Origin of the sequence: Roseomonas aerilata DSM 19363, assembly GCF_000711725.1 — a bacterium.
In the GTDB taxonomy this organism is placed as follows: domain Bacteria; phylum Pseudomonadota; class Alphaproteobacteria; order Acetobacterales; family Acetobacteraceae; genus Roseomonas; species Roseomonas aerilata.
The window spans coordinates 1-55,382 of sequence record NZ_JONP01000012.1 but is presented as its reverse complement, the minus strand read 5'-3'; the positions used below and the strand labels follow the sequence as shown (position 1 = coordinate 55,382).

General features: G+C 71.4%; 58 protein-coding genes, 1 tRNA gene and 1 rRNA gene (1 of these 60 running past the window's edge). 13 read left to right on the top strand and 47 right to left on the bottom strand.

Annotated features, from left to right (window positions below; all coding sequences use genetic code 11):
- Both cueR and BO39_RS15220 read left to right on the top strand, forming a co-directional pair.
- On the top strand, window positions 1–402 hold the 3' portion of the coding sequence (cueR, locus tag BO39_RS15225) for a Cu(I)-responsive transcriptional regulator (protein ID WP_052402137.1). 24 nt of this gene lie to the left of the window's left edge; only the last 402 of its 426 coding nucleotides appear in the window; the start codon falls outside the window, past its left edge; it ends in the stop codon at window positions 400–402.
- A gap of 88 nt (window positions 403–490) precedes the next feature.
- On the top strand, window positions 491–781 hold the full coding sequence (locus BO39_RS15220) for a hypothetical protein (protein WP_043834835.1): 291 nt from the start codon (window positions 491–493) through the stop codon (window positions 779–781).
- 85 nt (window positions 782–866) lie between these two features.
- Here the strand turns inward: BO39_RS15220 and BO39_RS15215 are convergent, their stop codons facing one another.
- From BO39_RS15215 to BO39_RS15180, 8 genes are all read right to left on the bottom strand, one after another.
- On the bottom strand, window positions 867–1,562 hold the full coding sequence (locus BO39_RS15215) for a 4-carboxy-4-hydroxy-2-oxoadipate aldolase/oxaloacetate decarboxylase (protein WP_043834832.1): 696 nt from the start codon (window positions 1,560–1,562) through the stop codon (window positions 867–869).
- Window positions 1,559–2,287: a PIG-L deacetylase family protein gene (locus BO39_RS15210; protein ID WP_043834829.1), complete on the bottom strand. Its 729-nt coding sequence runs from the start codon at window positions 2,285–2,287 to the stop codon at window positions 1,559–1,561. Before BO39_RS15210 ends, BO39_RS15215 begins: the two co-directional genes overlap by 4 nt.
- 10 nt (window positions 2,288–2,297) lie before the next feature.
- Window positions 2,298–3,164 (bottom strand): amidohydrolase family protein, encoded by an 867-nt coding sequence (locus tag BO39_RS15205; protein ID WP_043834827.1) that lies wholly within the window; start codon window positions 3,162–3,164, stop codon window positions 2,298–2,300.
- A gap of 7 nt (window positions 3,165–3,171) precedes the next feature.
- Window positions 3,172–4,152 carry a Bug family tripartite tricarboxylate transporter substrate binding protein gene (locus tag BO39_RS15200; protein WP_043834825.1) on the bottom strand — a complete coding sequence of 327 codons (981 nt, stop codon included), beginning with the start codon at window positions 4,150–4,152 and terminating at the stop codon, window positions 3,172–3,174.
- Window positions 4,153–4,208: 56 nt separating this feature from the next.
- Window positions 4,209–5,090, bottom strand: a complete 882-nt coding sequence (locus BO39_RS15195; RefSeq protein WP_043834823.1) for an NAD(P)-dependent oxidoreductase — start codon at window positions 5,088–5,090, stop codon at window positions 4,209–4,211.
- 12 nt (window positions 5,091–5,102) lie between these two features.
- The gene (locus BO39_RS15190; protein ID WP_043834821.1) at window positions 5,103–5,981 is read right to left on the bottom strand and encodes an ABC transporter substrate-binding protein; all 879 of its coding nucleotides are present in this window, start codon (window positions 5,979–5,981) and stop codon (window positions 5,103–5,105) included.
- A 120-nt stretch (window positions 5,982–6,101) separates the two neighbouring features.
- A complete protein-coding gene (locus BO39_RS15185; RefSeq protein WP_043834818.1) occupies window positions 6,102–7,109 on the bottom strand; it encodes a LysR family transcriptional regulator in 1,008 nt (335 codons plus the stop codon).
- On the bottom strand, window positions 7,106–8,074 hold the full coding sequence (locus BO39_RS15180) for a Gfo/Idh/MocA family protein (RefSeq protein ID WP_043834815.1): 969 nt from the start codon (window positions 8,072–8,074) through the stop codon (window positions 7,106–7,108). Before BO39_RS15180 ends, BO39_RS15185 begins: the two co-directional genes overlap by 4 nt.
- A gap of 143 nt (window positions 8,075–8,217) precedes the next feature.
- On the opposite strand from BO39_RS15180, the gene secD reads away from it, so the two are divergent.
- From secD to BO39_RS15160, 4 genes are all read left to right on the top strand, one after another.
- Window positions 8,218–9,819 carry a protein translocase subunit SecD gene (gene secD, locus BO39_RS15175; RefSeq protein ID WP_043834813.1) on the top strand — a complete coding sequence of 534 codons (1,602 nt, stop codon included), beginning with the start codon at window positions 8,218–8,220 and terminating at the stop codon, window positions 9,817–9,819.
- 14 nt (window positions 9,820–9,833) lie between these two features.
- A complete protein-coding gene (secF, locus tag BO39_RS15170) occupies window positions 9,834–10,835 on the top strand; it encodes a protein translocase subunit SecF (protein ID WP_043834812.1) in 1,002 nt (333 codons plus the stop codon).
- Window positions 10,832–11,797 carry a tripartite tricarboxylate transporter substrate-binding protein gene (locus tag BO39_RS15165; RefSeq protein ID WP_043834810.1) on the top strand — a complete coding sequence of 322 codons (966 nt, stop codon included), beginning with the start codon at window positions 10,832–10,834 and terminating at the stop codon, window positions 11,795–11,797. Before secF ends, BO39_RS15165 begins: the two co-directional genes overlap by 4 nt.
- A gap of 133 nt (window positions 11,798–11,930) precedes the next feature.
- The gene (locus tag BO39_RS15160; protein ID WP_043834808.1) at window positions 11,931–13,052 is read left to right on the top strand and encodes an EAL domain-containing protein; all 1,122 of its coding nucleotides are present in this window, start codon (window positions 11,931–11,933) and stop codon (window positions 13,050–13,052) included.
- A 50-nt stretch (window positions 13,053–13,102) separates the two neighbouring features.
- On the opposite strand, the gene BO39_RS15155 is transcribed toward BO39_RS15160, so the two are convergent.
- From BO39_RS15155 to BO39_RS15075, 17 genes are all read right to left on the bottom strand, one after another.
- The gene (locus BO39_RS15155) at window positions 13,103–13,885 is read right to left on the bottom strand and encodes a DUF4394 domain-containing protein (RefSeq protein ID WP_043834806.1); all 783 of its coding nucleotides are present in this window, start codon (window positions 13,883–13,885) and stop codon (window positions 13,103–13,105) included.
- A gap of 104 nt (window positions 13,886–13,989) precedes the next feature.
- A complete protein-coding gene (locus BO39_RS15150) occupies window positions 13,990–14,703 on the bottom strand; it encodes an anti-sigma factor (protein WP_052402136.1) in 714 nt (237 codons plus the stop codon).
- A complete protein-coding gene (locus BO39_RS15145; RefSeq protein ID WP_043834801.1) occupies window positions 14,700–15,248 on the bottom strand; it encodes a sigma-70 family RNA polymerase sigma factor in 549 nt (182 codons plus the stop codon). The genes BO39_RS15150 and BO39_RS15145 overlap by 4 nt, the downstream gene beginning before the upstream one ends.
- Complete coding sequence (locus tag BO39_RS15140; RefSeq protein ID WP_043834799.1) at window positions 15,241–16,428, bottom strand: iron-containing alcohol dehydrogenase; 1,188 nt, start codon at window positions 16,426–16,428, stop codon at window positions 15,241–15,243. The genes BO39_RS15145 and BO39_RS15140 overlap by 8 nt, the downstream gene beginning before the upstream one ends.
- 64 nt (window positions 16,429–16,492) lie before the next feature.
- Complete coding sequence (locus BO39_RS15135; RefSeq protein ID WP_052402135.1) at window positions 16,493–16,978, bottom strand: hypothetical protein; 486 nt, start codon at window positions 16,976–16,978, stop codon at window positions 16,493–16,495.
- Between the two features lie 7 nt (window positions 16,979–16,985).
- Complete coding sequence (locus BO39_RS15130; protein ID WP_169742768.1) at window positions 16,986–18,731, bottom strand: amidohydrolase; 1,746 nt, start codon at window positions 18,729–18,731, stop codon at window positions 16,986–16,988.
- 89 nt (window positions 18,732–18,820) lie between these two features.
- The gene (locus tag BO39_RS15125) at window positions 18,821–19,897 is read right to left on the bottom strand and encodes an ABC transporter ATP-binding protein (RefSeq protein ID WP_043834795.1); all 1,077 of its coding nucleotides are present in this window, start codon (window positions 19,895–19,897) and stop codon (window positions 18,821–18,823) included.
- Entirely contained in the window at window positions 19,894–20,892 is a 999-nt protein-coding gene (locus BO39_RS15120; RefSeq protein WP_043834793.1) for an ABC transporter ATP-binding protein, read from the bottom strand. The genes BO39_RS15125 and BO39_RS15120 overlap by 4 nt, the downstream gene beginning before the upstream one ends.
- Window positions 20,889–22,319: an amidohydrolase family protein gene (locus BO39_RS15115; RefSeq protein ID WP_043834790.1), complete on the bottom strand. Its 1,431-nt coding sequence runs from the start codon at window positions 22,317–22,319 to the stop codon at window positions 20,889–20,891. The genes BO39_RS15120 and BO39_RS15115 overlap by 4 nt, the downstream gene beginning before the upstream one ends.
- Window positions 22,320–22,377: 58 nt before the next feature.
- Window positions 22,378–23,970 (bottom strand): ABC transporter substrate-binding protein, encoded by a 1,593-nt coding sequence (locus BO39_RS15110; protein ID WP_043834788.1) that lies wholly within the window; start codon window positions 23,968–23,970, stop codon window positions 22,378–22,380.
- A 20-nt stretch (window positions 23,971–23,990) separates the two neighbouring features.
- Window positions 23,991–24,872 (bottom strand): ABC transporter permease, encoded by an 882-nt coding sequence (locus BO39_RS15105; RefSeq protein ID WP_043834786.1) that lies wholly within the window; start codon window positions 24,870–24,872, stop codon window positions 23,991–23,993.
- Window positions 24,872–25,810, bottom strand: coding sequence for an ABC transporter permease (locus tag BO39_RS15100; protein WP_043834784.1), 939 nt, complete (start codon window positions 25,808–25,810; stop codon window positions 24,872–24,874). The genes BO39_RS15105 and BO39_RS15100 overlap by 1 nt, the downstream gene beginning before the upstream one ends.
- A 4-nt stretch (window positions 25,811–25,814) precedes the next feature.
- Window positions 25,815–27,455 carry an amidohydrolase gene (locus BO39_RS15095; protein WP_043834782.1) on the bottom strand — a complete coding sequence of 547 codons (1,641 nt, stop codon included), beginning with the start codon at window positions 27,453–27,455 and terminating at the stop codon, window positions 25,815–25,817.
- Complete coding sequence (locus BO39_RS15090; RefSeq protein ID WP_043834780.1) at window positions 27,452–28,234, bottom strand: class II aldolase/adducin family protein; 783 nt, start codon at window positions 28,232–28,234, stop codon at window positions 27,452–27,454. The genes BO39_RS15095 and BO39_RS15090 overlap by 4 nt, the downstream gene beginning before the upstream one ends.
- Before the next feature lie 157 nt (window positions 28,235–28,391).
- Window positions 28,392–28,832, bottom strand: coding sequence for an acyl-CoA thioesterase (locus BO39_RS15085; protein ID WP_169742767.1), 441 nt, complete (start codon window positions 28,830–28,832; stop codon window positions 28,392–28,394).
- On the bottom strand, window positions 28,829–29,530 hold the full coding sequence (locus tag BO39_RS15080) for a class I SAM-dependent methyltransferase (protein WP_052402133.1): 702 nt from the start codon (window positions 29,528–29,530) through the stop codon (window positions 28,829–28,831). The genes BO39_RS15085 and BO39_RS15080 overlap by 4 nt, the downstream gene beginning before the upstream one ends.
- Complete coding sequence (locus BO39_RS15075) at window positions 29,527–30,234, bottom strand: RraA family protein (RefSeq protein ID WP_043834778.1); 708 nt, start codon at window positions 30,232–30,234, stop codon at window positions 29,527–29,529. The genes BO39_RS15080 and BO39_RS15075 overlap by 4 nt, the downstream gene beginning before the upstream one ends.
- 155 nt (window positions 30,235–30,389) lie before the next feature.
- Between BO39_RS15075 and BO39_RS30005 the strand changes: the two genes are divergently transcribed.
- On the top strand, window positions 30,390–32,081 hold the full coding sequence (locus BO39_RS30005) for a methyl-accepting chemotaxis protein (protein WP_052402132.1): 1,692 nt from the start codon (window positions 30,390–30,392) through the stop codon (window positions 32,079–32,081).
- Window positions 32,078–33,277, top strand: a complete 1,200-nt coding sequence (locus tag BO39_RS15065) for a PP2C family protein-serine/threonine phosphatase (RefSeq protein ID WP_052402131.1) — start codon at window positions 32,078–32,080, stop codon at window positions 33,275–33,277. The genes BO39_RS30005 and BO39_RS15065 overlap by 4 nt, the downstream gene beginning before the upstream one ends.
- Here BO39_RS15065 and BO39_RS15060 read toward each other — a convergent pair.
- The 20 genes from BO39_RS15060 to BO39_RS14965 all read right to left on the bottom strand — a co-directional run bounded on the left by BO39_RS15060 (window position 33,235) and on the right by BO39_RS14965 (window position 50,930).
- Window positions 33,235–33,780 carry a hypothetical protein gene (locus tag BO39_RS15060; protein WP_043834776.1) on the bottom strand — a complete coding sequence of 182 codons (546 nt, stop codon included), beginning with the start codon at window positions 33,778–33,780 and terminating at the stop codon, window positions 33,235–33,237. The two genes, BO39_RS15065 and BO39_RS15060, sit on opposite strands and share 43 nt — an antisense overlap.
- A 119-nt stretch (window positions 33,781–33,899) precedes the next feature.
- A complete protein-coding gene (locus tag BO39_RS30000; RefSeq protein ID WP_052402130.1) occupies window positions 33,900–36,440 on the bottom strand; it encodes a chemotaxis protein CheA in 2,541 nt (846 codons plus the stop codon).
- Entirely contained in the window at window positions 36,437–37,132 is a 696-nt protein-coding gene (locus tag BO39_RS29995; RefSeq protein WP_052402129.1) for a response regulator, read from the bottom strand. Before BO39_RS29995 ends, BO39_RS30000 begins: the two co-directional genes overlap by 4 nt.
- Window positions 37,129–38,196 (bottom strand): chemotaxis protein CheB, encoded by a 1,068-nt coding sequence (locus BO39_RS15045; RefSeq protein WP_052402128.1) that lies wholly within the window; start codon window positions 38,194–38,196, stop codon window positions 37,129–37,131. The genes BO39_RS29995 and BO39_RS15045 overlap by 4 nt, the downstream gene beginning before the upstream one ends.
- A complete protein-coding gene (locus BO39_RS15040; RefSeq protein WP_043834774.1) occupies window positions 38,193–39,266 on the bottom strand; it encodes a chemotaxis protein CheW in 1,074 nt (357 codons plus the stop codon). The genes BO39_RS15045 and BO39_RS15040 overlap by 4 nt, the downstream gene beginning before the upstream one ends.
- Window positions 39,267–39,340: 74 nt before the next feature.
- The gene (locus BO39_RS29990) at window positions 39,341–40,141 is read right to left on the bottom strand and encodes a CheR family methyltransferase (protein ID WP_052402127.1); all 801 of its coding nucleotides are present in this window, start codon (window positions 40,139–40,141) and stop codon (window positions 39,341–39,343) included.
- Between the two features lie 24 nt (window positions 40,142–40,165).
- Entirely contained in the window at window positions 40,166–40,492 is a 327-nt protein-coding gene (locus tag BO39_RS15030) for an STAS domain-containing protein (RefSeq protein ID WP_043834772.1), read from the bottom strand.
- A gap of 83 nt (window positions 40,493–40,575) precedes the next feature.
- Window positions 40,576–41,001, bottom strand: coding sequence for an ATP-binding protein (locus tag BO39_RS15025; RefSeq protein WP_052402126.1), 426 nt, complete (start codon window positions 40,999–41,001; stop codon window positions 40,576–40,578).
- A gap of 71 nt (window positions 41,002–41,072) precedes the next feature.
- Window positions 41,073–41,786: a phosphate regulon transcriptional regulator PhoB gene (phoB, locus tag BO39_RS15020; protein ID WP_043834770.1), complete on the bottom strand. Its 714-nt coding sequence runs from the start codon at window positions 41,784–41,786 to the stop codon at window positions 41,073–41,075.
- 10 nt (window positions 41,787–41,796) lie between these two features.
- Window positions 41,797–42,528: a phosphate signaling complex protein PhoU gene (phoU, locus tag BO39_RS15015; protein WP_043834767.1), complete on the bottom strand. Its 732-nt coding sequence runs from the start codon at window positions 42,526–42,528 to the stop codon at window positions 41,797–41,799.
- 16 nt (window positions 42,529–42,544) lie between these two features.
- Window positions 42,545–43,327, bottom strand: a complete 783-nt coding sequence (gene pstB / locus BO39_RS15010; protein WP_043835008.1) for a phosphate ABC transporter ATP-binding protein PstB — start codon at window positions 43,325–43,327, stop codon at window positions 42,545–42,547.
- A 170-nt stretch (window positions 43,328–43,497) separates the two neighbouring features.
- Window positions 43,498–44,388, bottom strand: coding sequence for a phosphate ABC transporter permease PstA (gene pstA / locus BO39_RS15005; RefSeq protein WP_043834764.1), 891 nt, complete (start codon window positions 44,386–44,388; stop codon window positions 43,498–43,500).
- Window positions 44,389–44,393: 5 nt separating this feature from the next.
- Window positions 44,394–45,374 carry a phosphate ABC transporter permease subunit PstC gene (gene pstC, locus BO39_RS15000; RefSeq protein ID WP_084698133.1) on the bottom strand — a complete coding sequence of 327 codons (981 nt, stop codon included), beginning with the start codon at window positions 45,372–45,374 and terminating at the stop codon, window positions 44,394–44,396.
- 45 nt (window positions 45,375–45,419) lie between these two features.
- Window positions 45,420–46,463, bottom strand: a complete 1,044-nt coding sequence (pstS, locus tag BO39_RS14995) for a phosphate ABC transporter substrate-binding protein PstS (RefSeq protein WP_084698132.1) — start codon at window positions 46,461–46,463, stop codon at window positions 45,420–45,422.
- Between the two features lie 201 nt (window positions 46,464–46,664).
- Window positions 46,665–47,090 carry a hypothetical protein gene (locus BO39_RS14990; protein WP_043834763.1) on the bottom strand — a complete coding sequence of 142 codons (426 nt, stop codon included), beginning with the start codon at window positions 47,088–47,090 and terminating at the stop codon, window positions 46,665–46,667.
- Window positions 47,091–47,104: 14 nt separating this feature from the next.
- Window positions 47,105–47,407, bottom strand: a complete 303-nt coding sequence (locus BO39_RS14985; protein WP_043834761.1) for an ElaB/YgaM/YqjD family protein — start codon at window positions 47,405–47,407, stop codon at window positions 47,105–47,107.
- Window positions 47,408–47,544: 137 nt separating this feature from the next.
- Window positions 47,545–49,431, bottom strand: a complete 1,887-nt coding sequence (locus BO39_RS29985; protein ID WP_156963697.1) for a sensor histidine kinase — start codon at window positions 49,429–49,431, stop codon at window positions 47,545–47,547.
- A 5-nt stretch (window positions 49,432–49,436) separates the two neighbouring features.
- On the bottom strand, window positions 49,437–49,595 hold the full coding sequence (locus BO39_RS33645; protein ID WP_375373048.1) for a NepR family anti-sigma factor: 159 nt from the start codon (window positions 49,593–49,595) through the stop codon (window positions 49,437–49,439).
- A 53-nt stretch (window positions 49,596–49,648) separates the two neighbouring features.
- Window positions 49,649–50,281, bottom strand: a complete 633-nt coding sequence (locus tag BO39_RS14970) for a sigma-70 family RNA polymerase sigma factor (protein ID WP_052402165.1) — start codon at window positions 50,279–50,281, stop codon at window positions 49,649–49,651.
- 121 nt (window positions 50,282–50,402) lie between these two features.
- Window positions 50,403–50,930, bottom strand: coding sequence for a sigma-70 family RNA polymerase sigma factor (locus tag BO39_RS14965; RefSeq protein ID WP_043834757.1), 528 nt, complete (start codon window positions 50,928–50,930; stop codon window positions 50,403–50,405).
- Window positions 50,931–51,062: 132 nt separating this feature from the next.
- Between BO39_RS14965 and BO39_RS14960 the strand changes: the two genes are divergently transcribed.
- The 5 genes from BO39_RS14960 to BO39_RS14940 all read left to right on the top strand — a co-directional run bounded on the left by BO39_RS14960 (window position 51,063) and on the right by BO39_RS14940 (window position 55,052).
- Window positions 51,063–51,779: a response regulator gene (locus BO39_RS14960; protein WP_043834754.1), complete on the top strand. Its 717-nt coding sequence runs from the start codon at window positions 51,063–51,065 to the stop codon at window positions 51,777–51,779.
- 130 nt (window positions 51,780–51,909) lie between these two features.
- Window positions 51,910–52,173 carry a CsbD family protein gene (locus BO39_RS14955; RefSeq protein WP_211257461.1) on the top strand — a complete coding sequence of 88 codons (264 nt, stop codon included), beginning with the start codon at window positions 51,910–51,912 and terminating at the stop codon, window positions 52,171–52,173.
- Between the two features lie 87 nt (window positions 52,174–52,260).
- Window positions 52,261–52,422: a DUF1328 domain-containing protein gene (locus tag BO39_RS31115; protein WP_043834752.1), complete on the top strand. Its 162-nt coding sequence runs from the start codon at window positions 52,261–52,263 to the stop codon at window positions 52,420–52,422.
- Between the two features lie 30 nt (window positions 52,423–52,452).
- Window positions 52,453–53,112, top strand: a complete 660-nt coding sequence (locus tag BO39_RS14945) for a hypothetical protein (RefSeq protein ID WP_043834750.1) — start codon at window positions 52,453–52,455, stop codon at window positions 53,110–53,112.
- A gap of 83 nt (window positions 53,113–53,195) precedes the next feature.
- A complete protein-coding gene (locus BO39_RS14940) occupies window positions 53,196–55,052 on the top strand; it encodes an ABC transporter ATP-binding protein/permease (RefSeq protein WP_156963696.1) in 1,857 nt (618 codons plus the stop codon).
- Window positions 55,053–55,110: 58 nt separating this feature from the next.
- Here BO39_RS14940 and BO39_RS14935 read toward each other — a convergent pair.
- Both BO39_RS14935 and rrf read right to left on the bottom strand, forming a co-directional pair.
- Window positions 55,111–55,187 (bottom strand) — tRNA-Met (locus tag BO39_RS14935).
- 31 nt (window positions 55,188–55,218) lie between these two features.
- Window positions 55,219–55,333 (bottom strand): 5S ribosomal RNA (gene rrf, locus BO39_RS14930).
- Window positions 55,334–55,382: the final 49 nt, after the last annotated feature.

Sequence of the window (55,382 nt, the reverse complement as noted above, 5' to 3'; positions counted from 1 at the left end):
GCCTCCGGCGTCTCGGCGAAGATGATCAGGCACTACGAGGCGGTGGGGCTGCTGCCCGCCGCCTCGCGCCGCGCCTCGGGATACCGCGACTACGGGGAGGCGGAGGTGCACGCGCTGCGCTTCATCCGCCGCGCGCGGGAGCTGGGCTTCTCGTTGCACGAGATCGCGGCGCTGCTCGCGCTCTGGGGTGATCGGGCGCGGGCGAGCGCCGAGGTGAAGCGGCTCGCGCTCGCGCATGTGGAGGCGCTGGAGAGGAAGGCGCGCGACCTCTCGGCCATGGCGGCGACGCTGCGGCACCTGGCCTCGACCTGTCATGGGGACGCGCGGCCGGAATGCCCCATCCTTGAGGATCTGGCCGGCGAGGCACTGAGCAAGCCCAATGCTCTCGGAAACGTGATCTGACCGCAAGTATCCAGCCCGTAACCCCTGGGGAATGCTCGGCGGGAACAGTCGCGATTCCGCGGCCGCTGGATCGGGAGATTAGGATCAGATGACGAAGTTGCATGCGATGCTCGGCGCGGCCGCGATCGGGCTGCTTTCCGCCTGCGCGCAGACGACCCCGCCCCCGACGCCGACGACCGAGCCGATGCGCGGCGCTGCCCTCCCCGTCGGGCCCGCGGCGCCCGGTGGGCCGGCGACCCCGGGGATCGGGACCGAGCCGATGCGCGGCGCTACTCTCCCTACGGGTCCCTCGACGCCGGCCTATGGCAGCGGCGTCTCCATCGGCACCGAGCCGATGCGCGGCGGTTCGCTGCCGACCGGGACCGATCAGCGCCGCTAAGCGCACCCGAAGGTAATGGTGGATTTGCGGGGGCCTCAGGCCCCCGCTTTTCGTTTCAGGCCTTCACGATCCAGTCGCGCGCGCCTCAGATATCCTCGAACCGCTCCACATAGCGCAGCCCGGCCTTCTCCAGCGCAGGGCGCATGTCGTAGAGGTCGAGGCCGAGCACGCCGGAGGCGAGCTTCGAGCGCTTCGATTCCTCGTTCGCCTGGCGCTTCTCGGCGGCGGCGAGGGTGGAGGCGATGTCGGCGGCCGGAACAACGACCACGCCGTCGTCGTCGGCCACCACCACGTCTCCGGGGCGCACGGAGACACCCGCGCAGACGACGGGGATGTTCACCGCCCCGAGAGTGGCCTTGACCGTGCCTCGGGCGGAGATGGCGCGGGACCAGACGGGAAAGCCCATCTCGCGCAGCACCGCCACGTCGCGCACGCCGGCGTCGATGACGAGGCCGCGCACGCCGCGGGCCTTGAGCGAGGTGGCGAGAAGGTCCCCGAACATGCCGTCCGTGTTGTCGGTGGTGCAGGCGACGACAAGGATGTCGCCGGGCTGGCACTGCTCGACCGCCACGTGGATCATCCAGTTGTCGCCGGGCTGGGCGAGCACCGTGACGACCGAACCGGCGGCCGATGCGCCCGGCCAGGCCGGGCGCATATAGGTCTTCATCAGGTTGGGCGCGCGGCCGCTCGCCTCATGCGTGGTGGAGACGCCGAGCGGGGCGAAGCGGTCGATCGTGGCGATGTCGGCGCGCGGGTTGTGGCGGACGACGACGGGCGTCATGCCAGCACCTCGACGGCGTCGGGGAAGATCGTCTGGTAGGCCTCGCCGTACTTCATGGCCTTGCCGGAGTTGCGGCCGCCCTGCATGCCGCGGTTCAGCGCCACGCGCTCGTAGTAGTCCCAGAGGTGGCGCTGGGCGGGAAGCTGCTCGAAGGCCTTCCACTTCTGATCCCACACCTCGGTGATGTTGAGGATGCGGTTGGGCTTGAAGTCGCACTGCTCGGGCTGGTGCGGCTCGAACTGGAAGACCTGCGGGGCGGTGTAGGTGACACCGCCGGGGCCGGGCTTGTGGCCGGCGGCCTGCGCAGTGATGCGGGCCTCCTGCGCAACCTTCGAGGCGTAGGGGTGATCGACGTTGTAGGGATCGTTCACCGCGTGGGTGAGCACGAAGGAGGGGTTCACCTCGCGGTAGATGTCGATCAGGCGGTCCATCATCGCGTCAGTGATGCGCAGCGGGTAGTCGCCGGCGTCGAAGAACTCGATCTCGGCGCCGAGGATGGAGGCGGCCGCTTCCGCCTCGGCCTTGCGGCCCTCCTTGCACTTCTCCAGCGTCATGCCCGGCTGCTTCCAGGCGCCCTGGCTCTCACCGCGCTCGCCGAAGGACATGCAGACGATCTTCACGCGGTAGCCCATCTTCGCGTGCAGCGCGATGGCGCCACCGGCGCGCCAGACGAAGTCGCCGGGATGGGCGGTGACGACGAGGCCGCTTTTCTGGGTTCCGGACATGCGGGGCTCCTCAGCTTGCCCAGTAAAGGGTGTTGGGATTGTCGATCAGGATCTTGCGGCGCTGCGCCTCGTCCGGCGCGGCGAGGCCGAGCAGGTCCACGAGGTCGCCGTCGTTGGGCATGTCGCCCGCGATGTTCGGGTGCGGGAAGTCGGTGCCCCAGAGGGTGCGGTCCGGCGCCACCTCGATGAGCTTCTGCGCGAAGGGCACGGCGTCGTGGAAGGGGGCACCGGCGGAGGTGACGCGCTCCGGGCCGCAGACCTTCACCCAGGCGAGCGGGTTCTGCATGAGGTCGAGCAGCCGGCGGAAGGGCTCCTGCTCCAGCCCGTTCTTCGCCTGCACGCGGCCCATGTGGTCGATGACGAAGGGCACCTTGATGCGGGAGATGCGCGGCGCGTGCTCCACGATGTCGCCGGCGTCGAGGTGAAGGACGACGTGCCAGCCGAGCGGCTGGATGCGGTCGAGCACGCGGTCGAACACGTCCAGGTCCGGCGTGCCGCCGAGGTGCTTGACGAAGTTGAAGCGCACGCCGCGCACGCCGCCCTCGTTCAACTCCTGCAACTCGCGGTCGGTCACTGTGCCGTCCACGATGGCGACGCCGCGATAGGCGCCGTTGCTGCTGGCGATGGCGTCGATCATCGCGGTGTTGTCGGTGCCGTGGCAGCTCGCCTGCACGATCACCGCGCGGTCGATGCCGAGCACCTTGTGCACGCGGCGGAGGTCCTCCACGGGCGCGTCGGGCGGGGTGTAGGAGCGGTCGGGGGCGTAGGGGAACTTATCGGCCGGGCCGAAGACGTGGCAGTGGGCGTCGCAGGAGCCCTCCGGCAGCTTCAGCTTCGGCGTCCTGGTGTTGGGATCGGGGGGCTGGCAGGTCTTCATGCTCGTCTCACTGCTTCTCAATGCCGGCGCGCTCGATCACCGCGCGCCACTTCTCGGCCTCGCTGGAAAGAAGCTGGCCGAGCTGCGCGGGGCTGTCGCCCTTCGCCTCGACGCCGGCTTCCAGCAGCTTGCTGCGCACGGCAGGGTCGGCCAGGGCCGCGTTCAGCTCCCGGTTCAGGCGCTCGATCACGGGCGCGGGCGTGCGCGCGGGCGCGACGACGGCGTTCCAGGAGGTGACGTCGAAGCCGGCGAGCCCGGCCTCCTGCAGGGTGGGCACATCCGGCAGGTTGGCCGCGCGGGCCGAGGAGGTAACGGCGATGGCGCGCAGCGAGCCGTCCTTCAGCTGGCCCATCAGCGGGGCCACGATCTCGAAGGCGGCGGTCACGTCGTTGCGCAGCAGGCTGGTGAGCAACTGGGGCGTGCCGGAGAAGGGCACAGTGGTCGCATCCACGCCGGCCGTGGTCTTGAACAGCTCGGCCGCCAGGTTCTGCGTGCTGCCGACGCTGATGGTGCCGAGGTTGGTGTTCTGCGGGTCGCGCTTCAGCGCCGCGATCAGGTCCTGCGCGGTGCGGATCGGCGAGCCCGGCGCGACGAGGATCGCGATGGCGAAGGTGCCCATCAGGCCGACCGGCGCGAAGTCCTTAAGCGGGTCGAAGGGCAGGTTGCGGAAGAGGGACTTGCTGATGGCGTGGGCGTTGGTCGCCACCATCAGCGTCGCGCCGTCGGCGGGAGCGGTGAGCAGGGTCTGGCCGGCGACAATACCGCCCGCGCCGGGGCGGTTCTCGATGACGACGGGCTGCTTGATGCGCTCGGACAGTGCCGCGCCCACGGTGCGGGCCGTGAGGTCGGCCACGCCGCCGGCGGCATTGGGGACGATCAGGCGGATGGGCTTGTCCGGAAGAGCCTGGGCGCGGGCAGCGCCAGGGATGGCGCCGGCCAGGGCCATGGCGCCGCCCAGACGCAGGGCGTCACGGCGGAGAATGGACATGTGCGTTCCTTTCTTGATGGGGCCGTGCTCTTGCGGCCGCCTTGCTTAGCGAATGATTACTCAGCCGCCTGCTTGTGGTGCATGGCGGCCGTCAGCCCATCGAGGAGCGCGTCGAGGTCGGTGGTGGCGAGTTGCTCCGGGCCCATTTCCCGCCCGCGGGCGGCCGCCCAGTCCTGGCGCTCCGCGATGGGGGCGCTGAGCAGCGGGGCAACGCCGGCCTCCTCCACCGTGCGGGCGACCTCGCGCATCTCCTCCGCGCGGCGCTTGCCGTGGATGAGGGCGCGGCTCATGACGTAGCGCGCCAGGTTGCGCCAGTTCTCGTGCGGCAGGGTGTCGGAGAGGGAGCGGAGCACGTCCTCCTCCACGCCGTAGTGGCGGGCGGCGAGCATGCACTCGGTGGTTAGCGCCTCCAGGCCCTTCACCATGACGCTGCGGCACATCTTCACCGCGGAGGCGCGGCCGATCTCGGGCGAGTAGATCTTCAGGTCCATGCCGAAAGGGGCCATGAGGTCCATGAAGCCCTGCGCGTCCGGCCCGCCGAGGAGGATGGGGGAGCGCAGGCCCTTGGGCGGCACGCTCGCCATCACCGCGGCCTCGACGTATCGCCCGCCATGGGCGGCTACTGCGCGACCGTTCGCCTGCTTCGTGGAGGGGGAGACAGAGTTCACGTCCACCACGAAGGGCGCGCGCGAGAGGCCGCCCGCGAGGGATTCGGCGGCGGCGAGGGCGGAGCCGGCGGTGACGCAGACGAAGACGACATCCGCGCCGGCCGCCGCCTCCGCGGCGCTGGCATGGACGGTGGCGCCGAAGGCCCGGGCGCGCTCGCGCGCGGCGTCCGCCACGTCGAAGGCATTGATGGCACTGGCGCCGCCCGCGCGCAGGTCGCGGGCGAAGATGCCGCCGACCTCACCGAAGCCGATGATCGCGAAGCTGGTCATGGGTCTCTTTCCTTATTCCACGCCGGCGGGCAGGCCGGCCCAGACATCGTCCAGCGTGAGCGGACGAGGGAGCATGTCCTGCGCCGTCATGTAGTCGAGCGCGAGCTGGATGATGGGGTTCAGGGCCACACGGGTGGCGGGCGGCGCGCCGCGCTCGCCCGCAGGCACTGGGGCGGCGGAGGCGCGGACCATGCGGAGGAGTTCCTGCACGAGTTCCGGCCGCTTCTCGGCAAGGTCCTGGCTGACGGTCAGGAGATGGTTCGCAGGCACGAAGCCGTGGCGCTGCCAGAAGACCTCCGCCGCCGCCTTCGGATCGGGGAAGACGGTGCGGAGGTTCGGGTCGTCCGGCACGTCATTGCCGACGATCACCGCGTCCAGCTCGCCGTTGCGGAGCATGGCGAGCATGTCGGCGCCGGCGGGGGCACGCTCGGCCCAGGGCGGGTCGGCAATGCCCTGGACATGGGCCTCCTCGAAGGTGATCCAGCGGCTGGCAGAGGGGGGCGGGCCGCCGTGCTCGGCGATGATCCCGCGGAGCCACATGCCGGTGGTCTGGCTATAGGCGCGGACCCCGATGCGACGGCCGGCGAGATCGGCGGGGCCCTGGATGCTGCTGCCCGCAAGGCAGAGCATGGCTGATTCCTGGAAGCGGGCCGCGAGCACCACGGGCAGCAACACGATCGGGCGGCCCATGACGCGGGCCTGGAGGAAGGTGGCGATCGCCATCTCCGACACGTCGAAGCGCCCCTCCCGCACCATCGGCGCGAAGGCGCGGCTGATGACGGGGATGTCGACGAGGTCGAGGCGGAGGAGGTCGGAGGCGACCGCGCCTTCCTTCAGGGCGCGGGTGCGGGGATAGCTGCCGATGGCGGTGCGGAGGGTGGTAGGGGCCATGCGATCAGGCCCGCCCCGTGCCGGGAAGCCCGCTTGTGCCGGTTGCCGCCATGCCGTGTTCCTCCGTTGCCGGTTCGGCCTATGCTCCGGCCCAATCCTGTAGAACGCCAGGACATATGACTAACGCGCCGGGCGCCCCACCGTCCTATCGCTTTCCAGGGCCGAAGTATCAGCGAGGGTTATAGCAGCCAGGCCACGCTCGCCGATCTCGGCGACATGGGCGCGCAGGCAGGCGATGAAAGCGAGGCCGCCCGGCGGCATGGGCCGGTCCTGCGGCAGGATGAGGCCGGCGGGGCGCGGGGGCGCGGGCGCCAGCAAGGGCACCACGCGCAGCGTGCCGCGCAGGAGGTCGCCGGCCATCATCAGGCGGGGCATGACGGCGATCAGGTCGGTCGCGTGCAGCATCTCCCGGATGAAGCCGTAGGAGCTGGAGCGGAGCGAGGTGGTGGGAGCAAGGTCGAGAAGCGCGACGAGCCCCTCGATCTCCTGCCCGACGCGCTGGCTGACGGTGGGAAGGATCAGTTCGTAGCGGCGCAGCGCCTCCGGCGTGATCTCGGGCAGGTCGAGCACGGGGTGCCCGGCGCGGACGAGGACGGAGATCGGCTCCTCCCAGAGCGGCTCGCGCGGGAAGCCATCGGGCACCGCGGGCTCGTAGAGGCGGCCGACGATGAGGTCGATCTCCCCGGCCGCGAGCTTGGGGAGGAGTTCCTCCGTCCGCCCCTGCTCCAGCCGGACGCGGATTCCCGGGTGCTCCGCGGTGAGGCGGGTGAGCGCGCCGGGCAGGACGCCCGTCGCGGCCACGGGAAGGGTTCCGATGGCCACCGTGCCGCCGCCGGGCTCGGAGAGGCGGTCCAGCTCCTCGTCCAGGCGGCGCAGCTCGGCCAGGATCCGGCGGGCGGAGGTGGCGAGGAGGGTGCCGGCCTCCGTGGCGCGCACGCCGCGCGGCAGGCGATCGAAAAGGCGCTGGCCGGTGATCTCCTCCAGGTCCTGCAGGGTGCGCGTGAGGGCGGGCTGGCTGATGCCGAGGGTAGCGGAGGCGCGCAGCAGGCTGCGCTGCACGGCGATAGCCTCCACCGCCCGGAGGTGGTGGAGCTTGAGGCGCTGGTCGAGATAGCGCCGGAGGGTCACACGCCCGCCGCTTCGAGCGAGGCGCGGACGGCCTCCTCCACCCGCAGGGCTGCGTCGAGAGCGGCGCGGCCGGCAGCGCCGTCGGCCTCCACCGGGGCGCCGTCGAGGCAGGCGGCGGCGAAGGAGGCGTGCTCGGCTTCCAGGCTGTCGCTCTCGGCCCAGGTGGCGGTGAGGAGGCCGTGGCCGGGGATCTGCTCCAGCGGTGCCCCCTCCCCCTTCCTCACCCAGACCATCTCGCGCTTCAGGTGGTCGAGGTTGAGGTAGCCGGCATCGCCGAAGAGGCGCAGGCGCCGCTCCATGTGCAGCGAGACGCGGCTGGCGGTGATGGTGGCGGCGGCGCCGTTGCCGAAGCGGAGGCGTGCATTGGCGATGTCGATCGTAGGGGAGAGGACGCGGGTGCCGACCGCGTCCACGCCCACAAGCGGGCTGCCGGCCAGCGCCAGGGCGAGATCGAGGTCATGGATCATCAGGTCCAACACCACCGAGACGTCGAGGCTGCGGGGGCGGAAGGGAGCGATGCGGATCGCCTCCATATAGAGGGGACGGCCGACGCGGGCGGCGAGTCCTCCCTCGGCCCGCAGCGCGCGCATGCCGCCGGAGAAGCGCTCGAGCTGGCCGACCTGGAGCACCACGCCCTTGGCCTTCGCCAGGGCGATGAGGTCGTCGGCCTGCTCCAGCGTCGCGGCGATGGGCTTCTCCACCAGCACGTGGCGGCCGGCGGAGAGGGCGGCGTGGGCCAGGCCGTGGTGGAAGGCGGTGGGGGCGGCAACGATCACGGCCTGGGCGGCCTCTATCACCTGATCAGCGGAAAGGGCGGGGCAGCCGGCCTCAGCGGCGACGGCGGCGGCGCGGGCGGGGTCGGCGTCGTGCAGGCCGACGAATTCCAGGCGCGGCGCCTTCGAGGCCTTCAGCGCGTGAAAGCGGCCGAAATGACCGGCGCCAAGAATGCCCAGACGAAGACGCATGTTCAGGTTCCCTCGAACTGCGCCAGCCTGTAGCAGGGACTGTCCCGGGTTGCATCGGGGGCGGGCGGGAAGCATCTTCCGGCCCAATTTTCGTGGCATAGTGCCAGTTCTTACACACGGTTCGACGGGGGGCCGCAAAGGCCATGCTGTATTTCGCGCGGTGGAAGGTCGCCGCGATCCTGGGCGTCATCGTCCTGGGGCTGATCCTTTGCGTGCCGAACCTCGTGCCCCGCTCGGTGCTGCCGGCCTGGGCGGCCCGGCAGATCTCGCTTGGCCTCGACCTGCGCGGCGGCTCCTACCTCCTCCTGGAGGTGGACATGAACGCGGTGGTGCGGGAGCGGGTGGAGAGCCTGCTGGACGCGACCCGGACGCGGCTCCGCACCGCTAACATCGGCTATGCCAACCTCGCGGGCGACCCGAACAACCGGCGGATGAGCCTTCGCGTGCGCGACCCCGCCCAGGCCGAAGCGGCCGCGGCGGCGATCCGGGAGCTGGCGAACCCGGTGCCCGTGCGCGGCTCCGCGACCGCGACGGAGCCGGACATCGCCGTGACGACGGCCCCTGACGGGACGTTGACGGCCACGCTCTCCGACGCCGCGCTCGTCGCGCGGGGGAGCGGGGCCGTGGAGCAGTCGCTCGAGATCGTCCGGCGCCGCATCGACGAGACTGGCGTCTCCGAGGCGCTGATCGCACGGCAAGGGCAGAACCGCATTCTCGTGCAGCTTCCGGGCGTCGAGGATCCTAACCGGATCAAGGACCTGCTGGGCCGCACTGCCCGCATGACCTTCCACCTGCTGGACGAGAACGCCAACCCTGCCGCCGGCGCGCCGCCTCCCGGCGTGCAGTTCCTCCAGGGTGAGGAACGCGGCGGGCAGGCGCCCAGCCGCTACGCCGTGCGGCGTCGGGTGGAGGTGGACGGGGCGAACCTCTCCGACGCGCGGGCCGGGCAGGACAGCCGGAACAACGAGTGGGTGGTGAACTTCACCTTCGATTCCGTCGGCACCCGCCGCTTTGCGGAGGTGACCCGCCAGAACGTGGGCCGGCCCTTCGCCATCGTGCTGGACGACAAGGTGATCACCGCGCCGGTGATCCGCGAGCCCATCACGGGCGGGCGCGGGCAGATCAGCGGCAGCTTCAACGCGCGCACCGCCAACGACGTGGCCGTGCTGCTGCGCGCCGGCGCCCTGCCCGCCCCGCTGACGGTGGTGGAGGAGCGGACGGTCGGGCCGGAGCTGGGGGCGGACGCTATCCGGGCGGGCGTGATCTCGCTCGCGGCGGGCGCGCTCTTCGTGTTCCTCTATATGGGCCTGGCCTACGGGCTGCTCGGCTGGTTCGCCAACATCGCGCTGCTGGTCAACATCCTGATGATGATGGGGGCCCTCTCCTTGCTGCAGGCGACGCTGACGCTGCCGGGTATCGCGGGCATCGTGCTGACGCTGGGCACGGCGCTGGACGCGAACATCCTCATCAACGAGCGCATCCGCGAGGAGACGCGCGCCGGGCGGACGCCGATCCAGGCGCTGGAGGCAGGCTTCACCAAGGCGTCCGGCACCATCATGGACAGCAACCTGACGAACCTCATCGCCATGGCCTGCCTCTACGCCTTCGGCTCTGGGCCGGTTAAGGGCTTCGCCGTGACGGTCGCCATCGGCACGGTGGTGCAGATGTGGACGGCGACGACCCTCGTCCGCCTGATCGTCTCCTGGTGGTACCGGGCGACCCGCCCGCGCGTGCTGCCGGTCTGAGAGGGGATAGAACCATGCTCGGCTTTCTTCGCCGCCCCCTCTTCCGGCTCGTGCCGGACGACACGCGGATTCAGTTCATGCGCGGGCGGATCGCGGGACTCGTCGTCTCTGCGGTCCTCTCCACGGCCTCGGTGGTGCTGGCCATCTATCCCGGGCTGGAGAAGGGCATCGACTTCAAGGGCGGGATCGTGATGGAGGCCCGCACGCCGGGCCCCGCCGATCTCGGGCAGCTCCGCGGCGCCGTCACGGGGCTGGGCCTCGGCGATGTCGGAATGCAGGAATTCGGCGACGCCTCCACCGTCCTCATTCGCCTGCCGGTGCAGGGGGAGGAGGCGGCGACGCAGCAGGCGGTGTCCCGCGTGCGGGGCGCGCTGGAGGCTGCGGCCCCCGGCACGCGCATCCTTCGGACGGAGGCGGTGGGCAACCGCGTCTCGGACGAGCTGTTCCAGGGCGGGCTGATCGCGCTGGCGATCTCGCTGGGCGCGATGCTGATCTACATCTGGTTCCGCTTCGAGTGGCAGTTCGCGGTGGGCGCCATCGTGACGCTGATCCTGGACACAACGAAGGTGGTGGGCTTCCTCGCGGTCACGCGGATCGAGTTCAACCTGACGACCATCGCGGCGATCCTGACGATCATCGGCTTCTCGGCCAACGACAAGGTCGTGGTCTATGACCGGATGCGGGAGAACCTGCGCAAGTTCAAGACGATGCCGCTGCGCGAGCTGATCGACCGCTCGATCAACGAGACGCTGAACCGCACCCTCGGCACCTCCATGACCCTCTTCCTTTCTGCGCTGCCGCTGGCGCTGTTCGGGGGGGAGACGCTGGCGGGCTTCGCCTGGGTGATGCTCTTCGGCATCGTCGTCTCGGCCTCCTCCTCCATCTTCATCGCGGCGCCGATCCTGCTCTTCCTGGGCGAGAACCGGCTGCGGCGCGGAACCGAGGCGGTGGCGAAGGCGGCCCCGGCCCGGCCGGCGCGCGCAGCGGCGGGGACCGTCGCGGAGCCTCGGGGGTGATCCGCCGCCGCTCGATCCTCGGCGGGGCGGCCCTGCTCGCAGTGCCCGGCGCGGCGCGAGCGCAGTTCTCCACCCCCTATGTCGCGCCCGGCGGCCGTTCGCGCGGCATGACGCTGCTGGTGGGGGCCGAGGGGGGCAGCGGCGCGGACCTATGGGTTCGCGGCTTCGCGCCCTTCCTCGAGCGGCACATCAAGGAGGTGCAGGTCTCCGTCGTGAACCGCCCCGGGGAGGGTGGGCTGGCGGCGCTGCGGGAACTCACGGGCTCGCCGACGAATGGTTCCGTCCTCGCCTATGCGCCGACGCCCTTCCTCGTTGCCCGGATGGTGGAGCGGCGGGCGACCGGCATGCTCGACAAGCTGCGGTTGATGGGCGCGGTGACGGAGGAGCCAGTGGCGCTGGTCGCGGCGCCGGGCACGGAGCTCTCCGCGCTTCGCTCCCCCGGCAGCAACCGGCCGCTCGGCCTGCCGCCGCCGGTCAGCGCCGGTTCGATCATGGCGGTGGAGCTGGCGCAGTTCCTGCCGATGGAGCAGCTGCACTTCCCCTCCGCCTCCGCGGCCCGGCAAGCCGCGGCATCGGGGAACGTGGCGGCGGCGCTGGTGAACGTGCCGGACGCCCTGGTGGCGGCGCGGGAGGGGCGGCTGGCCGTGCTCGGCATCGCCGCTGCCGCGCGGCACCCGCAATTGCCGGACGTGCCGACGCTGCGCGAGGAGGGGATCGCGCTGGACGCGGCGCTGCGCCGGGGCGTCGCCGTGCCCGCGGGCATCGAGGAGCGGCCGGCGGCGCATATCGCCCGCGCGCTGCGGGCGGCCGCGGCGGACCCGGAGTTCCTGGCCCAGGCCGAGTGGCGGGCGGTGCTGCCGCGCTTCCGGGACGAGGCGGAATGGGGTGCGATCGTCCGGCAGGACCTGGTGGAGTTGCGGACGCGCTGGGAAACCGCTCCCTGGCAGGTGGTCGGCGGCTGAGATCCTGGCTCGAACGTGTTGAGGCCGCCGGTAGGACGCGGCTCGCGCCCGGCGTCTTATGCCGGGGAAACGAGGGGCGCCGGACACGTCCGCGCCAGGGAAAACGTCAGAGGAACCGGTCGGCAAGCGCGCGATGACACCCCGAGCCCCTGACGACGAGATCCTCGCGGTGCAACTCAGCCCACCGCTGCTTCGGCTCGTGCAGGCGGGCCTCCAGCGAATTGGTGCCGCGCCCGCGCATGTGGTGGTGGCGAAGGAGGCGCTTCGCCGCATGGTCGGGCCGGGGCGGCCACCGTTGGCGTTGCTCCTCGGGGCGCCGCCGGAGCTGCCGGGCGGAGAGGCGCTGCGCGCGCTGGCGGAGGATCCGTTCGGCGAGACCCGCGTGCTGCTCCTCGGCCCGGAGGGGCTGAAGGAGGAGGCGGACATCATGGCCGCCCTGCGCCGCCTGACCGGCCGGCGGGAACCCGGCGAGGCGGCGGAGGTGGCGGCGCTGCGCCTCGGCCTCGCGCGGGGTGAGGTGGCCATGCGCTACCAGCCGATCGTGCGCCTGTCGGACCGCGCGCCGGTGGGCGTGGAGGGGCTGGTGCGCTGGCTGCGGCCGGACGGGCGCGAGGGCGTGACGCCGGTCGGGCCGGATTCCTTCATCCCGATGGCCGAGCGCGGCGGACTCTCGGTGCCTGTCGCCCGCGCCGTCGGGCGGATGGCGGCGGAGGAGATGCAGGCGCTGCGCGCGTCCCTGCGCCTGCCCGTTTCCATCAACCTGCCGCTGGGGGTGCTGGTGCGCCCGGATACCGTGCCCTGGCTCGGGCGTATCCTGCGCGAGGAGGGGATGCGGCCAGAGCTGCTGGGCATTGAGCTGACCGAGACGACACCCGTGCGCGACGTGACCGCACTGCACCGGGCCGTGCTGCGGCTGCGGGAGGCGGGGCACGCGGTCTGGATCGACGACATGACGCTCGACCGGCGGGACGTGCTGCTGGATCTGCCCTTCTCCGGCCTGAAGCTGGACCGGCAGCTCGTGGCGGCGATGCCGTCCAGCCATCGGGCGCGGTCGGAGGTGGAGCGGCTGGTGGGCATGGCCCATGCCCGCGGAATGTTGGTGACGGCGGAGGGGATCGCGGACGGGACGCTCTGGCAGGCCGTGAAGATTCGCGGGGTGGACCACGCCCAGGGCTTCGCCGTCGGGCGGCCCCTGCCGGCAGGAGCGCTGCCGGCCTGGGCCTCCGCCTGGCGCGCGGCGGGCATGAGGAGCTAGCGGGCGGCCCCGGGGAAGCGGTGCCTTCTCCCGGAGCCATGCCTCGCCGTTCAGCGCATCGCCGCGATGTCGATCACCTCGCCCGTGCCTGCCACGGGCCCAAGGGCGGCGGGGGTGCCGTTCTCGAGGTTGACGGTGTGGAGCACGCCGCCCGCGAGAAGATAGGCAGTGTTCGTCGATCCCTCCGCGAGGATGTCGAGAGCAGCGGTGCCGGGCACGCCGTTGCCGATGCGGCCGCGCACCTGCTGCACTCCGTCATTCGGCGGCGCCTGGAGGTTGAGCTGGCCGAGGACGCTGTCGATGGTCAGGAGCATCGTGGCAGTGGCGCCCGCGGTGCTGTTGGTATAGGCACCGGCGGTGACGCGCGGCATGGTCTCGGCGAGCGGGGTGCCGGGCCCGTACTTCAGCTGGCCGTCGCGGACGACGGCACCGGTCTCGACATTGACGCGGAAGTTGGTGCCGCTGGCGCCCATGAGCCGCAGGCGGTCGGCGACGGGGTTGAAGTCCACCACCGCGCGGCCACCGGATTCGAAGGCCTCGGAGAGCTGGCTGACCTTCGTCGCGGCGCCGGTCATCGGGTCGATGGTGACGATCGCGCCCTTATCGGTCACGCCGTAGAGCTTCCCGTCTGCCGGACGCACGTCGATGCCGAGAAGGATGCCCTCAGCGCCGCGCACGCGGACGGCGGCGGAGGCGCGGCGCGATTCAGTATCGATACGGACGAGGCTGCCCTCGGCGGTGAGGCCGATGAGGGTGGCCGCACCGGCCTCGGCCGTGGCGAGACCGAGGAAGGCGGCGCCGGCAAGAGCGAGGCGGCGAAGGCTGTGCGTCATGGATCGCTCCTTGGGTTGGGGCGAGGCGTCCGGCCTCACCCCCGCCTTACGGGGCGTTCATACGACTGGACGCAGCCGCAACGATCACAGGATCGAGAGGGCTCTCAGGTGCCGGTCGCGGGGGCGAGGCGGCCGATGAAGAGGATCGGACCGGTGGGCCGGCCGGTGGGGGAGCCGCCCGGAGGTTCGAGGGTGATCTCGATGAGCATGCCCGGTTCGGGCCGCACGATCCCGGGGGCAACGCGGGCCTGGCCGCTCTCGGGGATCAGGCCGAGGGAGGTGGGGGCGGTGGCGCCGGGCGGCAGGGCCCAGAGCTGCTGCGCGCGGCCGGCCTCCACGGGGCGTGGGTTGAGGCTGGCGAGGCGCAGGCCACCGCCCTCGGCCTCCACGAGCCAGGCGGGCTGGTCGCGGCTGGTGAGGAGGACAGTCATCATCCTCGGCGGATCCGCGGGGCGGAGGAAGAGGATGGCGGCGAGGCCTGCGGCAACCGCGGTGGCGCCGATGGACCAGGTCTTCCAGAGGCGGTCCGGCCGGGCCGGCGCGGCGCCGCTCGCAACCGCGCGCAGCGGCACGACCTGCGCGGGGGCGCGCTTGGCGACGGAGGCCTCGATGCGCTTCCAGAGGTCGTCGGGCGGGGCGGCGGGAGGCGCGAGGCCGGCGAGCGGAGCGAGGCGCGCCTCCCAGCGGGCGACCGCCTCGCGCAGCGCGGCGTCCACCGGAAGGGCACGGTTCACCTCGGCTGCCTCCCGCGCGTCGAGCGTGCCGAGGACGTGCTCGGCGGCCAGGGCGTCGAGGGCTTCGGGATCGGAGGGGATCACGCGAGGCACCCCTTCAGCCGCGCAAGCCCGCGGCGGATCCAGGCCTTCACCGTGCCGAGCGGCAGGTCCAGCCGGGCCGCGATCTGGGCGTGGGAGAGGCCGTGGACGAAGGCGAGGAGGATGCCCTGGCGGTTGCGGGATTCGAGCGCGTTAAGGCACTCGCGGAGGCGGTCGGCCTCCTGCGTCTCCAGCAGGCGATCCAGCGCCTCGGGGGCCACGGCGGTGTCGCCGAGGGCGGGGTCGTCGGTCGGTGTCTCGCGGCCGCGGGCGCGGGCGAGGTCGAGGGCGGCGTGACGGACGATGGCGGCGAGCCAGGCGCCGGCCTCGCCGCGCGCGGGGTCGAACTGCGCGGCGCGGGCGGCGATCTTCACGACGGCGTCGTGCAGCGCGTCGGCCGCGGCGTCGCGATCCCGCAGGATGGCCATGGCCACGCCGAAGAGGCGCGGGGCCTGCGCGTCGTAGAGGCGGCGCAGGGCGCCGGCCTCGCCATCGGCGACGCCGCGGATCATACCGGCGGCGTCGAGCGTCATGCTGGTGTCAGGCATAGGCCTCACGGTAGAGGGCGACGATCTCTGAGGCATCGGGGACGCGGGGATTGTTGGCGGGGCTGCCGGAGGCAATGGCCTGGGCGGCCATGGTTTCCAGCAGCCCATCCCAGCGGGCGGGGTCGATGCCGTGGGCGGCGGGGGTGGGGACGGAGAGGTCGCGGTTCAGCGCCTCCAGCTCCTCCACGAGGCGGGCGGCGGCGGTCTCGTCCCCCTCCCCTTCCCCCGCGACGCCCATGATGCGCGCGGCCTCGGCGTAGCGCGGCAGGGCGGATTGCAGGCCGAAGCGGGTGACGGCGGGCAGCAGCATGGCGTTGGAAAGGCCGTGCGGCACGTGGAAATGGGCGCCGATCGGCCGTGACATGCCGTGCACGAGGGCAACGGAGGCGTTGGAGAAGGCGAGGCCGGCGAGCATGGCGCCGCGCATCATCGCCTCCCGTGCCTCCTCGTCGCGCGGGCCGTTGCCGCCGCGCTGAGCGTCGGCATAGGCGCGGCGGAGGTTGGGCGCGATGAGGCGCATGGCGAGGCGCGCGTAGTCGTCGCTGAAGGCGTTGGCGCGGCGGCTGACGAAGGCCTCCAGCGCGTGGGTGAGGCTGTCCACGCCCGTATCGGCGACGGTGCGGGCGGGGACGGTCCAGGTCAGCTCGTGGTCCACGATGGCGGCGAGCGGGAGGGCACCGAGGCCCGCGATAAGCATCTTCTCGTCGCGTTCCGTGTCGGTGATGACGGTGAAGCGCGTGGCCTCGCTGCCGGTGCCGGCGGTGGTGGGGATGCAGATGACGGGCACGGCGCCGGTATTGGCCTGCGCGGGCGCCTTGTAGGCGCGGATATGCGTGCCCTCCGGCGCCGCGGCGAGGATGGCGATCGCCTTGGCCGTGTCCATCGGGCTGCCGCCGCCGAAGCCGATGAGGCAGTCGTAGTCGCCCGCCTTGAAGGCTGCGACGCCCGCCTCGACCACGGTGTCGGTGGGATCGGGGACGGTTTCGCTGAAGACGGCCGGCGAGAGACCCGCGGCACGAAGGGGAGCGAGGCAGCGCTCGACCGTGCCGGACGAGGCCATCCAGGGATCGGTGACGACGAGGGGGCGGGAGAGGCCGAGCTGGGCCAGGACCTCTGCCACCCTGGAGACGGAGCCGCCGCCCGAGAGGATCAGGCGCGGGGCGACGAGCGTGACGAGCATGGGCGGACGTTCCCCTTGTTTGGGCCGCATCATGCGGTCGCCGCGCGGCTCCGTAAACGGCGCGTCAGGCGGTTGGCGGGTTCGGTGCCTCACCGGGCTGCCAGATGGCGTCGAGAAGCCGGGCGTGGCTCGACAGGCCGGGCACGGGGCCGGGCTCCTCGCCGAGCGACAGCCGGCCGCGGACGGTGACGGGGCGCATGGGGTGGTCGATATCGACGCCCGCGGCCCGGAGATGGACGACCACGATGTCGTCCGGCCAGCTGAGCGAGGGCGCGCAGAAGGGGCAGTCGGGCATCGGACCCTGGGAGAGCACGAAGTAGTCGGCTTCGGGCAGCATCGGCGGGGTCATGTAGCCGTGCATCTCCACGATCTCGCCGGCCTGCGCCGCGGCGGCGCCGATCTCGACGCCGAAGATGCCGCTGAGGGCGAAGAGATCCTCCCAGGCAACGGGTTCCGCAGCGGCGGCATCCCACTCGGGCCCGGAGGTGGCGCCGAGCACGCCGTGCGCGCGGAGCGGCTGGCGCGGGGTGCGGGTGAGGAGGAAATCCACCGCCCGCTCAGGCCTCGTGCAGGATGCGGCCGTCCACCATCGTCAGGCGGCTGCGCAGGTCGCGGATCCGGTCCTCGGGCACGGTGAGGAGGTCGTCGGAGAGCACCACGAGGTCGGCGAGCTTGCCGGGCTCGATGGAGCCGGCGCGGTCGTCCATGAAGTCCACGTCCGCGCTTCCCATGGTGTAGAGGCGCAGCGCCTGCTGGCGGGAAACTGCCATCTCCGGCCCAAGGGGATCGGTGATGCGGCCGCGGATCTCCACCTTGCGGGTGACGAGCCACCAGAGGGCGACATAGGGGCTCCAGTGCGCGACGGGCGCGTCGGTGCCGGCACCGGCGGGGATGCCGCGGTCGAGCACGGCCTTGGTGGGCGTGCACCAGGCGGCGCGCTCCTGTCCCCAGTAGCGCAGCATGTTATTGGCCAGGCGCACGGACTGATCCTGCACGGTCACACGGATGCCGAGCTTCTTCATGCGGTCGAGCGAGGCGGGCTTGGACAGCATGATGTGCATCGCGGCCCAGCGGAGGTCGGCGATGGGATGGTCCTGCGCGACCTTCTCCCAGAGGTCGAGCACGTGGTCCGTGGTGGCGTCGCCGACCATGTGGACCTGGAACTGCCAGCCGCGGCTGGCGGCGAGGCGGAACATCTCCAGCGCCTCGGCGTCGCCGCCCGCAGGGCCGAGCAGCTTGCCGCGGAAGGCGGGGTCGGTCTGCTCGCCCTCGACAATCTGGTAGGGGTCGTAGGTCCAGGCACCTTCGACGCCGCCGTCGTAGAGATATTTGAAGCCGCCGACGCGGAGCCAGTCATCGCCGAAATTGGGCGCGAGCACGGCGGAGCGGGCGCGCACGTCCGCCAGCCCCGTGGCCCGCTGCATGATGCGGACGCGGTGCTTCATGCCGCCCATGCGCCAGAGGTCCATATAGGCACCGATCTCCTCGGGCGTTGCGCCCGGCTCGGTGGAGGCGGTGACGCCGAGGCCGGTGAGCACGGTGCTGAAGCGCGCCAGGCCTTCGGTCAGCCTCTCCCGTGACATGACGGGCAGGAGACGGCGAACGAGGTTCATCGCCGGCCCCTCGATGAGGAAGCCGGTGGGCTCGCCGCCATCGCCGCGCACGATCACGCCGCCGCGCGGGTCTTGCGTGTCGCGCGTGATGTTGGCGAGCTTCAGGGCGGCCGAGTTGACGACGGCGACGTGGCCGCCGCGCGGGATGTAGACGGGATGCTCGGGCGAGATGCGGTCCAGCTCCTGCCGGGTCGGCATCCGCCCTTCCGCGATCTGCCCCTCGTGCCAGCCGGAAGAGGCGATCACCCACTCGCCCGGCGGCGTGATGGCCACGCGCTCGGCCAGGGCGCGAAGCACGGCGTCGAGATCGCGCGCATCCTCGAGCGCGACGTTGAAGATGTCCCGCGCGGCGCCGATCGTGTGCAGGTGGCTGTCGCGCAGACCGGGGATGACGGTGGCGCCGTGCAGGTCAATGACGCGCGTGCGGGCATTGGCGAGCGCCATGACGGCCGCATCGCTGCCGACCGCGAGGATGCGGTTGCCGGCGATGGCGACGGCCTGGGCAGTGTCGAAGCCGGCGTTGACCGTCAGCACCTGCGCGTTGCGAAGGATGATGTCGGCGGGGACGATCGGATCGGCCGCCCGGCCCTCCCCGGGAAGGAAGGTGAGGCCGACGGTCGCCAGGGCGCTGGAAACCAGTTGCCGGCGCTTCTGGGCGAACCACCCCTCGCGCGTTTCCCGATCCCGCATCGCCATTTCTCCGGCCGCAACGCCAAACAGCATGGGCGCGACGCGGAGGGGCCGCAAGCGCGAAGGGCCGAGGTGAGCTGCGCCCGGTGTCAGGCCGCGGTGCGCGCCGCGCGGGCCGCCGCATAGGCCGCGAGGCGGCGCGCGGCGACGGGTGGCACGCCCGCGCCGGCCTCGGCGTCGAAGCGTGGCAGGTCCTCGGCGAAGTGGCAGGCGCTGGTGTGGCCGGGGGCGATCTCGCGCAGCGGCGGGTCCTGTTCGCGGCAGACGGCCTGCGCGTGCGGGCAGCGCGTGTGGAAGCGGCATCCCGGTGGGATGGCGAGCGGGCTGGGCAGGTCGCCGGCCAATGGGCGCACGCCGCCACGACGGGCAGGGTCGGGGCGCGGGATGGCGGCCAGCAGGGCGCGCGTATAGGGGTGGCGCGGATCGGAGAAGAGGGCGTGCTTCGGCGCCACCTCCACGATGCGGCCAAGATACATGACGGCCACGCGGTCGGCGACGTGCTTCACCACCGCGAGGTCGTGCGCGATGAACAGGTACGAGAGGCCGAGGCGCTGCTGCAGGTCACGCAGGAGGTTCACGACCTGCGCCTGGATGGAAACGTCAAGCGCGGAGACGGGCTCGTCGCAGACCACCACCTCGGGCTCCACTGCCAGCGCACGCGCAATGCCGATGCGTTGGCGCTGGCCGCCCGAGAACTCGTGCGGGTAGCGGTTGGCGTGGAAGGGGCGAAGCCCGGTGAGGCGCAGCAGTTCCTCGACGCGCGCGCGCCGGGAGGCGGCGTTGCCGATGTTGTGGACGGCCATGGGCTCCGCGATGGCGTCGGCGACGGTCAGGCGCGGGTTGAGGCTGGCATAGGGGTCCTGGAAGACGATCTGCAACCGGCGGCGCAGGGCGCGCAGCTTCGCGCCCGTGACCTTCGTCACGTCCTCGCCGCGGAAATGGACATGGCCGGCGGAGGGCTCGATCAGGCGCATGACGAGGCGCGCGGTGGTGGACTTGCCGCAGCCGCTCTCGCCGACCAGCGCCAGGGTCTCGCCGCGGTAAAGGGAGAAGGAAACACCGTCCACCGCGCGCACGGCGCCGACCTCGCGCGCGATGATCAGGCCCTTCTTCACCGGGTAGTGCTTGGCGATGCCGTCCGCCTGGAGCAGAGGAGCCTCGCTCATGCCGCTACGTCCACGGCGTTCTCCACGGGCGCGCGGATGCAGGCGGCGCGGTGGCCGGGCGAGAGTTCGCGCAAGGGCGGGTCGTTCTCCGTGCAGGCGCGGATGGCGAAGGGGCAGCGCGGGTGGAAGCGGCAGCCTTTCGGAAAGGCGAAGGGCGGGGGCACGCTGCCGTCGATGGAGAGGAGGCGTTCGCGGTCCTCCTCAATGCGCGGGATGCTGCCGAGGAGGCCGATCGTGTAGGGGTGCTGCGGGTCGTTGAAGATATCGGCCGCCGTGCCGCGCTCCACCACGCGGCCGGCATACATGACGGCCACCTCGTCCGCCATCTCAGCGACGACGCCGAGGTCGTGGGTGATGAGGATGATGGACATACCCGTCTCCCCCTGCAGGTCGCGCAGCAGGTCGAGGATCTGGGCCTGGACCGTGACGTCGAGCGCGGTGGTGGGCTCGTCCGCGATCAGCAGGCGCGGGCGGCAGGCTAGGGCCATCGCGATCATCACGCGCTGGCGCATGCCGCCCGAGAGCTGGTGAGGGTACTCGGCGAAGCGCCGCTCCGGCGAGGGGATGCGAACGCGGCCTAACGCCTCGATGGCGCGGGACTTCAGCTCGGCATCGCTCGCCTTTGCGTCGTGCGCGCGCATAGCCTCCGTGATCTGGTCGCCGATGCTGTGCACCGGGTTCAGCGAGGTCATGGGCTCCTGGAAGATCATCGCGATCTCGTTGCCGCGGACGGCGCGCATCTCCGCCGGCGAGAGGGCGGCGAGGTCGCGATCCTCCAGCACCACCCGGCCCTGGGCGAGGCGGCCCGGGTTGGGCACGAGGCGCATGATGGAGAGCGAGAGCATGGACTTGCCGCAGCCGCTCTCCCCCACGATGCCGAGCGTACGGCCGCGGGGAACGTCCAGCGTGACGCCGTCCACGGCCGCGATCTCGCCGGAGCCGCTGGGGAAGGTGGTGCGAAGATCCTCGACGCGGAGGAGGGTGTCGCCCGTCATACCCAGTTAAAGCTCGGCGGGCTGATGTTCTCCACCGGGCGATGCGCCCAGTCCTGCGAGGGCGCACGGTCGAGGATGCGCTTCTGGGCGTCGTGCAGGTGGGCGGCGGCCTGCTCGTAGTCCATCGTCAGCACCATGCCGTCCTTCACGACGAGCTGGCCGTCCACGTAGACGTCGCGCAGCGCGCGGTCTCCCGCGGCGTAGACGAGGCTGCGGAGCGGGTCGCGGCCGGGGCGCATCTGCGGGTGCTCGGCGTTGACCAGCACGATATCGGCGCGGCAGCCGGAGGCGAGCCGGCCGATATCCTCGCGGCCGAGGGCCTTGGCGCCGCCTATGGTCGCGGCGTCGAAGATCTCCGTGGTGGTGACGGCGCGCGGGTCGGTCGCCTGGGTGCGCGCGAGATAGCCGACGAGGCGCATCTCATCGAGCATGTTGTGCGGGTAGGTGTCGGTGCCGAGGCCCATGTTCACGCCGCGGCGCTTGTAGCGGCCGAAGTTCTTCATGGTGATGCCGCGTCGCGCGAAGACGGTGGGGCAATGGGCGACGGTGGTGCCGGTCTCCGCGAGCCGGCCGAGATCGGTGTCGGTGTGCCAGCGGGTGGAGGGGTGTTCGTCGAGGAAGATGCCGTGGCCGATGATGGCGCGGTCGTTCAGCAGGCCCATGCTGTCGAGCCAGCCGATGGGCGTCATGCCGTGGCGGCGGGTGATCTCGTGGAACTCCACGACGGATTGCGCGGCGTGGATCTGCCAGGAGAGGCCGCGGGCCTTGGCCTCCTGGCTGCTCTCGCGCAGCAGGCCGGGGGCGCAGGTGTCGATCTGGGCGGGGACGACCATGCCGAAGAGCCGGCCGCTCTCGTGCTGCTCGGCGCGGTCGATGAGCTGGAGGGCCTCGGCCATCGCCTTCTCACCGGCGGCCTCGTCCCATTCGTACTCGACGACATGGCCGTTCTTCGTGAACCAGCGCGCCGACTTGAACATCGGCGCGACGCAGACGCGCATGCCGGATTCCGCCAGCAGGTCGAGCCAGCCGGGATGCGCCATGGAGAGGTCGGCGACCGTGGTGACGCCGGAAAGGAGGAGTTCGCTGAGCGCCACGCGCACGCAGGAGGGGACCGCCTCCTCGTCCGCGCGGAAGATCGGCATGAACTCGTAGAGCGAGGAATTGTAGAGGCCGGGGGAGCCGATCTCGTCCAGCAGGCCCTTGTTCATCGGTTCGCTGGAGGGGTGGGAGTGGATGTTGACGAGGCCGGGCATGACCATGAGGCCGGCGCCCTTGATCTCTTCCTCCGCCGGGCCGGTGTAGCCGCGGCCAACGAAGGTGATGGTGCCGCCGTCGAAGGCGACGTCGCTGTCCTGCATGTAGACGTGGCGGCCCGCGGAGGCGTCCCAGGCGACGACGACGTCGGCGTTGCGGATGACGGTGGTCATGGTTCTTCCCCGGGTGTTTGGGTGGGTGGCCGCGACCGGCGGCCACCCCTGGCGCGCTTCAGCGCGTGAGACGGATGTCGAGGCCCTTGTAGAGGCCGACGCCGTAGATGCCATGCGGGCGGACGCCCTCGGTCCGCTGCGAGGCGGCGACCCAGAGCTGCTCCCGCGCGATGGGCACCCAAACATTGGCGGCGGTGATGCGGCGCTGCGCCTCGGCGATCGCCTGCATGCGGTCACTCTCGGCCAGACCGGTCTTGGCGATGCGGAGAAGGCGATCGGTCTCCGGGTCGTTCCAGTTCATCCGGTTCGGCGTCGGTCGGTTGCTGCTGTCGAAGTAGAGCGAGAAGCCATCCGTCGCGGAAATGTAGGGATAGGACATCATGAAGGCGTCGAATTCCTGCGTCGCCAGCTTGCCCCAGCCCACGGTCGCGTCCCAGAGCTGCACGCGCATGTCGATGCCGATGCGGCGCAGGTCGGCCTGCATCGCTTCGGACATGCGGCGCCATTCCGTCGTCTGCAGGCTGTAGAGGAGGAAGGAGGCGCGCTCGCCGTTCTTCACGCGGACGCCGTCAGGGCCGGGCACCCAGCCTGCCGCGTCGAGCACGCGCTTCGCTTCCTCGGGATCGAAGCGCGGCACCATCTTCGCGGCCTCGGCATCGTAGCCGACGGTGCGCGGGTTCAGGTAGCCATCGGCCGGGTCGGCGGCGCCAAAGAAGGTGGCCTGCACGACCGCGTTGCGGTTGGTGCCGAGATTGATGGCGCGGCGGATGGCGGGGTCGCTCACCACGGGCTTGTCGACCTTGAAGCCCATGAAGAAGTCCCAGAAGTAGTTCTCCTGGCGGGCGAGCTTCACGGTCGGCACGTTCCGCAGCCCGGCGAGGGCGAATTGCGGGATGTACTGCGTGACGTCGCCCTGGCCGGACTGGAGCGCGGCGAGGCGGGTGTTGGCCTCGGGGATGATGCGCCAGATCACGCGGTCAACCTGCGGCGCCGGGTTGTTGTAGAGCGGCGGTCCCCAGCGATAGTTCGGGTGGCGCGTCAGCACGAAGTCCTGGCGCGGCGACCAGGAGCCCCAGCAGTAGGGGCCGGTGCCGTTGAAGCCCTGCACGCCGAAATTGGGGCCGAGCTTCTCCACCGTCGCCTGGTCCACGATGGAGCCGAAGAAGAGGGTGAGCTGGTAGAGCAGCTCGCCGTAGGGCTCCTTCAGCTTGTACTCGACGGTGTAGTCGTCGGTCGCCACCACGTCGTCCACCGGACCCGCGCGCCAGCGGACCGGGGAGCGGGTGGCAGGGTCGATCCAGCGCTTGATGGTGTAGACCACGTCGCGCGCGGTGAAGGGCTTGCCGTCGCAGAAGGTGACGTCGCGGCGGAGCTTGAAGGTGTAGGTCTTGCCGTCCTCGGACACGGTCCAGGATTCGGCGAGGCCGGGGCGCACCGTGCGCTGGTCCCAGTCGAGGGAGACGAGCGTGTCGCTCATCATGTAGATGACCTCGCCGGCACCGCGGGCGGTGGAGCGGGGCGGGTCGTAGTTGTCGGCGTCGATCTCGCGGAGCACCACGAGGGTGTTGCGCGGCGCGGCCTGGGCAAGGGCGTCGGCGGCGGGAGCCGCGGCACCCAGGGCCAGCAAGCCCGCGTATAGCCACCTTTTCATCGTCAATCCCTCTCTCGTTGCTAGGTGCGGAGCCGGGGGTCGAGCGCGTCGCGCAGCGCGTCTCCCAGCACGTTGAAGGCGAGCACCACCGCGAAGATGGCGACGCAGGGGATCACCGCGATGTGCGGCGCGAAGAACAGGAAGTTGCGGCCGTCGCTCGCCATGGCGCCGAGCTCCGCGATCGGCGGCTGCGCGCCGAGGCCGAGGAAGGAGAGCGCCGATCCCAGCAGGATCACCTGGCCGAAGCGGAGCGTCGCGAAGACGAAGATGGAGGAAAGACAGTTGGGCGCGACGTGGCGGAGGATAATGCGGGCGTCCGACATACCCGTGGCGCGCGCTGCCTCGATGTAGTCGAGGCCCATCACCGCGAGAGCGGAGCCGCGGACGATCCGGGCCATAAGCGGGATCGTCGCGACGGAGAGGGCCAGCACCACGGCCTGGATGCCCGGGCCGAAGATGGCCGCGAGCGCGAGGCCGAAGAGGATGGCGGGGAAGGAGAGCATCACGTCCATCAACCGCATCAGCAGCCCGTCGATCCGGCGGTAATAGGCAGCGGCGAAGCCAACCAGCGCACCGAGGATGCCGCCGATGGCAACCGAGGCGAGACCCATCAACAGAGTGACGCGAAGCCCGTAGAGGACGCGGGTGACCATATTCCGGCCCTGCGCGTCCGCGCCCAGCGGCAGGCCCGGCGAGCCCGGCACCTGCATGGCGAGGGAGAGGTCGTTGTCGAAGGGATCGGTGGGCGAGAGGACCGGCGCAAGCAGGGCCGCGCCGATCACCAGCACGACCAGCACGAGGGCGAAGGCGGCGGCCGGCTCGCGCAGCAGCCGCGCGAGGGTGCCAGGCCGCTTGGGCGGCGCGGCTTCCTGTTGGACCAGGGGTTCGATCGCGGCGCTCATCAGGCGCGCATCCGGGGGTCGAGGGCGGCGTAGAGCACATCCACCACGAGGTTGATGAGGATGAAGCCGAGCGAGAGGACGATGATGGTGCCCTGCGCCATCGGAAAATCCGCCGAGAGGATGGCGCCGACCGCCAGCCGCCCGACGCCAGGCCAGGAGAAGACGGTTTCCGTGACCACCGCGCCGCCGAGCAGGAAGCCGATCTGCAACCCGATGAGGGTGACGACGGGGATCATCGCGTTGCGCAGCGCGTGGCGGGTGACGACGCGGAACTCGCCGAGACCCTTCGCGCGGGCGGTGCGGACATGCTCCACGCCAAGCACGTCGAGTACGGCGGTGCGGGTCATGCGCGCGACGGGCCCGATGAAGGTGCCGCCAAGGGTCAGCGCGGGCAGGATGATCCCGACCAACCCCTCCTCCGTCCACAACGGACCGGCGCGGCCGGTGAAAGGAAGGAGCTGGAGCTTGAAGCCGACATACCAGATGAGGACGAGACCGAGGAAGAAGACGGGGATGGATCCGCCCGCCACCGCGAAGGCGGTGATAAGACGGTCTACCAGCTTGCCGCGGCGATAGGCGCCGATGGTGCCCAGCGCGATCCCGATCGGGATGGACCAGATGAGGCTCGCGAACATCAGCTCCAGCGTCGGGCCAACGGTGTTGCCGAGTTCCTGCAGCACGGGGACGTTGTTGATGATGGAGACGCCGAGATCGCCGTGCAGCAGCCGCCAGAGATAGAGCCCGAACTGGGTATAGAGCGGCTTGTCGAGGCCCATGTCGGCGCGCAGCGCGGCCACGACGTCAGGCGTGGCGGAGGGGCCGGCGCGCACCAGGGCGGGATCGTTCGGAACCACCTGCATCAGCAGGAAGCCTACAAGCACCACCCCGAAGAGAACGGGAATGGCCATAAGAAGCCGCTGGACGGCGTGGCGGCCCATCGGGTCAGGCCGTGGCGAGGGCGCGGAGGGCGCCGTGGCGGTCGAAGATCGGGGTGCCGCCGCGGAGCGTGAGGTCGGCCTCGGTGGTCAGGACCTCCTCCGGATCGATGGCGAAGATGTCGCGCGACAGGACGGCGACATCGGCGAGCATCCCGGGCTCCAGCGTGCCGCGGCGGGTCTCGGCGAACTGCGAGTAGGCGCCGCACCAGGTGTAGCAATGCACGGCCTGCTCGGCCGTCAGTGTCTCGGACGCGCCGAGGACGGTGCCCTTGTTCGTCTTGCGGGTGAGCATGGTGAAGAGGTTGATGAAGGGATCGACCGTGCAGACGGGGCTGTCGGAGGAGGCGGCGGGATTGTGGCCCTCCTCCAGCCAGGTGCGCATGGGGTAGGAAACCTCGGTGCGCTCGAGGCCAAGGTTCTTCACGTAGAGGTCGCCGAACTCATACAGGAAGACCGGCTGGGGCACGGGCAGGATGCCGTTGGCCTTCATCCGCGCGCGCTGGTCGGCGTTCAGGAAGCCGCAGTGCTCGATGCGGTGGCGGCGACCGGCGAGGGGCGCGTCGCCCTCCCCTGCCCGCTCCATGCCGACCAGCACCTGCTCGATCGCGGCATCGCCGATGGCGTGGATGTCGAGCTGCCAGCCCTGGCGGTGGTAGAGAGCCAGCAGGCGGTGCATCGTCTCGTCCGGGAACATGAACATTCCCGTCCCACCGCCCGCGCTCTGCAGGTAGGGATCGAAGAAGGCGGCAGTCAGGCCACCGGCGGAGCCGTCGCCGAAGACCTTGACGGCGCCCCAGGCGAGCATGTCGTCGGTGTGGTCGGGGCGCAGGCCCTCGTTCCAGGCGCTTTCCGCGATGCCCTCAGGGTTGCCGGCCAGGACCTGCCACATGCGCTGGATCAGCCGCCCCTCGGCAAGGGCGCGGCGGTAGGCGGCGATCTCGTTCAGGCCCGCGGTCATGCCGACATTCATGTCGGAGGCGGTCGCGAAGCCGCGGGAGGCGAGGTCCCGGCCGGCGGCCTCGATGGCCGCGACCATTTGCTCCTCGGAGGGAAGCGGGGCGGAATCGAGCACCAGCCGGCGGGCGCGCTCAAGGAAGAGGCCGGTGAGCACGCCATTGCGGCGCTCGATGGAGCCGCCCTCGGGGTCCGGCGTGTTGTGGCCGACGCCGGCGGCGCGGAGGGCGGCGGTGTTGGCAACGCCCATATGGCCGCAGGTGCGGGTGATGAAGACGGGGTTGTCCGGCGAGACGCGGTCCAGTTCCTCGGCCGTCGGGTGGCGACCGATGTCGAGGGCGCCGTGGTCGTAGCCGCGGCCAAGGACCCACTCGCCCTTCTTCGCCCCTTTCACACCCTCGCCGATGCGGCGCAGCACCTCGTCGAGCGTCCGCACCTCTTCGGCGCGGAGGTTCACCTGGGAGAGGCCGAGGCCGTAGGGCAGCAGGTGCATATGGGCCTCGTTGAAGGCCGGGATGGCGACCCTGCCCCCAAGATCCAGCCGCCGCGTGCCGGCCGGAGCGGCGGCCGCCACCTCCTCCGCCGTGCCGACGGCGGCGACGCGGTCGCCGCTGATCAGCAGGGCTTCCGCGAAGCCGTTCGCGAGGCCGCGGAAGATGCGGCCGCCAGCGATCAGGAGAGGCTCGCTCAAGAACGGTAGTCCGTGCCCTGGCCCTCGATCATCGTCAGGGCGGATTCCCAGGCGAACTGCGCGTGCGTGAGGGTATGCGGGCCGTTGAACTGGGCGGCGGTCTTCAGGCGCACCTCTTCGGGCGGGAAGACCAACTCGCTGCCGCCGGCAAGCGCCGCGACCTGCGCCTGGCAGGCGCGCTCAAGGTAGTAGATCTGATTCCACGCCTCCGGGATGGTGCGGCCGCCGACCAGCAACCCGTGGTTGAGAAGGATCATTGCCTTGTTGCTGGGGCCGAGATCGGCGATCAGCCGCTCGCGCTCATCCAGGTCGAGCGCGATGCCCTCATAGCCGTGGGTGGAGAGGTGGCCGTAGAACTTCAGCGCGTGCTGGCTGATCGGCAGCAGTCCGTGCTTCTGGCAGGACACGGCGATGCCGGCGGCGGTGTGCGTGTGCACGACGCAGGTAAGGTCCTCCCGCGCCATGTGGATGGCGGAGTGGATGGTGAAGCCGGCGGCGTTCACGCGGCGCGAGGCCGGCTCGTCATCCAACACGTTGCCCTCGAGGTCCACCTTCACGAGGTCGCTCGCGCGCATGTTCTCAAAGAGCACGCCGTAGCGGTTGATGAGGAAGTGGTGCTCCGGGCCCGGGATGCGGGCGGAGATATGGGTGTAGATGAAGTCCGTCATCCGGTGGAGCGCCACCAGGCGGTAGAGAGCCGCGAGGTCGCAGCGGACGGACCACTCCTCGGGCGACATGCCCGCAGGCATCCGGCTCTCTGCTTGGATCGCGACGTTCATGGCGGGGACCCTCCGTGCGGGGCGGGAGGTTCCGCCGGGCGCCATGGGGCGTCAACCCGCATTTGGCCGCTTCCAGGCCCCTTCCCGACGGCCGCCGGGCGGCGTTTGCCGCGCCGGGACGCAGGCTGCCGCCGTCTTGGGCGGGGGTTGGTGCGGATCAGGCGCGGCGGAGTGCCAGGCGCTCGGGCGGCGGACCTGGGGGCGCGGCGGCGAAGGCGCCCCGCGTCTCCTCCGGCCATCGGCTCACGCGCCGCAGCGAGAGGTCCACGCAGAGGAAGAGCAGCTCGCAGCGGGCGCTCTCGAATCCCTCCCCGGCGTGGAACAGGCGGTGGCGGATGAGGAGGCGCTTCTCGTCATGGGCGAGCACCTCGCTCTCGGCGGCCAGCGGATCGTCGAGCCGCACCTCGCGCCGGTAGGCCACCCAATTCTCGGCCGCGAAGGTTCCGAGGCCGCGTGCGACGAAGGGCTCGCCCAGGCCGAGTTGCGGCCAGAGCGCGTCGGTCGCCATGTCGAAGACCGTCACATAGGGCGCGACGTTCATATGGCCGTAGTGGTCCACCCATTCCGGGCGGACCCGCGCCAGGACGGGGCGTGTCACGCGGGCTTGCGGATGATCCATTTCGGATTCTCGACCTTCATCTCCAGCCCGTGCTTCGCGGCGAACTCGTCCGCGGCCTGTTTCACCCCGGGCCAGGGATAGTCGTCACCGATGAGGATGCCGCCGGGCTTGAGCAGCGCCCAGTAGTTCTCGATGTCGCGCCGCACGGGATCGTACTCGTGCGCGGCGTCGATATGGACGAGGTCGGGGTGCAGGCGGAGGCGGGCGAGGATGACGGCGGCGTTGTCGCTCGTCTGCGCCAGCGGCACCACGCGCTCGGCATGGCCGCTGAGGACCATGTTCGAGAGGAACTGCCAGTAGAGTGACGGCCAGCCGTGGACGAGGCCGATGCTCTCCATAATCCGGTCCGGACGGTCGCGGTTCCAGTGCTCGTGGCTGCCGAGGAAGGTGTCGATGGAGATAAGGGCGGAATCGGGCCGCACGCGCCGCATCGCCTCGGCCAGGAAGGCGGTGGACTGGCCCTTCCAGACGCCGATATCGAGCGCAAGGCGGGGCTTCGATGCCTCCACCGCCTGGACAAGCGCAGGGTGCAGGCCGTTCCAGCCCTGCAGGTCGAGCGGGCGCGTCGGCGTGAAGCCGGCATAGATGTCGGTGCCGTGGATGGTCCGCATCACCTCCGCGGCGGCGGGGGTGAGCGGCGGCGTGGCCTGGGCCGCGCCTTCGGCAGGGGCGCTCAATGGATCTCGTCGGCGCGCGAGAGCGCGTCGCGCAGGGCGGCCACGGTGAACTCGCGGGAGGCGCAGAGGTCGAGGATCACCCGTTCCCGCCGCGAGAGAAGCTCGATGGCGGAGGGGATCTTCGTGACGGCGTCGTGCGGGATCACCACGGCGCCGTGGCGATCGGCGTGCACCACCGCGTCGTGGTGGCAGGCCATGCCGTGCACCGTCACCTCCTGCCCGTACTGCACGATGTGGACATAGGCGTGGGAGGGGTTCACCGAGCCCGCCACGAGCTGGAAGCCCTGAGCGATCATGTCGAGGTCGCGGATGGATCCATTGGTGACGCAGCCCTGGGCGCCGATGGCCTTGTGGATGTTCGTGTTCACCTCCCCCCAGAAGGCGCCGGTGCCGGGGGTGTCGTCGAGGTCCTGAAGGATGACGACGGTCGGCATCGCGGCCTCGGCCACGTACTCGTACCAGCCGATGCGGGCGGCGCGATCCACCTCGGCTGCGCGGCCGGAGGGGGCGGCGGCGCGGATGGTGCCGGTGCGCGCCAGGCCGCAGATCGGCGGCAGGGTGGTGCTGGCCGGGACCAGTTGGCGGAGCGTGAAGCCGTGGCCGCGCCGGTGCGGGGCCACCATCTCCAGCGCGTTGCAGATCGTGGGGGTGTCCCAGGCCCGCAGCGCCTCGAGGTCGGCGGCGGTGAAGGGGTAGTCGGGCATTGGCGTCTCCGGGTCCTTCCCCGGGCACCTTGCCGGCGGCGGGGAGGGCAGCATCGCCGGGAGGGGCCGGAAGGGCAAATCCGGGCGGGCCGTTGCCGCGCAACGTTGCGCCACCGCTTGTGACGGCGAGCACCGGAGGGGTAGCCTCCGCCCCCATGGACATTGCACCCCAGGCCCCGTCGCCCGGCGATCAGGCCGGGGAGCGCGCCATCCCGCCGGCTGACGGGACGCGCCCATCCACGGCGGGCGGATCGAGGCCGGTCGGCACAGCGCCGCCCGGGCGAATCCGCGCCTTCGCGGGGCGCATCGGCACGCGCGCGGCGATGATCGCCCTGCTGATGCTGGCCGTGGTCGGGCTGCTGACCGGCAGCGCCCTTCTGCTGAGCGAGCGGCAGATCGCCATCATCGAGCGCATGGGCGGGCAGGACCAGCAGGCGGACGCGGCGGTGGACCGCTTCGGTGCCCAGATCGCCGACTTCTCCTCGGGCATGGCGAGCGTGCTGGCAGGCGTGCTGCAGCCGGTGCCGGCAGCAGGAAGGATGGTGCGCAGCGGCAACCTCATTCGCGAATCCTTCGCCGAGATCGAGCGGCGCCTCGGCCCCGCGATCGACCCCGTGGTGCTCGGCGGCGCGCGGGACATGGCGGAGCGGCTGGTGCCGTTGACGGAGGGGGTGCGGGCTGCCTTCTCGGGCAACCGGCGCGCCGAGTTCGGCGCCCTGCAGGAGGAATGGCTGGACGCGCTCTCGGCCTTCAACGGGCTCATGTACGCGGCGCGGCGGGTGGTGCAGGAGCGGAACGCACAGACGCTGGAGGAGGCCCATGCCGTGAGCGCCCAGGCGCGCAGCGTCATCCTCGGCGTCGGCGCGGCGGGGGTGGCGGGCTGCGCCCTCATCCTCTTCGTGCTCATGCGGCTGATCGCGCGGCCGGTGGGCCGGATCGCGCGGGCGATGGACCGCCTCTCCTCCGGCCAGCTCGACACGCCCGTGCCGGATTCGGACAGGGCGGACCAGGTGGGCGAGATGTCGCGGGCGGTGCTCGTGTTCAAGGGCAGCCTCCTCGCCGCGCGGGCGCTGACGGAGCAGGCGCTGGAGAACGCGCGGCGCACGGCGGTCGCCACCACCCAGGCCTCGGACGCCATCGGGCAGGTGAGCGACGGGGCCATGACCCAGCTCTCGGAGTTGAGGCAGACGGCCGAGGCGCTGGCGCAGACGACTGACGGCATCGCGGACGTGTCGCGCTCGACGGCGCTCGCGCGCGACCAGTCGGCACGGGCAAAGGCGGTGGTGGCGGAGAATCTGGCGAAGGTGAACGGCCTGATCGGCCTCGTGGACGCGGTGGGCGAGGACACGGAGCGGGTGACGCGGATCGCGGCCACCATCGCCAAGGTCGCGACGCAGACGAACATCCTCGCGATCAACGCCGCCATCGAAGCGGCGCGGGCCGGAGAGCACGGGCGGGGACTCTCCGTGGTGGCGGAGGAGGTGCGTGCGCTCGCGGCCTCCACCGAGAACCTCGCGCAGGAGATCGCGGACGTGGTGCTCGTGGCTGGCCGACGCGCGAGGGAGGGCAGCGGCACCGCTGCCGCCGTGGGCGAGGCGATGGACGGGCTGGAGCACCTGGTCGCCGAGGGCGCGCGCCTTTCCGGGGCGATCGCGGTCGCCATGGAGCAGCAGCAGGCGACCATCGCGGGACTGGGCGAGCGGGTGGCGACGCTCACCCGCATCGGCCAGTCCAACGCGACGGCGGCCGAGGAGATCACGGTGACGATGATCGACCTCTCCCGCCTGGCGAGCGACACACGCCGGGTGGTGGAGAGCCTGGCCGTCGGCGGGGGGCGCGGGGCTTGAGCGAGGTAGCGGTTGCAGCCGAGCCGGGGCTCGTCGATCCGGGAAGCGTCTCGATCCTCGTCGTGGAGGATTCCTCCTTCAACCGGCTGGTGCTGAAGAAGCGGCTGGCGGAGCTCGGCTATTCCCGCATCACGGAGGCGACGGACGGGGTGGAGGGGCTAGCCGCCATCGAGGCAGGCTCCTTCGACATCGTGCTGCTGGACCTCGAGATGCCGCGCCTCGACGGTATCGGCGTGCTGGAAACGCTGCACGCGGCGCGCGGGGCGGCGCCGCCGGTGATCGTCATCTCCGCGCTGACGGAGATGGAGGGGATCGTCCGCTGCATCGAGCTGGGGGCCGAGGACTACCTGCCGAAATCCTTCGACCCGCCCCTGCTGCGCGCGCGGCTGGGCGCGGTGCTGGAGAAGAAGCGGCTGCGGGACCTGGCCGACCAGCGGCTGGCGGCGCTGGAGGCGGAGCTGGAGAGCGCACGGGCCGCGCAGCTCGACCTCGTGCCGCGGAACTTCGCGGGGATCGCGCCCGCGGGGCTTTCCCTACACGCGGCGATGATCCCGGCGCGGCAGGTGGGGGGCGACCTCTACGACGCGCTCAGGCTCGGCCCCTCCCTTCTGCTGGCCTGCGTCGCCGATGTCTCGGGCAAGGGTGCGCCGGCGGGGCTGACCATGGCGCGGACGACGGGGCTGATCCGCTCCACCGCAGCGCTGCTCTCAGAAGGGGGCGCGGTGCCGGACCCGGCGGCGATCCTCGCGCGGGCGAACGACGACCTGGCGCGGGAGAACGAGAGCCAGACCTTCGTGACGGTGGTGCTGGCGGTGCTGGACGCCACTGATGGCACGGGGCGGATCGCCCTGGCCGGGCACGAATCGCCGCTTCTCCTGCGCGACGGGCAGGTGCGGGTGCTGGAGGGCCTGTCCCGCCAGCCGCCGCTGGGGACGATGGAGGGCTTCCCCTACCGCTCCGACCCGCTGGCACTGGCCGCCGGGGAGGCGCTGTTCCTCTTCTCCGACGGCGTGACCGAGGCGGAGGACGGAGGGGAGCGCTTCTTCGGGCGGGAAAGACTGGCGGAAGCGCTGCGGCCAGTTGCCGGCGCCATGCCGCGGGCGTTGGTTGAGGCTGTGCTGGGGGCGGTGTCGGGCTTCGCGGGCGGCGCGGCTCAGGCCGACGACATCACCGTCCTGGCGGTGCGGCGGTCATAGGGCTCCGGCGCGCGGAAGGCGACCGAAAGACCCTCCACCGTGGCGGCGGGGCGACCGTTGATGAGGATGGTACCGTCGGCGGTGAGAACCTGTGCGCGGCGCCCGATCCGGCGGAGGTCCAGGCGATACTCCACGCGGCCAGGCACGCCGACCGGCACTGGAAGGCGGCGCAGTTCCCCCATCTCCAGGGTCTCGGCCTCACCGTCGAAGCCGAGCCAGACGCCGTAATGGACGAGAAGCCGGCAGAGAACCTCGGGGTCGAGGGCGGCGTCACTGCTCTCGGCCTCCCCGCCGACAGCCCGCACGACGCCAAGGCCGTGGCGGCCGTCCCGCACGCCCATGCCGATCACGGCGCCCGGCCCCTGCCAGAGCGGGTTGGGCGCTAGGGAGCAGGAAACCGAAACACGCCCGCCCGCCGCGAAGACGGTAGCGGAGCCGGAATTGTCGTTCGCGTGTGCCGCGACAGGGTCGCGCCAGGCAAGAAGCGGAGATCGGCCGGACATGTGAAGCTGCCCTTGAGTGAACTTTCAAGCTCAAGTGATCACATAATCGCGAGCAATGGGAATCACATTTAAGGCCGCACAACTTTTTCCTGGTCACGTGGCGGGCCCGCCATGGGTAGTTAGCCCTCCCCGGCCAGCCCATCGGGTTCAAGAAGCAGCACCGGATCGCCATTCCCCAGGATGCCGACGCCGCCGACGCCCGGCAGGCGGGCGATCGCAGGGTGCAGCGGGCGGAGGAGGATATCGGCGCGGCGTTCCACCCGGTCTACGCCGAGCGCCAGCGCACCGCCGGATGCGCGCACCACCACCACCGCCCCCGTGGCCACGCCGGGCAGGCCGAGCAGCGGGGCCAGAGGCAGGACGGCGCGGCCGTCGCCCTCCCCTTCCAGAACCGAGTCGACCCTCGACGCCGGCAGGGCATAGGGCTGGCCGCCGACCAGGACGAGCAGGACGGAGAGAGTGGCGGCGGTGAGCGGCAGGCGGAGGGTGAAGCTCGTGCCGCGGCCGGGAGTACTCGCGACTTCCAGGGTGCCGCCGGCGCGGCGTGCGGCGTCCTGCACCACGTCCAGCCCGACACCACGGCCGGAGGTCTCGGTCACGGCGGTGGCGGTGGAGAAGCCGGGGCGGAAGAGCAGCGCCTCGATGGCGGCGGGGGAGAGACCCGGAGCATCGGCCGGCGCCACCAGGCCGCGCTCCACGGCGCGGGCGCGGACGCGGTCGTGGTGGATGCCGCGGCCGTCATCCGAGACACGGACACGGATCCCGCCCGTCCGGCGGGCCGCGGAGATTCGCAGCAGGGCGCGGGCGGGCTTGCCGGCCGCACGGCGTTCCTCCGGCGGCTCGATCCCGTGGTCCACGGCGTTGCGGACGAGGTGGAGGAGAGGGTCAGCCAGGAGTTCCACGAGGGAGCGGTCGATCGCGACATCCTCACCCTCCAGCACCACCTCGACCTCCTTGCCGGCGGGCTGGGCAACGGCGCGGGCGACGCGGGGCAGGCGCGCGAAGAGGGTGCCGATAGGAACGACGCGGAGTTCCATGACCGCCTCGTCCAGCCGGCGCAGCGAGAAGGACAGGCGGCCCTCCGCCTCCTCCAGCGCGTCCTCGAAGCGGCGAAGATGGTCGGCCAACTCGGTCAGCTCCCGCCCGGCGGCGCCTTCCAGCCGGCCGGCCAGCACGCCGAGCCGGGCGATGGCGGCGCGGGGCGCGCTCTCGCGCAGGGCCTCGGCGAGGGAGAGGGAGGCGGCGCGGACCTCGGCTTCGAGGGAGATGAGGCCGTCGATCGTCTCCTGGCGGACGCGCATGGTGCCGCCGGAGGAGGTGGCGGGGGCGTGGGAGGCCTCCTCCTCAGCGGCCGAGAGGGAGAGGAGGACGCGGCGGGAGGGGTCGGCCGCCGTCGCGGCACGCGAGAGAGCTTCGAGTTCCGCGCCGCTGGCGAGGAGGAGTTCGAGCAGGGGCGGGCTGGCGCCGGGCAGCGTGCGGCTGCCCAGGATATCGGCCTCCGGGCGCAGCGCGTCGGCGATCGCGGCCTCCAGCGCCTCCCCCTGCCCCATCGCGAGGCGTGCGACATAGAGGCGGGCCCCCGCTTCAAGGGCGGCGGCGGCGCGAGCGCGGGCGGTCTCGCTGAGGAGAGGGAGAAACCCCTCGGGGATGCGGGGATCGGCCACCGCGGAGCCGGCGAGCGGCGCGGGCCCCTTCCCGGCCTCGCGGATCGCCTCTGCCAGGGCCGGGCCGCGGGTGGCGAGGAGGGCGGCCGCATCGGGGTCGGCCGCACGGTCGGCGAGATCCTCGAGCGCGAGGAGGGTGCGCTCCAGGCGCTCCTGCCCGAGGGCGCATGCGGCGGCGGCAGCTTCCCGCGCCGCCGCGGCAAGGGCGGGGTGCCCGCCTGGAGGATCGGCCAGGGCGGCCGCCCGGGTGGAAAGGCCGGCGGTGTCGAACAGCGCCGCCGCCTCCGCGGGTACGGCGGGCGGGATCGCCTCGGCCCCGGCCGCTTCCTCGGCGCGGGCACCAAGAAGGGCAAGGCGACGGCGGAGGCGGCCGACAGCGGGGAGCGCGGCGGGGGTGCCCGCGGATTCGGCCAGGTGGTCCAGAGATTCCGCAAGGGCAGGGAGGCGGATCAGGCGGGCGCCGGCGGCGAGTTCCGCGGCCTCGGCGCGCGCGGCGGGGTCCGCGCTTGCCGCCAGGGCGGCAAGGCCCGGGGCGGCGGCCGCGCAGCGGGAGGCGAAGGCGCCGAGGAGAGGGTCGGAAAGGACGGGCGGCGCAACGGCCGGGCTGGGGGCCGGCGCGGAGGTGGCTTCGCCGAGGCCGGCGAGGCGGCGGAGGAGCGCGGGGTCGGCCGGGGCGTCAGCATGGGTTTCGAGCACCCGCGCCCGGAGGCCGCGAAGCGAATCGACGGCCGCCATCAGCCCCTCCGCCACGCGGCCGGCGACAGCGAGGCGGCCGGCGCGGGCGAGGCCGAGCAGGTCCTCGCAGCCATGGGCGGTATCGCGCATGCCGCCGGCACCGAGGACGGAGGCCATGCCCTTGAGGCTGTGGAAGGCGCGGAAGAGGGTGTTCACCCCCTCCCCCGCCACGCCCGGGGCCGAGAGGAGACGCTCGATCGTGTCGAGATGCTCCTCCGTCTCGGCGGCGAAGCCCTCCCAGAGGGCGGCGTCGTCGATCATTGGGCCAGCCCGACGGCGCGGCGGGCGGCGCGGCGGATGGTCTCGCCCTGGCGCTCGCCGAGGTCAGGCGAGAAGGCGCCGGAGGGCTTGCCAACGACGGCGCTGGCGCCGAGCCGCCGCGCCTCCACCGCGACCTCGCCGCCCGGCACCGCGGCGGAGGAGACGACGACCACGGCGCCGCCGCCGCGCAGCGCCCATTCCCGCAGCACGGCCAAGCCGTCGAGCACGGGCATCTCGATGTCGAGCAGGGTGAGGTCGGGCGCGTGCTCGGCCAGGCGGGCGAGGGCCTCGCCGCCATCGGCGGCCTCGGCCACCACGGTGAAGGCGGCATCGGCGGAGAGCGCCTCCCGCAGGAGGCGGCGCATCATCGCGCTGTCGTCCACCACGAGGGTACGGATGGGAGCGGGTCCCGGCGGGGCGAAGGGCAGGTCGTGGCCGGCGGCGGCGACCGCGCGGGCATGGGCGGCAAGGGCGGCGGCCGTCGCCGGCGCGTCGAAGGGCTCGGGCAGCGGGTCGAGGGCGCGCAGGACAGCGGTGAGGGAGGCGATCCCGGCGCCGGCGGCCATGCCGCGCAGTGCGTCGAGCGCGCGGCGGCGGTCGCGCTCCTCCGTTGCGGCGGCGAGGCTCGCGGTCGCGGCTTCCCATTCGGGAAGGAGCAGGGCGAGGAGCTCGGGGTCGAGGGCGCCGCTCACGCGGTGCTTCCCAGGATGCGGCCTGCCGCGCGCGGGGTGGTCAGGGCGTGCAGGCGGGCGCCGAGGGCGGCAGGGGTGCCGGTGCCGGTGGCGAGGCCGCCCTCGATCACGGCGCCGGGCATTCCCGCGACAACACAGCTTTCGGGGCTTTGAACGAGCACCGCCATGCCGCGCTCGCGCAGCGCCGCCGCCCCGGCGGCGCCGTCTCGCCCCATGCCCGTGAGGACGATGCCGACCGCCCCACGCGCGACGAGGGCAGCGGAGCGGAAGAGGGTGTCGGCGGAAGGATGCACCACCCCCTCCCCCCTTCCGAGGCGCAACACGAAGCCGCCCCCGACGGCGCGGGCGAGGTGCCCGTCGGTGCCGCCGGGGATCACGGCCACCGTTCCCGCCGCGAGCGGCATGCCGTGGGTGCCGAGCACCACCGGCAGCCCGCTGCGGGCAGCCAGGTGACGGGCGAGGTCGGGGCTGAGGTCGGGGGGCATGTGCTGCGCGATGACAACCGGCACCGCGAGGGGACCGGCGGCGGACAACAGCGCCTCCAGCGCCTCTGGCCCACCGGTGGAGGCGGCGAGGAGGACGACGTCGGTGGCGCCGGGCAGGTTGCTGGCCGGCCCGGTGGCGGTGGGCACGTGGAGTGGCGGGGCGGCGCGCGCGGCCGCTGGGCGCTGCCCCGCCCAGTGGCGGAGGCGGCCGCGCAGGTCGCGGTCGATCTGGGCGAGGTCGAGGCTGCCGAGGGAGGAGCCCTTCCACAGCACGTCCGCCGCCCCCGCCCCGAGGGCGGCGAGCGCGTTGGCCGAACCGTCCCGCGTGTGATGGCTGACCATCACCACCGCCGGCGGATCCGGCAGGGCGACGAGGCGGCGGGTAGCTTCGATACCGTCGAGACCGGGCATCTCGAGGTCCATCGTCACGACGTCCGGGCGGAGCCGGCCGGCGAGCTCGAGGGCGGCGGCGGCCTCGCTGGCCTCGCCCACCACCTTCAGGTCGCCCTCCGCCTCGATGATGCGGCGCAGCGCCATTCTCATAAAGCCGGAGTCGTCTACGACGAGGACGCGGGTCATGCAGCGCGCCCCCTCGCGAGGACTTCCGCCAGCGCGCGGGCGCTCAGCAGGGGCGTGGGCTTGCCGTCGAGGTGCAGGACGGCGACGACCAGCCCCTCCCCGGCCACGGGGGCGATGTCGGCCTCCGGCACGGCGCGCAGGCCAGAGACGGCGGAGACGGCGAGCGCCGCGGGGCTGGAGCCGGCCAGGCGAAGCAGCGGCTGCGGCCGCCCATGCCCGAGGACGGGCCCCTGGCCCAGCCGCGCGCCGGCATCGAGCACGGGCAGCACGTCGCCGCGATGCGCCACGATGCCGGCCACGGGCGCGCCACCGCCGTTCCGCGGAACCTGCGGGGGCAGGACGGCGGCCACCTCCTCCAGCGGAAGGGCGAAGCCGGCGGCGCCCGCGCTGGCCAGGAGGACGTGGCGGCGCGGCACCTCCCGCGCGGGTTCGGGCACGCGCGCGAGAGGGGCAGCCGCGAGAAGCGCGGGGCGCGCGAGGGCCGCCGGCAGCGCGGGCGCGGCGGTCATAGGGGTGGCGGCCCGGCAGGGCAGGCCGAGCTGCCGGCCGGCGGAGAGCATCACGGCGAGGAGCGGCGCCTCCCCCGCGTCGCCGCCGAAGGGCCGGGGATCGAGGACGAGGACCGGCCCAACGGAGGTCCAGGCAAGGCCGAGCGCCTCGGGCGGCGCGTCGGGCGCCGGGTGGAGCAGCGGCATGGGAAGCAGGCGGGAAAGGGCGCCGAAGGGCAAGTCGAGTGCGGCAGGGACCGGCCCCGGCAGGGAGAGGCGGAAGCCGCCTCGCGCGGTGGCCTCCGCCGGCACAGTGGGGCCGGAAGCCTCTTCCGGTTGGGACAGGCGCAGGCGCGCGGGCGGGTAGGCGGGCGAAGGAGCCAGAGGGGCGCCGGACGGGGGCTCGACCAGGGCATCCCCGCCAAGGAGCAGGGCGCCCTCGGCCTCTGGCACCAGTACCCAGGCGGCCGCCGGTCGAGCGGCGCCGGGCAATACCCAGGCCGGCACCGCACTCGCGCCGAGCAGCCCGACAAGCAGCCCGCCACCACCGCCAGGGAGGGGGCGGAGGATCGGGGCCGCCATGGCGGAGGCACCCTCCGGCAGCCGGTAGACTCGGCCTCCGGCCCGCAGACCTGCGGAAGTCGTATGTCCCGGCCTCATCTCCGGCGCCAAGTGCCGGAGGCGCCGGGCTCGGGTCGGAGGGGCAGCTCGGGGCCTGGGGCGTCGGTGGGGCCGAGCAGCAGCAGGCCGCCGGGCAGCAGCCGCTCGACGAGGCCGCGCATCACCTCGGCCCGCGCTCCGGGAAGGAGGTAGATGAGCACGTTGCGGCAGAGGATCGCGCCGAAGAGGCCCAGATCCTCCGGCAGGTCGAGGAGATTGGCGCGGCGGAAGCGGGGCGCCGGGGCCAGCGGCTCGATCAGGTCGCCGCAGCGCCGGAAATAGGGGCGATAGTCGGGCGGCACCTCGCGCAGCGCATCCGGTGGCCCGGCACCGTACCGTCCCGCGGCGGCAGCGGCGAGGGCGGGGCGGCAAAGGTCGATTCCGATGACCTCCGCCGGAAGTCCCGCCTCGGTCGCGAGGACGGCGAGCGTCCAGGCCTCCTCCCCCGTCGCGCAGCCGGCGGAAAGCAGGCGAGGCGGGCCGGGTAGCGAGGGCAACCGGTCGGCAAGCGCGGTGATCTGCGAGGCGGCGCGGAAGAGGCGGGTCTCCTGCACTGTCACGGCATCGAGCAGCGCGGCCCAGGAGGGCGAATCGAGGAGGGAGAGGGGGGCGTCCGAGGGTAGCGGGGCCAGGGCGGCGAGAAGGGGCGCCGCGCCTTCCAACCGCCGGCGCAGCACGGGGGAGGGCGCGAGACCGGCGAGCCGCGACAGCGCCTGCTCCGCCGCCTCCGGCAGGAGGCCGCGCGCGGAGGCGCCGGCCGCTGCCTGCGGCGGCGCCTCGGCGGCGCCCGGCGGCACGGCCCCGATCCTCGGAAAGGGTGGTCAGCCGCCCGCGAGCGCCGCGGCGCGCGTCGGGTGGGACGGAATGATCTTGTCGAAGCCGGAGATCTCAAAGACCTCCTGCACGGCGGGCTGCAGGCCGCAGACGGAGAATGGGACGCCCTTGGTCCGGGCCTGCTTCGCGGCCTTCAGAAGCACGCGCAGACCGGCGGAGGAGACGTAGCGAACCCCCGACATGTCCGCCACCACGCCGCCGCCCTCGAGCAGGGCGACGAGCTTCTCCTCCGTCGCCGGGGCGGTCGCGGTGTCGAGGCGGCCGTCGAGGGCCGCGACGGTCAGGGCGCCTTCCTTGTGCTCGGTGATCTGCATGGCGCTGGGTCTTCCCTGTCGGACCGGCGGCCGGGTGCGGCGGCGGTCGGGTGACGAATGCGCGGCGATTGTGGCGCCTGGGCTCAGCCGGCGTCCAGAAGGGCCGTGACGCGGTTGAGGCCCCCGCGGCGCTCGTAGCTGACGTTCCGCGCGAGGGTGCGGAGGAAATGCACGCCGAGACCGCCCAGGTCGCGCTCCTCCACCCCGGATTCGAGGTCCGGGGCGGCGGCGGAGAGGGGGTCGAAGGCGGGTCCGTCGTCCTCGACCAGGAGGTGCAGGGCCGGGCCCTCGCGCCGGACCTCCACAAGCAGGCGGGTGGCGCCGGTGGCGTGCATGGCGACATTCGCGGCCAGCTCCTCCGCCACGAGGACGAGGTGCTGGGCATTGCGGGGCGAGAGGGCGCTGGCCTCGGCGAAGGCCTCCAACTGGTCAAGCAGGGCGGGGACCGCTTCCACGGCGGGCGGCATCTCGTGTCGCATCGCCGCGATGTCCGACTCCGGCCCCTGCACGCCTGTCCATCCCCCGTTGCGGTGGGCAGCCTAGGGCGGCAGTCGGGACGGGAACAGGGGGGAGGCCCGGCCTATTCGACGTCGAGCGCGTAGCCGGCGCTGCGGACGGTGCGGATCACGTCGCCCTCCGCATCGCCGTTCACGGCCTTGCGGAGGCGGCGGATATGAACGTCCACCGTGCGCAACTCGACATGGATGTCGCGGCCCCAGACGGCGTCCAGCAATTGCTCGCGCGAGAAGACGCGGCCGGGGTGCTGGAGGAAGAACTCCAGCAGGCGGTACTCGGTGGGGCCGAGATGGAGGTTTCGGCCCGCGCGCGTCACGCGGTGGGCGTCCTGGTCCATGGAGATGTCTTGCCAAGTCAGGGCGCCCTTGGTCGCCGGCCCCGAGGCCCGGCGCATGAGGGCGCGGATTCGGGCCAGCAGCGCCTCGATCGTGAAGGGCTTGCCGATGTGGTCGTCTGCGCCTGTGTCGAGCGCCCGGACGGCGTCGGCCTCCTCGGTGCGGGCGGTGACCATGATGATCGGCAGGTCGCGCGTCTCGGGGCGGCGGCGGAGCTGGCGGCAGACCTCGAGGCCGGACATGGCCGGCAGCATCCAGTCGAGCAGCATGAGGTCGGGCTTGGCCTCGGCGACGCGGATCAGCGCCTCCGGCCCGTCCGTCGCCTCCTCGACCCGAAAGCCCTGCTTCTCGAGGTTGTAGCGCAGCAGGGTGAGGAGCGGCGCCTCGTCCTCCACCACGAGGATGGTCGGGCGCTGGTGCTCGGGGAGCGACGCCGATCTCATCCCCAACTCCTCAGGCCCCCGGTGTCGGCGGCAGGTCGGCGGAGATGTCCGCCTTCGGACGGTCCTCCGGCAGCACGGCGCCGCGCACGGCGTAGTGCACGGTCTCCGCGATGTTCGTCGCGTGGTCGCCGATGCGCTCGAAGTTCTTCGCAATGAAGAGCATGTGAGTGGCCGCGGTGATGTTGCGCGGGTCCTCCATCATGTGGGTGAGCATCTCGCGGAAGATGCCGGTGTAGATGTCGTCCACCGGGGCGTCGGCGGCCCAGACGCGCTCGGCCAGCTCCGCGTCCTCGCGCAGGAAGGCGTCGATGCTGTCCTTCAGGTTGCGCTGGACCATCTGCGCCATCCACTGGAAGCCGTTGACGCCGCCGAGAAAGGGCTGGCCGGAGACGATGATGGCGCGCTTGGCGACGTTGCGGGCGTAGTCGCCGATGCGCTCGATGTCCTGGCTGATCTTGAGCGCCGCGATGATGAAGCGGAGGTCGCCGGCCATGGGCTGGCGCAGCGCCAGGAGGCGGACGCAGAAGCTGTCCACCTCGCGCTCCAGCGCGTCGATCGGGGCATCCCGGCCGACCACCTCGCCGGCGAGTTCGGAGTCGCGGCGGACGAGCGCGTAGGCGCTGTCGGCCACCTGGCGCTCGGCGAGGCCGCCCATGCGGGCGATCAACTCGCGGAGGCGGCGGAGGTCTTCTTCGTAGGACTTCACGGTGCGATCCGCCTGTCGGTCCGGGTGTTGGTCCATGGCTCGCTCCCCTGCCCTAGCCGAAGCGGCCGGTGATGTATTCCTGGGTGCGCTTCTGGCGCGGCGCGGTGAAGAGGTCGGCGGCGGGCGCCACCTCCACCAGTTCGCCCAGGTAGAAGAAGGCCACCTGGTCGGCGCAGCGGGCGGCCTGCTGCATGTTGTGCGTGACGATCGCGATGGTGAAGTCGCGCTTCAGCTCGTCGATCAGCTCCTCGATCTTGAGGGTGCTGATGGGGTCGAGCGCGCTCGTCGGCTCGTCGAAGAGGATAACCTCCGGCCGCACCGCGATGGTGCGGGCGATGCAGAGGCGCTGCTGCTGGCCGCCCGAGAGGCCCATGGCGGAGCTGTTCAGCCGGTCCTTCACCTCGGGCCAGAGGGCGGCGCGGGTGAGCGCCCATTCCACGCGCTCGGCCATCTCGGCGCGGTTGAGGTTCTCGTGCAGGCGGATGCCGAAGGCGATGTTCTCGGCGATCGTCATCGGAAAGGGCGTGGGCTTCTGGAAGACCATCCCGATGCGGGCGCGGAGCGCGTTCAGGTCGAGGGCGGGGTCGATGATGTTCTCGCCATCCATCATCACCTGCCCCTCGGCGCGCTGGCCGGGATAGAGGCTGTACATGCGGTTCAGGATCCGCAGCAGGGTGGATTTGCCGCAGCCCGAGGGGCCGATCATGCCGGTAACCTGGCGGTCCGGCAGGTCGAGGGAGATGCCCTTCAACGCCTTGTTCGTGCCGTAGAAGAAGTCGAGGTCACGAATGGCGATGCGGGCAGGGTTCATGCCGGCGGTCGAGCGCACGGCCATGCCGCCGAAGCTGCCGGAGGAGGACTGCGCAGCCGCCTGGGCCGTGGCGCCCACCTTCTGCGCGGCAAGGCCGGCCTGAGCGGCATTCGCCGGCATCGGGTTCAGGGTGCCGGCGCTGGGGGCGGCGCTGCCGGTGGTCTGGTCCCCGGTGGTCTGGTTCATGGTCTTTCCTATCCGCGGGCGCGCAGCACGGCGCGGGCGACGATGTTCAGGCCGAGCACGCCGAGGGTGATCACCAGGGCGCCGGTCCAGGCGAGGGTGATCCAGTCCTCATAGGGCGAGCCCGCGTAGGAGTAGATGGTGATCGGCAGGCTCGACATCGGCTGGGAGAGGTTCACCGACCAGTTGAGGTTGCCCAGCGAGGTGAAGAGCAGCGGCGCCGTCTCGCCGGCGATGCGGGCGACCGCCAGCAGCACACCCGTGAGGATGCCCGAGACCGCGGCCCGCCAGCAGACGAGGACGATCATCTTCCACTTGGGTGCGCCGAGGCCGATCACCGCCTCACGCAGCGTGTTGGGCAGGAGGCGGAGCATGTCCTCCGTCGTGCGGACGACGACGGGGATGACGATGATGGCCAGCGCGACCACCCCCGCCCAGCCGGAGAAGCCGCCGAAGGGCAGGACGAGGAACTGGTAGACGAAGAGGCCGATGAGGATCGAGGGCGCGGAGAGCAGCACGTCCGAGACGAAGCGGACGACGTTCCCAAGACGCGAGTTGCCCGCGTATTCCGCGAGATAGGTACCGACCAGCAGGCCGATGGGCGTGCCGACGAGGGTGCCGAGCGCAACCTGGATGAGGCTGCCGACGATCGGGTTCAACAGCCCGCCGCCCGAACCCGGCGGCTTCGTCACGTCGGTGAAGACGCGAAAGGAGAGGCCGCTCGCGCCCTTCCAGATGAGGGTGGCGAGGATCGATACGAGGAAGAGCAGGCCGAGCAGAGTGGCGAGGGTGCAGAGAGTGCGGATCGTCGCATCCATCCGCGCCCGCCTGCGGCCGAGTGCGGCGGAAGCGCGAAGGTCCTTGGGGCGGCCCGGGATCGAGGAAGCGGTGGTGGCGGACATCGGGCTCAGCTCCCCGTGCGGGCGCGGAGCAGCCAGCGCGAGAGCGCGAGCACCCCGAAGGAGATGACGAAGAGGATGAAGCCGAGGGCGAGGAGGGAGGCGAGCTTGAGGCTGCCCGCCGCGCTCTCCCCGAACTCCAGTGCCACGAGGGAGGCGATGGTGTTGCCCGGCCCGAAGACGGAGGTGGCGATGCGGTTGGCGTTGCCGATGACGAAGGTGACCGCCATCGTCTCGCCGAGCGCGCGGCCGAGGCCGAGCATGATGCCGCCGACCACCGAGATGCGGGTATAGGGCAGCACCACGCGCCGCATCACCTCCCACCGGGTGGCGCCGAGGCCGTAGGCGCTCTCCTTGTAGACGCCGGGGACCTGGAGGAAGACGTCGCGCATCGTGGCGGCGATGAAGGGCAGCACCATGATCGCGAGGATCAGGGCTGCGGTGAAGAGGCCGGTGCCGAAGGGCGGCCCCTGGAAAAGATCGCCGACCAGGGGCAGCTCGCCGAGCGTGTCGATGATGGCGGGCTGCACGGTGCCGGCCATCAGCGGCACGATGAGAAAGAAGCCCCACATGCCGAAGATGATGGAGGGCACGGCGGCGAGCAGCTCGATCGCGGTGCCGACCGGGCCCCGCAGCCAGTCGGGCGCGAGTTCCGTGAGGAAGAAGGCGATGCCGAATGCAAGCGGCACCGCGAGGATGAGGGCGAGGATGGCGGTGAGGAGCGTGCCATAGATCGACACGCCCGCGCCGTAGATGTCGCTGACCGGGTCCCACTCCGTGGAGGTCAGGAAGGCGGCACCGAAGGCCCGGAAGGCCGGCAGGCCGCCCAGGAACAGCTCGACGATGATGGCGCCGAGCAGGACCAGGACGAGCACGGCGGCGGCCCGGCAGAGGCCCGCGAAGATGACGTCGCCCGTGCCCGCGCCCCGCTTGGTCGCGGGGCGGGGCGGGGCGGCGGCGGCGGCATCGGCGATGACGACCTGGGCCACGCGGGGCTCCTTGTCAGGTTGGGCTGGGGCTGCTGGACCGTCCGATCAGACCGGCCAAGCGGCCTGCCCGTTCACCTTGATCCCCGCCCAGGCGGCGCGGACGGCGTTCTGCACGTTCTCGGGCAGGGGGATGTACTCGAGGCTGCGGGCGAGCTCGCCGCCATTCTTATAGGCCCAGTCGAAGAAGCGCAGCACCGCGCGGGTGCGGGCGATATCCGTCGGGTTGGTCGGCAGCAGGATGAAGGTCGGGGAGACGATCGGCCAGGAATTGGCGCCCTGCTGGTCCACGAGGCTGGCGGCGAAGCCCGGCACGGTCCAGTCGGCGTTCGAGGCCGCGGCCTGGAAGGTCTCCATCGTCGGCTTCACGTACTGGCCGGCCTTGTTGCGGAGCTGCGCGGTCGCGAGCTTGTTCGTGCTCGCATAGGCGTTCTCGACATAGCCGATGCCGCCGCGGGTGTTGCGGACCGTGCCCGCCACGCCCTCGTTGCCGCGGGCGCCCGCGCCCGTGCCCCAGCGCACCGAGGTGCCGGCGCCGACCTTCGACTTCCACTCCTCCGAGACGGCCGCCAGGTAGGAGGTGAAGACGAAACTCGTGCCCGAGGCATCGGCCCGGTAGACGGGGGCGATCGCCAGGTTCGGCAGGGTGACGCCTGCGTTCATCTCGACGATCCGAGGATCGTTCCACTTGCTGACCTTGCCGAGATAGATGTCGGCCAGCAGCTCGCCGGTCAGGCGGAGCTGGTCCTCGGCGACCCCGGGGATGTTCACAATGGCGACCACCGCGCCCATGACCGAGGGGAACTGCATGAGGTTGCCCTCGGTGAGCTGCTGCTGGGTCAGCGGGGCGTCGGAGGCGCCGAAGTCCACGGTGCGGTTGCGGATCTGGTTGATGCCCGCGCCAGAGCCGACGGACTGATAGTTCAGCTCGATACCGGCCGCCTTCGCCCCCTCGCCCCAGCGCTGGTAGACGGGGTTCGGGAAGGAGGCGCCGGCGCCCGTCACCTGGGCGGGAGCCTGGGCCAGGGCGGGCAGGAAGCGCCCGGCGGCAAGGGTGGCGAGGCTGGCGAGAGCGATGCGGCGCTGGATCACGGCGTGATCTCCGAAGGTTCCGTGCCTGCCCCAAGGGGTGGGGACCGGCGCGCGCCTTCTAGGCACCACCGGCGACGCCTGCGTTGCACTTATATGACAGATAGATGACACCCCGAGGATGCCACTACCCGCAACGAAAAAGGCGCCTTCCCGGGGAAGACGCCTTTCTTCTCTCGTGCTCGGCGGCGTCCGGGCCGCGGTTCAGGCCCGGCGGTTGCCCCAGAGCTTCGGCCAGAGGGCGGCGATGGCGATTCCCGCCACCGCCACCAGCGGTGCCGCCTGGGTGGTAAAGCCGGCAACCGCGGATTGCGCCGCGCCCTGCAACGCCACGTTGCGCACGGCCTGCGCCTCCATCTCCTCCCGCGGGGTGGCCTTGCGGGAGGCGAGGAGAACAAGAATGCCAGCGACCACGAGATCGAGCACCAGCACCACCAGCGCGGAGACGATCGGCCCGAAATAGAGCAGCGCGGTGTGGAACAGGAGGACGTGTAGCATCGCAAAGGCCGCGAGCCCCATCACGCCGGCGCCGACATAGAAGCCGATCCGGGTGGCGGTGGCGCTTGCCTTCGCCTTTAGGCGCCGGCCTTCCGCCTGCGCCGCCATGCCGACCAGGCTGAAGGTCCGCATCGCGCCCCGCCCCTTCAGCGGCCGAGGATGCGGGCGAGGATGTAGCCGACGCCGGCGGCGATCAGCAGGGACTGGCCCGGGCGCTCGCGCACGCGGTCGGTCACGGCCTCGTACTGCACGCGGGTGGCGTCGGTCGCGCGGGCAGCATAGCCCTCGGCGGCGTCCATCGCCTGGGACATGTACTTCTGGCGGTCGGCGAGGAGTTCCTCGACCTGCTTGCGAAGCGCCGCAAGCTGCTCGCCCACGCTGCCGACCGCGTCATTCACAGCGGCAGAGGCCTGGTCGAAGGTCTTACCGGCGTCGGTGTTCTCGCTCATCAATACTCTCCTCGGGACATGGTTCGGTCGGGGGGGCAACGCGCCCCCTGGGGCGGGGTTGCGCGGCTGCCAGGGGAGGGTTGCGCATCCGGAAAGTTGGGGCGAGCGCGCGGCGAGGGCAGCCCCCCTCCCCTTTCTCAGCCCGACATCGTGCGCGGGGGATGGTTGTCGCGGATGGGGAAGCGGACCGTCCAGCAGGTGCCCCCGCCCTCCTCCGGCGACCGGCGCCCTCCGGTGAGTGGGCCGCCGAGCTGCTTGGCGAAGCCCTCCATGAGCTGGATGCCGAGGCCGCGGGGACGTTCCTTGCGGTCGGGGATCCCGATGCCGTCGTCGCCGATGACCAGCGTGACCGTGCCGCCCTCCTCCGACAGGCTGAGGCGGATGGTGCCGCGCATATCGTCCGGAAAGGCGTGCTCCACGGCGTTGCCCACGGCCTCGGTCACCAGGAGCGAGAGGGAGACCGCCTGATCGGTGGAGATGGCGATGTCCGCGACCTCCAGCCGCAGCGCGAGGCGCTCGCCCGGCGATTCGTTATGGGACGAGAATTGCTGGTTCGTCAGCTCGGTCAGGAAGGGGACGAGCGAGACCGTCTCGAAGGAGTGCTGCATGTAGAGGTGGCGGTGCAGCGTCGCCAGCGCCCGCACGCGGTTGCGGGCGGCGAGGAACTCGGCGGTTGCCGCGGGGTCTCCGATCCGGCCGGCCTGGAGGTTGAGGAGCGAGGAGACAATCTGAAGGTTGTTCTTCACGCGGTGGTGGATCTCGCCCATCAGGGCATCCCGCTGCTCAAGGGCCGCGCGCAGGTCCGATTCCCGCCGGGCGAGGGCGGCGGCGGCCTCGCTGAAGGCCTGCTCCACTGCCCGCACCTCCCGCGGCTCGGTGCCGGCGGGGCTGACACGGAAGGCGGCGCCCGGTCGCCAGCCACGTACGCGGACTGAGAGCAGGCGCAGCGGCCGCACCATGGCGAGGTCCGCGCCCACTACGATGGCGGCGAGGCAGGCGACAAGGAAGGTCGCCAACTCCATGACGCGCTGGATGAGGACGGTGCGCGCCGCCTCCCGCACAACGCCGACGGGCTGTGCGACAATGAGGCGGAGACCTGGATTCAGGCGGGCACTGGCATAGGCGAAATTACCATTAAGGCCGTCCACCACCTGGCCGCCGTCATCCAGCCGCTCCAGCATCGAGGGGTCGAGGGCCGGACCGCCGGCACCACCGGGGGCCAGGATGCGGCCATCGCGGTCCACCAGCCAGACGAGGCCGCCACCCTCCCTTCCGCCACCCGCGGAGAGAGGCGAGAAGTCGCGGAGTGCTACCGTGCCGGCAACAGCCCAGGTGCCGCCCGGGTTGGCCACGGGGCTCGGCGCGGGACTGCCGGCGGGCTGGCCACCTATGATCGAGCCCGCGCCGGGCACCACCACCGGCAGCACGGGCAGGCGCGCGCTGCCGCCAGGCAGGAAGCCGCCGTAGACGGGGCTTCCCGCCTCAAGGGCCTCGTTCATCAGGCCAGCCAGATCGACGCCTGCCGGGATGGAGCCACAGAGCGGGAGGGAGCCGGGAACGATGAGCGCGATCTCCCCGACATCGCCGGGATGCAGGTCGATCACGCGGCGAAGGGCGGGGTTGCAGGCCTTGGGCTCATCGGTCGCGCGCGGATCCTCGCGCGCCAGGGCAGCGAGGAGCGACTCGGCGGCACCGAGGGCCGCGCCGTAGCGCACCGCCATCAGCGTGCGGAAGCTCTCCACAGCGCGCCGCCCTTCGGCGAGGGCGGCGCGGTGGTCCTGCAGGGCATTGGTGATGGCAATGGAGGCGACAGGAATGCCGGCCACCATCAGCAGCACGATCATCCGGCCACGAATTCCGCCGAGCACGGTGGCAAGCCAGCGGCGGAACCAGCCGGCGGGCGCGTTGTGGGCGGCCCCGGCAGGGAACTGCCCCTCGGCGGCGCCTACCGCGCCCTGGGATACGGCGGATTGGGTGAATTCAGGACCCGCGGCAGCGCCGGACGGGGACGTATCGTCCGGCACCTGTCTCAGCTCTGCCCGCGATCCTGCTCGATCAGGCGCAGCAGCTCTTCTGGGATGGGCTCGCGCATCACGTCGTCGAACAGCTGGTGGAGGCCGCGCTGCAGCCAGATGTCAAACGCAGCCTCGGGCGCGGCTTGGCCGCGACCGTTCGTGCCGGACTGCACGGGCTTCGACACAGCGGCCCCCGCTTTCGACTCTGGCTTACCCTCGTCCATCCTCAGACAGGGGACGCGTGCCCCACTCCGTTCTCGTCGCGCGCAGTATGACGGCGGGCGGCGCGAGTGGAAGAGGCGGACTTGCGAGCGGCAGAACGGGACTCCACCGGGGTCTCCACGCCGCGCTCCTCGCCGGTCAGCCAGCGCTGGAGGGTCTGGCGGGCGCGGAAGACGCGGCACTTGGCGGTACCGACGGCGCAATCCATGGCGGCCGCCACCTCCTCGTAGGAGAGGCCCTGCACGGTCACCATCACCAGGGCGGTGCGCTGCTCGGCGGGCAGCTTGCCGAGATGGCCACGCAGCTCGCGCATCACCAAGCTGTCCTCCTGGGCGCCGGGGCGGGCGAAGGCGCTGCTCGGCACATCGTCGATGTCCGTCGTCTCGCGCTTGCGGCGCACGTCGGAGATGAAGCGGTTGCGGAGGATGCGGAACATCCAGGCGCCGAAGTTGGTGCCGGGCATGAAGCTGTCCTTCGCGGCAAGCGCGGAGGTCACGGCAGCCTGGACGAGGTCGTCGGCATCGGAGCGGTTGCGAGTGAGGGCGAGGGCCTGAACCCGGAGCCGGGGCAGCGTGGTGACGAGCAGCTTGTGGAAGTCGGCAACGGTATGCGTGGCGCGGGTGGGCTGCTGGGTCATCGTGGTCTCGGCGGCGGTGTTCGTCATGGTGACTTTCCCTCGTCTCGAACTTCGCCGGACCAATGCGTGTCCCTGGAGATAGGTTACCAAATCCTTGTTCACGAAAACGGGGGCTGTATTTTCAAGGCTCTGGACCTGTCCCTTCCTCTTCCGGGCCACCGTACTGGGCGGCCAGCGCCTTCCTGGCGCGGGAGAGCCGAGTCTTGAGAGTGCCCACCTGCACTCCCGCGACCCGCGCCGCGTCCTCGCCGGAGAAGCCGAGGGCGCCCACAAGCACGAGCGCCTCCTGCTGGTCGCGCGGAAGGTGAGACATGGCGCGGGCGAGACCCATCACCTCCATCCGGTGCTCCTGCCCGGCGGGCGCACCTTCCTCCACCGGAACGCGATCAAGGGCGCGCTTCTGCGCCGCCGCGCGGCGGCGGTTCTCGAACCAGGCGTTGCGCAGGATGGAGAAGGTCCAGGCGCGTAGGCTGGTGCCGGCCTGCCACTGCTCCTCGTTACGGAGTGCGCGCAGCAATGTGTCTTGCACGAGATCGTCGGCTGCTGCCGGATCGCGAGCGAGGAAGCGTGCGAAGGCCCGGAGATCGGGGAGCAGGCGGATGAGGGCGGGGCGGAACTCCTCGCCCACTGGGTCGTCCTGTTTCGTCATGAACCCGATCGAGAGGGTGGCTTTGCGCAGGAATGGTCATCGTGCATGGACGCGGCGGCCAATGGACCCATCTATGGACTCGCCGGCCCGCCATTCGGGTGGCCCGGACGGGCTCTCGGAGGACTATCACGGATGAATGCGGTCTCGCAGGGGGAGTTGCTTCGCACCCTGCCCTTCGCACGGCGCTACGCGCGCGCCCTGACGGGCGGACAGGCACGCGGTGACGCGCTGGTGGCGCAGGCGCTACGCGCCGGCCTGCCCTCCGACGTGCCGGTCGAGATCGCCCTCTTTGCCGGGGTGAGCCGGCTGGTTCCGGACAGCACCGGCGAGCACATCAGCGCCAAGCAGCGCCAGCTTCTGCTGCTGACGTCGCTGGAGGACCTTTCGCTCACAGATGCGGCGCAGGTGATCGACACACCGCTGCCCGAGGCACGGCGGCTGCTCGATTCGGCGCGCGAGGCGCTGCGGGCGGTCGCGGCCACGGACATCATGGTGATCGAGGACGAGCCGATCATCGCGATGGACATTCGCCAGCTGGTGGAGGCCTGCGGGCACAACGTGGTGGGTATCGCCAGCGGGGAGATGGAAGCGGTGGCCATGGCGCGGGACCTGAAGCCCGGCCTGATCCTGGCCGACGTGAATCTCGGCCCAGGCGGGGACGGGATTTCGGCCGTGCAGCGAATCCTGCAGGAGCAGGACACGCCGGTGATCTTCGTGACCGCCTATCCCGAGCGTCTGCTGACGGCGGACCGGCTGGAGCCGGCCTTCATCATCAGCAAGCCCTTCGAGCCGATGGCGCTGGCCATCGCAACCTACCAAGCGGTCTCCGGCGGCGTTCCGCTGACCTGAAGTTCCTTCCCGCGCGAGACCGAAGGCCCGGCCGGGCAACTGGCCGGGCCTTGCGCTCGTTTCCGCCGGTGGCCCGCGCTGCATGGGCTGGGGCTCGCGGTGCGCGGGCGGTGGGAACAGGGAGGCATCGATGGACTGGGACCGTTTCGCCGGCGACTGGTCGGGCATGGGCGGCAGGATCCGCCAGCAATGGGGCAAGCTGACCGAGGAGGATATCAGCAAGGCCGGCGGGGACCGGGACATGCTGCTGGAGCGGATCCGCGAGCGCTACGGGGTCGGGCCTGACGAGGCGGAGCGGCAGCTTGCTGACTGGGCCTCCTCGCATGATGCGGGGAACGCCAACCAGTCCGTTTCTACGAGCGGCGCGACTGAGGGACAGAACGGAACGGTGTAGCGCGAGGGCAACGGACCGTGGCCGCGCGGCAACCGCTGCCAGAGCTTCAACGTTGAGGCATCGCATCGCTCTCCAAGGACATCTACCATGCTCTACTGGACCGTCATCTTCCTTATCATCGCGCTCGTCGCGGGCGTTCTCGGCTTCGGTGGCGTCGCCTCGGCAGCGAGCGGCATCGCGAAGATCCTCTTCGTCATCTTCATCATCCTGTTCCTCGTCTCCCTCGTCGCGGGACGCGGCTGGATCTGACACGGCGTCATGAACCGGCGCAGGGCATGCGTGACCGGCCTCGCGATCTTTCTCGCGGGGCCGGTTGCTTTTCGGGGCTCCGTTCTGGCTCAGGGAACGGTTGAGGGGTCGGGCCGCCTGTGGTTCGACCCGACGCAGCTTCCCTCCTTCACGGGCGTGATCGACCGCTACCTCATCAACCCCGATGGAAAGACCGACCGGCTGCTGTTCCGCGAGGGGCCTCAGGTGATCTTTCCGGAGAATGTCGCGGACGAGATGATGGCGGCGGTGTCGCCGGGCCACAGCATCGTCGTCTACGGGATCCGCGCGCGGCGGGCGCCGGTGATCACGATGCTGGCCTGGGCGAAGGACGGCTCCTCGGCACCGCATTTCGTGGAGCGGCCTACCTGGACCTTCCCAGCCTTCCACGCGGCGGATGCCCGATTGGAGGTCTCCGGCACGGTGCGGGCACCGCTACTGACGGCGCAGGGCGACTCGATCGGGGCGATCCTCGACGGCGGGGCCGTGATCCGCGTGCCGCCCGGCGTTGCGGCGGCGCTGGGCGACCGCATCTCCGTGGGTAAGACGGTGGCGGCCTCGGGTCGCGGCGCGGAGGTGCAGGACCGGGGCAAGGCACTTGATGCCGACCGGATCGGCGAGGCGCCGGACAAGCTGGAGCCGCTACCGGCGCCGGTGGACAAGCCGCAGTGAGGGGCACGCGGTGAGAGAAAACCGGCAACTGATCAGGACATGACGGTGCCGGGCATGACGGGCGGGGACGGGCAGGACAGGGCGTGAGCGAGACGAAAAGAGACGAGACGGCAGCCCAGGCGGCGGCCGGGACAGCGCAGATCCAGACGGGACCGGTCATGGCCTTCCTCCGCCTGGCAGGCGGTTTTTTCCTGCGGGAAAAAGGCGCGCGGTATCTTGGGGCGGGCCTGCTGGCGTTGACGCTGCTGCAGATCCTCATCCAGATCCGCTTCAACCTCTGGAACCGCGACTTCTTCAACGCGCTGGAGAACCGCGACCGCGACGCCTTCCTCTGGCAGATGGTTCTCTTCCTCGGCCTAGCCGGGTCATCGATGATAACGGCGGTCTACCAGCTGTATGTGAAGCAGCTCGTGCAGTTGCGTTGGCGGGAGTGGCTGACGAAGCGGCTGCTCGATCTCTGGATGACGAATGCGCGCCACTACCAGCTCGAGCGCGCGGGGGAGAGCAACAACCCGGACCAGCGCATCGCGGAGGACGCGAGGCTGAGCGTCGACCTGGCGGTGGATTTCGCGACGGGCCTCTTCAACTCCGCCATCATGCTCTGCGCCTTCATCGGTATCCTCTGGACGATTTCGGGCGCGCTGAACCTGACGATCGGCGGACACGCCATCACGATCCCCGGCTACATGGTGTGGGCGGCGCTGATCTACGCGACGATCGGCTCGGTACTCACCTTTTTCGTGGGGCGGCCCATGGTGCGCCTGAACACGGAGCGGATGGCGAAGGAGGCTGATTTCCGCTTCTCACTCGTGCGTGCCCGCGAGAGCAGCGAGGGCATCGCGCTGATCGGCGGCGAAACCGACGAGCGGCGCGGGTTGGTGCAAACCTTCGTGCATGTCGCGACTTCCGTGCGCGACCTCATGCGCAGCCAGCGCAATCTCATGTGGCTGACGAGCGCCTACGGGATGCTGACCTCCGTCTTCCCGACCGTGGTTGCGGCGCCCTCCTACTTCTCGGGCGCGATCACATTGGGCGGGCTGATGCAGATTGGTTCCGCCTTCGGCTCGGTGCAGGCCTCACTGAACTGGTTCGTGGACAACTTCCCGCGGCTGGCAGAGTGGCGCTCGAGCGTGGAGCGGCTTCTGAGCTTCCGCGAATCCCTGCGCGTGATCGAGGAGATGGTGACCGAGCCCGATCAGCCGACGATCGTGCGCGTGGAGGAGCCGGAAGGCGAGGAGGAGCGCGTTGCCTTCCGCGACGTGCAGGTGGCCTTCTCCAACGGCTCGGTCGTGATCGCCGAGGCGACAGCGGAGATCCGTGCTGGCGAGCGGGTGCTGGTGAAAGGTGAATCCGGCACCGGCAAGAGCACGCTGTTCCGCGCTTTCGCGGGCATCTGGCCCTGGGGAAGCGGCGAAATCTTCATGCCGCCGCGCGACGCCACGATGTTCATGCCGCAGCGCCCGTACCTGCCACTCGGCACGTTGCGAGGCGCGCTGTCCTACCCAAAGCCGCCGGAAACGGTGACGAACGAGGTGGCGTCCGCTGCACTGTCGCGCGTGGGCTTGTCGCACCTGGAGGATAAGCTGGACGAGGACGGACGCTGGGACCAAATGCTGTCATTGGGCGAGCAGCAGCGGTTGGGCTTCGCACGGCTCCTTATCCAGAAGCCCCGCTGGATCTTCATGGACGAGGCGACAGCTGCGCTCGATGAGGAGAACCAAGACGCGATGATGCGGCTGGTTGTGGACGAGCTGCCAGACAGCGCGCTCATCTCGATCGGGCACCGCCCGGGTTTGGAAGCCTTCCACGAGCGCACACTTCACCTGCAGCGCGGTCCGGAGGGTGCGAGGCTGGCGATGCGGACGCCGGCGCGCGTGCTGAAGACGCGCAAGATCAAGATCCGCAACCCCTTCCGCCGACGAGCGCGCGTCACAGTGTGAGGTGGTATGAACACCAGAACGCCCCGGCCTGTGGGGGCTGGGGCGTTTTGTTGAGGTTTGGATGCGGGGACAGGATTTGAACCTGTGACCTTCAGGTTATGAGCCTGACGAGCTACCGGGCTGCTCCACCCCGCGTGAGGGTGTGATGTGACGTTCTGGTCTGGTGGTCTGGCGCCGACCGACTCTCCCGTGTCTTAGGACACAGTACCATAGGCGCGGGGTGGTTTCACGGCCGAGTTCGGGATGGGATCGGGTGTGTCACACTCGCTATAGGCACCAGGCCACCGGGCCAGAACGTCTGATAGTTTTTCCTCCTTTATGGGGAGGGGG

Coding starts and splice junctions, on each gene's coding strand:
- BO39_RS15220 (WP_043834835.1), top strand. CDS start 491: ATGACGAAGTTGCATGCGATGCTCGGCGCGGCCGCGATCGGGCTGCTT.
- BO39_RS15215 (WP_043834832.1), bottom strand. CDS start 1,562: ATGACGCCCGTCGTCGTCCGCCACAACCCGCGCGCCGACATCGCCACG.
- BO39_RS15210 (WP_043834829.1), bottom strand. CDS start 2,287: ATGTCCGGAACCCAGAAAAGCGGCCTCGTCGTCACCGCCCATCCCGGC.
- BO39_RS15205 (WP_043834827.1), bottom strand. CDS start 3,164: ATGAAGACCTGCCAGCCCCCCGATCCCAACACCAGGACGCCGAAGCTG.
- BO39_RS15200 (WP_043834825.1), bottom strand. CDS start 4,152: ATGTCCATTCTCCGCCGTGACGCCCTGCGTCTGGGCGGCGCCATGGCC.
- BO39_RS15195 (WP_043834823.1), bottom strand. CDS start 5,090: ATGACCAGCTTCGCGATCATCGGCTTCGGTGAGGTCGGCGGCATCTTC.
- BO39_RS15190 (WP_043834821.1), bottom strand. CDS start 5,981: ATGGCCCCTACCACCCTCCGCACCGCCATCGGCAGCTATCCCCGCACC.
- BO39_RS15180 (WP_043834815.1), bottom strand. CDS start 8,074: ATGCGTCTTCGTCTGGGCATTCTTGGCGCCGGTCATTTCGGCCGCTTT.
- secD (WP_043834813.1), top strand. CDS start 8,218: ATGCTGTATTTCGCGCGGTGGAAGGTCGCCGCGATCCTGGGCGTCATC.
- secF (WP_043834812.1), top strand. CDS start 9,834: ATGCTCGGCTTTCTTCGCCGCCCCCTCTTCCGGCTCGTGCCGGACGAC.
- BO39_RS15160 (WP_043834808.1), top strand. CDS start 11,931: ATGACACCCCGAGCCCCTGACGACGAGATCCTCGCGGTGCAACTCAGC.
- BO39_RS15155 (WP_043834806.1), bottom strand. CDS start 13,885: ATGACGCACAGCCTTCGCCGCCTCGCTCTTGCCGGCGCCGCCTTCCTC.
- BO39_RS15145 (WP_043834801.1), bottom strand. CDS start 15,248: ATGCCTGACACCAGCATGACGCTCGACGCCGCCGGTATGATCCGCGGC.
- BO39_RS15140 (WP_043834799.1), bottom strand. CDS start 16,428: ATGCTCGTCACGCTCGTCGCCCCGCGCCTGATCCTCTCGGGCGGCGGC.
- BO39_RS15130 (WP_169742768.1), bottom strand. CDS start 18,731: ATGCGGGATCGGGAAACGCGCGAGGGGTGGTTCGCCCAGAAGCGCCGG.
- BO39_RS15125 (WP_043834795.1), bottom strand. CDS start 19,897: ATGAGCGAGGCTCCTCTGCTCCAGGCGGACGGCATCGCCAAGCACTAC.
- BO39_RS15120 (WP_043834793.1), bottom strand. CDS start 20,892: ATGACGGGCGACACCCTCCTCCGCGTCGAGGATCTTCGCACCACCTTC.
- BO39_RS15115 (WP_043834790.1), bottom strand. CDS start 22,319: ATGACCACCGTCATCCGCAACGCCGACGTCGTCGTCGCCTGGGACGCC.
- BO39_RS15110 (WP_043834788.1), bottom strand. CDS start 23,970: ATGAAAAGGTGGCTATACGCGGGCTTGCTGGCCCTGGGTGCCGCGGCT.
- BO39_RS15105 (WP_043834786.1), bottom strand. CDS start 24,872: ATGAGCGCCGCGATCGAACCCCTGGTCCAACAGGAAGCCGCGCCGCCC.
- BO39_RS15100 (WP_043834784.1), bottom strand. CDS start 25,810: ATGGGCCGCCACGCCGTCCAGCGGCTTCTTATGGCCATTCCCGTTCTC.
- BO39_RS15090 (WP_043834780.1), bottom strand. CDS start 28,234: ATGAACGTCGCGATCCAAGCAGAGAGCCGGATGCCTGCGGGCATGTCG.
- BO39_RS15075 (WP_043834778.1), bottom strand. CDS start 30,234: ATGCCCGACTACCCCTTCACCGCCGCCGACCTCGAGGCGCTGCGGGCC.
- BO39_RS30005 (WP_052402132.1), top strand. CDS start 30,390: ATGGACATTGCACCCCAGGCCCCGTCGCCCGGCGATCAGGCCGGGGAG.
- BO39_RS15060 (WP_043834776.1), bottom strand. CDS start 33,780: ATGTCCGGCCGATCTCCGCTTCTTGCCTGGCGCGACCCTGTCGCGGCA.
- BO39_RS30000 (WP_052402130.1), bottom strand. CDS start 36,440: ATGATCGACGACGCCGCCCTCTGGGAGGGCTTCGCCGCCGAGACGGAG.
- BO39_RS15045 (WP_052402128.1), bottom strand. CDS start 38,196: ATGACCCGCGTCCTCGTCGTAGACGACTCCGGCTTTATGAGAATGGCG.
- BO39_RS15040 (WP_043834774.1), bottom strand. CDS start 39,266: ATGGCGGCCCCGATCCTCCGCCCCCTCCCTGGCGGTGGTGGCGGGCTG.
- BO39_RS15030 (WP_043834772.1), bottom strand. CDS start 40,492: ATGCAGATCACCGAGCACAAGGAAGGCGCCCTGACCGTCGCGGCCCTC.
- phoB (WP_043834770.1), bottom strand. CDS start 41,786: ATGAGATCGGCGTCGCTCCCCGAGCACCAGCGCCCGACCATCCTCGTG.
- phoU (WP_043834767.1), bottom strand. CDS start 42,528: ATGGACCAACACCCGGACCGACAGGCGGATCGCACCGTGAAGTCCTAC.
- pstB (WP_043835008.1), bottom strand. CDS start 43,327: ATGGCCGTGCGCTCGACCGCCGGCATGAACCCTGCCCGCATCGCCATT.
- pstA (WP_043834764.1), bottom strand. CDS start 44,388: ATGTCCGCCACCACCGCTTCCTCGATCCCGGGCCGCCCCAAGGACCTT.
- BO39_RS14990 (WP_043834763.1), bottom strand. CDS start 47,090: ATGCGGACCTTCAGCCTGGTCGGCATGGCGGCGCAGGCGGAAGGCCGG.
- BO39_RS14985 (WP_043834761.1), bottom strand. CDS start 47,407: ATGAGCGAGAACACCGACGCCGGTAAGACCTTCGACCAGGCCTCTGCC.
- BO39_RS14970 (WP_052402165.1), bottom strand. CDS start 50,281: ATGACCCAGCAGCCCACCCGCGCCACGCATACCGTTGCCGACTTCCAC.
- BO39_RS14965 (WP_043834757.1), bottom strand. CDS start 50,930: ATGACGAAACAGGACGACCCAGTGGGCGAGGAGTTCCGCCCCGCCCTC.
- BO39_RS14960 (WP_043834754.1), top strand. CDS start 51,063: ATGAATGCGGTCTCGCAGGGGGAGTTGCTTCGCACCCTGCCCTTCGCA.
- BO39_RS14955 (WP_211257461.1), top strand. CDS start 51,910: ATGGACTGGGACCGTTTCGCCGGCGACTGGTCGGGCATGGGCGGCAGG.
- BO39_RS31115 (WP_043834752.1), top strand. CDS start 52,261: ATGCTCTACTGGACCGTCATCTTCCTTATCATCGCGCTCGTCGCGGGC.